37 protein-coding genes are annotated in these 49,371 nt (G+C 69.4%); 23 read left to right on the top strand and 14 right to left on the bottom strand.

Annotated features, from left to right (window positions below; genetic code table 11):
- The 3 genes from G6O54_RS27230 to G6O54_RS27220 form a co-directional block, all read right to left on the bottom strand.
- On the bottom strand, positions 1 to 3,216 hold a 3,216-nt coding region (locus G6O54_RS27230), incomplete at its 3' end, for a helicase HerA-like domain-containing protein (RefSeq protein ID WP_165230473.1).
- A 20-nt stretch (positions 3,217 to 3,236) separates the two neighbouring features.
- Positions 3,237 to 4,331, bottom strand: coding sequence for a hypothetical protein (locus tag G6O54_RS27225; protein ID WP_165230470.1), 1,095 nt, complete (start codon positions 4,329 to 4,331; stop codon positions 3,237 to 3,239).
- Complete coding sequence (locus G6O54_RS27220) at positions 4,328 to 5,593, bottom strand: endonuclease domain-containing protein (RefSeq protein ID WP_165230467.1); 1,266 nt, start codon at positions 5,591 to 5,593, stop codon at positions 4,328 to 4,330. Before G6O54_RS27220 ends, G6O54_RS27225 begins: the two co-directional genes overlap by 4 nt.
- A 352-nt stretch (positions 5,594 to 5,945) precedes the next feature.
- Between G6O54_RS27220 and G6O54_RS27215 the strand changes: the two genes are divergently transcribed.
- Positions 5,946 to 6,518 carry a superoxide dismutase family protein gene (locus G6O54_RS27215; RefSeq protein ID WP_165230464.1) on the top strand — a complete coding sequence of 191 codons (573 nt, stop codon included), beginning with the start codon at positions 5,946 to 5,948 and terminating at the stop codon, positions 6,516 to 6,518.
- A 108-nt stretch (positions 6,519 to 6,626) separates the two neighbouring features.
- Here G6O54_RS27215 and G6O54_RS27210 read toward each other — a convergent pair whose 3' ends face one another.
- Both G6O54_RS27210 and G6O54_RS27205 read right to left on the bottom strand, forming a co-directional pair.
- Positions 6,627 to 6,959, bottom strand: a complete 333-nt coding sequence (locus G6O54_RS27210) for a hypothetical protein (protein ID WP_165230461.1) — start codon at positions 6,957 to 6,959, stop codon at positions 6,627 to 6,629.
- 294 nt (positions 6,960 to 7,253) lie between these two features.
- On the bottom strand, positions 7,254 to 7,757 hold the full coding sequence (locus G6O54_RS27205; protein WP_205679055.1) for a dTDP-4-dehydrorhamnose 3,5-epimerase family protein: 504 nt from the start codon (positions 7,755 to 7,757) through the stop codon (positions 7,254 to 7,256).
- Positions 7,758 to 8,092: 335 nt separating this feature from the next.
- Here G6O54_RS27205 and argH point away from each other — a divergent pair, with 335 nt between their 5' ends.
- The 10 genes from argH to G6O54_RS27155 all read left to right on the top strand — a co-directional run bounded on the left by argH (position 8,093) and on the right by G6O54_RS27155 (position 20,926).
- Entirely contained in the window at positions 8,093 to 9,481 is a 1,389-nt protein-coding gene (argH, locus tag G6O54_RS27200; RefSeq protein WP_165230458.1) for an argininosuccinate lyase, read from the top strand.
- Between the two features lie 19 nt (positions 9,482 to 9,500).
- Positions 9,501 to 10,175, top strand: a complete 675-nt coding sequence (locus G6O54_RS27195; RefSeq protein WP_165230455.1) for a Uma2 family endonuclease — start codon at positions 9,501 to 9,503, stop codon at positions 10,173 to 10,175.
- 68 nt (positions 10,176 to 10,243) lie between these two features.
- Positions 10,244 to 11,527, top strand: coding sequence for a diaminopimelate decarboxylase (lysA, locus tag G6O54_RS27190; protein ID WP_165230452.1), 1,284 nt, complete (start codon positions 10,244 to 10,246; stop codon positions 11,525 to 11,527).
- Between the two features lie 50 nt (positions 11,528 to 11,577).
- The gene (locus G6O54_RS27185) at positions 11,578 to 13,857 is read left to right on the top strand and encodes a HEAT repeat domain-containing protein (RefSeq protein ID WP_165230448.1); all 2,280 of its coding nucleotides are present in this window, start codon (positions 11,578 to 11,580) and stop codon (positions 13,855 to 13,857) included.
- A gap of 145 nt (positions 13,858 to 14,002) precedes the next feature.
- Positions 14,003 to 15,079 (top strand): sigma-54 interaction domain-containing protein, encoded by a 1,077-nt coding sequence (locus G6O54_RS27180; RefSeq protein WP_439650280.1) that lies wholly within the window; start codon positions 14,003 to 14,005, stop codon positions 15,077 to 15,079.
- A gap of 16 nt (positions 15,080 to 15,095) precedes the next feature.
- Positions 15,096 to 16,007, top strand: coding sequence for a DNA-methyltransferase (locus tag G6O54_RS27175; protein WP_165230445.1), 912 nt, complete (start codon positions 15,096 to 15,098; stop codon positions 16,005 to 16,007).
- Between the two features lie 153 nt (positions 16,008 to 16,160).
- Positions 16,161 to 16,598 (top strand): carboxymuconolactone decarboxylase family protein, encoded by a 438-nt coding sequence (locus G6O54_RS27170; protein ID WP_165230442.1) that lies wholly within the window; start codon positions 16,161 to 16,163, stop codon positions 16,596 to 16,598.
- 200 nt (positions 16,599 to 16,798) lie between these two features.
- Positions 16,799 to 18,337, top strand: coding sequence for a S41 family peptidase (locus G6O54_RS27165; RefSeq protein WP_165230439.1), 1,539 nt, complete (start codon positions 16,799 to 16,801; stop codon positions 18,335 to 18,337).
- Positions 18,334 to 20,103, top strand: coding sequence for a cytochrome c peroxidase (locus G6O54_RS27160; RefSeq protein ID WP_165230437.1), 1,770 nt, complete (start codon positions 18,334 to 18,336; stop codon positions 20,101 to 20,103). Before G6O54_RS27165 ends, G6O54_RS27160 begins: the two co-directional genes overlap by 4 nt.
- Before the next feature lie 382 nt (positions 20,104 to 20,485).
- A complete protein-coding gene (locus G6O54_RS27155) occupies positions 20,486 to 20,926 on the top strand; it encodes a DUF4279 domain-containing protein (protein ID WP_165230435.1) in 441 nt (146 codons plus the stop codon).
- Between the two features lie 4 nt (positions 20,927 to 20,930).
- On the opposite strand, the gene G6O54_RS27150 is transcribed toward G6O54_RS27155, so the two are convergent.
- The 5 genes from G6O54_RS27150 to G6O54_RS27130 all read right to left on the bottom strand — a co-directional run bounded on the left by G6O54_RS27150 (position 20,931) and on the right by G6O54_RS27130 (position 28,059).
- Entirely contained in the window at positions 20,931 to 21,896 is a 966-nt protein-coding gene (locus tag G6O54_RS27150; protein ID WP_165230432.1) for an alpha/beta hydrolase, read from the bottom strand.
- The gene (locus G6O54_RS27145; RefSeq protein WP_165230429.1) at positions 21,893 to 22,207 is read right to left on the bottom strand and encodes a phasin family protein; all 315 of its coding nucleotides are present in this window, start codon (positions 22,205 to 22,207) and stop codon (positions 21,893 to 21,895) included. Before G6O54_RS27145 ends, G6O54_RS27150 begins: the two co-directional genes overlap by 4 nt.
- A gap of 68 nt (positions 22,208 to 22,275) precedes the next feature.
- A complete protein-coding gene (locus G6O54_RS27140; protein ID WP_165230426.1) occupies positions 22,276 to 26,559 on the bottom strand; it encodes a serine/threonine-protein kinase in 4,284 nt (1,427 codons plus the stop codon).
- 33 nt (positions 26,560 to 26,592) lie between these two features.
- Positions 26,593 to 27,213, bottom strand: a complete 621-nt coding sequence (locus G6O54_RS27135; protein ID WP_165230423.1) for an RNA polymerase sigma factor — start codon at positions 27,211 to 27,213, stop codon at positions 26,593 to 26,595.
- Between the two features lie 105 nt (positions 27,214 to 27,318).
- A complete protein-coding gene (locus G6O54_RS27130) occupies positions 27,319 to 28,059 on the bottom strand; it encodes a precorrin-2 dehydrogenase/sirohydrochlorin ferrochelatase family protein (RefSeq protein ID WP_165230420.1) in 741 nt (246 codons plus the stop codon).
- Positions 28,060 to 28,187: 128 nt separating this feature from the next.
- On the opposite strand from G6O54_RS27130, the gene G6O54_RS27125 reads away from it, so the two are divergent.
- The 10 genes from G6O54_RS27125 (at position 28,188) to G6O54_RS27080 (ending at position 41,718) form a co-directional block, all read left to right on the top strand.
- Positions 28,188 to 28,850 carry a Uma2 family endonuclease gene (locus G6O54_RS27125; RefSeq protein WP_165230417.1) on the top strand — a complete coding sequence of 221 codons (663 nt, stop codon included), beginning with the start codon at positions 28,188 to 28,190 and terminating at the stop codon, positions 28,848 to 28,850.
- Between the two features lie 110 nt (positions 28,851 to 28,960).
- Entirely contained in the window at positions 28,961 to 29,620 is a 660-nt protein-coding gene (locus G6O54_RS27120) for a Uma2 family endonuclease (protein ID WP_165230414.1), read from the top strand.
- Between the two features lie 138 nt (positions 29,621 to 29,758).
- Entirely contained in the window at positions 29,759 to 31,582 is a 1,824-nt protein-coding gene (locus G6O54_RS27115; protein ID WP_165230411.1) for an aspartate kinase, read from the top strand.
- A 230-nt stretch (positions 31,583 to 31,812) separates the two neighbouring features.
- A complete protein-coding gene (locus G6O54_RS27110) occupies positions 31,813 to 32,229 on the top strand; it encodes a GxxExxY protein (protein WP_165230408.1) in 417 nt (138 codons plus the stop codon).
- 164 nt (positions 32,230 to 32,393) lie between these two features.
- The gene (locus G6O54_RS27105; RefSeq protein WP_165230405.1) at positions 32,394 to 33,656 is read left to right on the top strand and encodes an argininosuccinate synthase; all 1,263 of its coding nucleotides are present in this window, start codon (positions 32,394 to 32,396) and stop codon (positions 33,654 to 33,656) included.
- Positions 33,657 to 33,818: 162 nt separating this feature from the next.
- Positions 33,819 to 35,159 (top strand): DNA-directed RNA polymerase subunit alpha C-terminal domain-containing protein, encoded by a 1,341-nt coding sequence (locus tag G6O54_RS27100; protein ID WP_165230402.1) that lies wholly within the window; start codon positions 33,819 to 33,821, stop codon positions 35,157 to 35,159.
- Positions 35,160 to 35,185: 26 nt separating this feature from the next.
- Positions 35,186 to 36,307, top strand: a complete 1,122-nt coding sequence (gene tgt, locus G6O54_RS27095) for a tRNA guanosine(34) transglycosylase Tgt (protein ID WP_165230399.1) — start codon at positions 35,186 to 35,188, stop codon at positions 36,305 to 36,307.
- A gap of 143 nt (positions 36,308 to 36,450) precedes the next feature.
- Positions 36,451 to 36,795 carry a preprotein translocase subunit YajC gene (gene yajC, locus G6O54_RS27090; RefSeq protein ID WP_165230396.1) on the top strand — a complete coding sequence of 115 codons (345 nt, stop codon included), beginning with the start codon at positions 36,451 to 36,453 and terminating at the stop codon, positions 36,793 to 36,795.
- Positions 36,796 to 36,969: 174 nt separating this feature from the next.
- The gene (gene secD, locus G6O54_RS27085; protein WP_165230393.1) at positions 36,970 to 39,987 is read left to right on the top strand and encodes a protein translocase subunit SecD; all 3,018 of its coding nucleotides are present in this window, start codon (positions 36,970 to 36,972) and stop codon (positions 39,985 to 39,987) included.
- 204 nt (positions 39,988 to 40,191) lie between these two features.
- Positions 40,192 to 41,718, top strand: a complete 1,527-nt coding sequence (locus G6O54_RS27080) for a hypothetical protein (RefSeq protein WP_165230389.1) — start codon at positions 40,192 to 40,194, stop codon at positions 41,716 to 41,718.
- A 6-nt stretch (positions 41,719 to 41,724) separates the two neighbouring features.
- On the opposite strand, the gene G6O54_RS27075 is transcribed toward G6O54_RS27080, so the two are convergent.
- From G6O54_RS27075 to G6O54_RS27065, 3 genes are all read right to left on the bottom strand, one after another.
- Complete coding sequence (locus G6O54_RS27075) at positions 41,725 to 42,150, bottom strand: DUF6036 family nucleotidyltransferase (RefSeq protein ID WP_165230386.1); 426 nt, start codon at positions 42,148 to 42,150, stop codon at positions 41,725 to 41,727.
- A 422-nt stretch (positions 42,151 to 42,572) separates the two neighbouring features.
- The gene (locus tag G6O54_RS27070; RefSeq protein ID WP_165230383.1) at positions 42,573 to 43,340 is read right to left on the bottom strand and encodes a biotin--[acetyl-CoA-carboxylase] ligase; all 768 of its coding nucleotides are present in this window, start codon (positions 43,338 to 43,340) and stop codon (positions 42,573 to 42,575) included.
- 77 nt (positions 43,341 to 43,417) lie between these two features.
- Complete coding sequence (locus G6O54_RS27065) at positions 43,418 to 44,395, bottom strand: hypothetical protein (RefSeq protein ID WP_165230380.1); 978 nt, start codon at positions 44,393 to 44,395, stop codon at positions 43,418 to 43,420.
- A 143-nt stretch (positions 44,396 to 44,538) separates the two neighbouring features.
- On the opposite strand from G6O54_RS27065, the gene G6O54_RS27060 reads away from it, so the two are divergent.
- Positions 44,539 to 46,350 (top strand): tetratricopeptide repeat protein, encoded by a 1,812-nt coding sequence (locus G6O54_RS27060; protein ID WP_165230377.1) that lies wholly within the window; start codon positions 44,539 to 44,541, stop codon positions 46,348 to 46,350.
- Between the two features lie 22 nt (positions 46,351 to 46,372).
- Positions 46,373 to 48,040, top strand: coding sequence for a hypothetical protein (locus G6O54_RS27055; RefSeq protein WP_165230375.1), 1,668 nt, complete (start codon positions 46,373 to 46,375; stop codon positions 48,038 to 48,040).
- Here G6O54_RS27055 and G6O54_RS27050 read toward each other — a convergent pair.
- Positions 48,006 to 49,133, bottom strand: coding sequence for a glycosyltransferase (locus tag G6O54_RS27050; protein WP_165230373.1), 1,128 nt, complete (start codon positions 49,131 to 49,133; stop codon positions 48,006 to 48,008). The genes G6O54_RS27055 and G6O54_RS27050 overlap by 35 nt on opposite strands.
- Positions 49,134 to 49,371 lie beyond the last annotated feature (238 nt).

The raw sequence follows: 49,371 nt of genomic DNA, 5'->3' as shown, positions 1-49,371 counted from the left end.
CGTCCTTCTCCCCGTCTCCAGGGCCAGGGCGGGGATTTCCTCCTCGGGGACCTGGCGGGTGTCGGCGGCGGAGCGGTCGGCGCGGAGGGGGATGGCTTCACCTTCGCGGACGAGGTGGAACTCGCCGGTCTTCTGGCCGGGGAGGGTGTCGGCGATCTCGACGCGGTTGTCGGCGAACATCGGCTTCATCTTGGCCAGGGAGTTGGCCTCGCGGACCTGGCCGACGAGCCAGGTCTGAATGTTCTCGCGGCACTTGTAGTCGAAGTCGCCGGGGTTCTGGGTGGCGAGGAAGAGGCCGAGCCCCGCGGACCGGGCGCGGCGGATCAGGTTCTCCATCGGCTCCTTGCTGGCGGGCTTGCCGACGGCGGGGAGGTACAGGTCGGCCTCGTCGAACATGGCGACGGCCTGGAGCGAGCCGTCGGGGGCCGGGTGCTTGCTCGCCCAGCGGGCGAGCTCCATCAAGAGCTGGGCGACCCAGAACTGGATGTCGTGCGCGGAGCCCAGGAACTTGGTGCTGATGATGCTCAGCCGCGTCTTGCCGGGCGTGGTGTTGCCGTCCGGGCTCCGGCCGAGGAGGGCGTCGATGTCCAGGGGCTCGCCCTGGGCGGCCAGGAGGTCGCTGTAGTTGAGGCGGAGGGTCTCGAGATCCTGGACCAGCTTGTCGAACCCCTTCGGGTCGAGCCGGCCGACGGCGTCGACGAGGGCCTTGTCCTTGTCGGCGATGAGGTCGATCAGGTCGCCGATGGCGACCGGGGCGTCGGGCTCGTCGCGGCTGAGGATGGCGATGGCCTGGCCGAGGATGGCGAGGTTGGCCATGTCCGCCTTGGCGGCCCTGTACTTCATCATGCCGCCAAGGGCGGCGGCGGCGTACTTCGCCCCCTGGATGCGCTCGTCGTCCGGCAGCGAGCCGAGGCCCGACGGGGCCGCGGCGATGGAGAGCGGCCGGCCGGTACTCTTGCGAGGCGTGTAGAGGGCGACCTCGACGCGATCGCGGAGAAGTCTCGCCCGCTCGGCGATCGGCCCATCCAGGTCATCCCGCAGCCCCATGCCGGGCCTCGCATAGGCGCAAAGATCCCCCTTGCGATCGATGAGGATCGCCGGGATGCCGCGGACGAGCAGTTGCTCCACGATCCCCAGCGCGGCCGTCGTCTTGCCGCTCCCCGAGGTGCCCAGGAACGCCGCGTGCCGCGTGAGCAGGTCCGGGTCGAGCGTCACCGGCTCCGGCTTGCGGGCATTCGTCACGCCGAGGGTCAGGGGGGTGCGAGTCCCGGTGATCGTGGCTGTTCCACCCTGCTGGGTGGTGGCCGATGGAGTGGTCGATTTGCGGCCGTCGGTCTCCTTGGTCGGCTTGTCCGCCGCGGGGGGCTCAACCTTCGCGGGCCTGCCGCGTTCCAGCCCGTCGAGATCGAGGATCCGGCGGATCGAGTCGAGGCTGGAGAGGGGCCGGGACCGCTTCCGCCAGGTCGAGAAGGCGGGATCGTCCCTGAACTTCGCGGCGTAATCGGGGTAGGCCATCATGGTCCGCCAGTCGGAGTCCTCGACGACCACGGCGCGGGCGCCCTTGTCGGTGAGCTCGCCGATCCGCTTGGCGATCTGGGTCGTTGGGTTGGAAGGGAACGCGGTCGAGCGCACGAGTGCGAGCGTCTGTCCCTCGCCGAGCCTGGCGACCTCGTCGATCTGGTGCCCGAGCCCGCCCCCCTTGGCGCTCTTGTTGCAGATGCCGATATACAGCTTCTCGGCGGAGTTGTCCGGCGCGTGGATTTCCACCGGGATGAATCGGTCACTCACCTCCACATGGAAGTCATGCCCGGTCGTCAGCTCGTCCGAGCACGCGCGGATGGCGACGCCGAGGATCTCGGCGAGGGTGGCCTCGCGGGCGGGGATCTCGCGGGGGGTTCCTGAGGTCAGCTCGTTCCAGGCTTGCTCGATATGGGTCGTGTCGGGATCTGGAGGCGGCTTCACAGCCTCAACGAAAGGGAGAAGCACACCCTCCGCCATGCATCGCTCTCTGTATCTCTGGCACTTCTCCAGTACGTCCCTCGTGCTCATTCCTGCGAGTCTCGTATCGACATCCGCGGGGAGTGGATAGAACGGCTCGGTCGGGGACCAGGCCATCCCCTCCGCCTCGAAGAGGAAGCGGAGGCGATTGCCGATGAGCCTGGCGATCTCGCTGGCCTCACGAGGTGCCTTGAGATCGACCGGGCCGGAGCTTCCCTGAATCCGAGACTTCGTGGTCTTGGCGAGGCTCTTCTTGAGCTCCTCGTAGTAGTCGCGGAGGCAGGAGATCACGACGAGGCACGAAGGTAGTCGGCTCACGAGGTCGCACAGCGTGGAGAGGGCACGGCGGAATTGGACCTCGGCGTTCTCGAGGTTGTGCATGTCCTCGAGCTGATCGACGCAGAGGATCAGTGGAACTCTTTCGAGTGCCCAGATCATCTCGCCCAGCCGCTGGATCATCCAATGAGGTGCGTCGGAATATGTTCGTGGGGTGATGTCGCCGAGGAGTTTTCTGTCGTAGGGCGTGAGGTCTTCGCAGCGCAGATACTTGAGCACCCGCGCCTTGATCCGGGGATCATCACGCTGGAGATAGAGGATCGCTCGGATGGCGTCGTCGTCGATCTGACTGAACCTCTCCTCGAGGATAATCCGGTCGGTCAGCTCGTGAACGGCCTGGTCGAGCGTTGCCTGATCGAGATCATCGTCTCGGACTTGCTCCAGGATTGCCTTCGACTTCGCGTCGGACGCCACGGCATCCGCCAGTGCAGCCGAGAGGCGGATCAGGCCGGTCGGCGTTCCTGACGCATCGGTATAGGGTTTGTCGAGCGATTGAATGAGATTGTTCAGTACATAACGACCGTACTGTTCGGTATACGCTGTCATCTGCATGTATGCGCAATATCCTCGGTTCGTCGTGTGGACGGAGTTTCGGAATGCACGCATCAGATGCGTCTTGCCGCTGCCGGCATCGCCCAAGAGCAGGAGCATCCGGCCGGTCGGCAATTGACCGGTAGTCGCCGCACGGTCGACCATGCCGTGTAGTGCGGATCGAACTCCGCCATGGATCGACTCCACGTCGAAGGGATCGCTCTTCCAGATGTCGGTGGCCTGGGCAATCGCGTGGAAGAGCCCATGGTGCTTCTCCGAGCAGAACACCTTGACGCGGGGATCTTCGCTCGGAGTCGGCGTGGAGCGGTCGGCGGCGCGGGGGGTGCTCATGTTGGTTCGTCCCATGGTAGTCAGTGCCTCTCCGATGCGATCCAAAGGAAGTGGAAGACCGAACCCAGGTAGTTGACCTCAGAACGGTTGACGTCGTCCTGGTTCATGGCGTAGCTGAGATCGGCTCGCGTAAGGTCGAGGAGTCGCTTGTTGTTGGCTTCCGCGAGGCGCTGCTTGAAGGTGTCCAGGCCCATCGTGCGGATCTCGGGATCTCCTTGAAGGGCGTCCCAGACGCGGGCGATGAAGACGCGATTGTCGCCGATTCGATCGGTCTGGCTGCGGGCCGCGACATCCTTGACCTTGGCGGCGAAGGCGGACAGGTCGCCGGGCGGGTGGATGATCCTCGGCTCGGGCTCGATGGCGATGCCCTCGTGCGAGGGCTCAACGGGGATGCTCGGCTCCTGGCCGCCCCCCGCCCAGCGGCGGAGTACGGCGTCCGCGAGTTCCTTGTCGTCGGCCTTGCGGGCGCCGACCTGGCGCGCGACCAGGAGGTCGAACGCCTTCTTGGGGTCGCTCGGTCGGTGCTCGCCCAGCTCGCGGCAGGCGAGGGCCTGCTGGATCGAGGCGATGCTCAGCGAGTCTTTTGGCCCAAGGCCGAATTGTTTGCGGGTCCAGGCGTCGATGACCTCCTTGGCCGTCGCGCCCTCGGCCGCCGCGACGCCCAGCGCCCTGGCGAGGAGCCTGGCCTTCACCCCGTCCTTGGCGACGGCGGCTTTCCCGGCGAGCCCCAGGGCCTTGGCCGACAGGAGCGTCTTCTTGACCGACGCCCAGTTTGACTTCGGTGGCAACTCGCTTACGCCGAGATACCGCAGCGCCGCCTCGCGGCCGGCGGCCGTGAACTCGACGGGCATGACCTTGGGCTTGGGCGGGGTCTTGGGCTTCCTCTTCGGTGCCGGTGCCGGCGGCGACTCCGGCCGGGACAGGTAGCCGAGCGTGAGCAGCTTCAGCTCCGCCCGCTCGAGCATCGCGGTCAGGGCGGAGCCGGTCCATCGGTCCTCGACGAGGGAACCGACGTCCTTCTTGATGGCGGCCGCGGTCGGCGGCTTGGTCCCCGCGACGAGGTATCGGGTCAGGAGGAGGGCTTCGAGCGGGGAGAGGTCCTGAGTGTCGTTCATGCGTCGTCCTTCCTCTCATTCTCTTCGAGCAATCCGCGGCGGTGTGCGACGGCCTCGCGGATGGCGCCGAGGGTCTCTTCCAGGTGGCTGATCACGTCCTCGGCCAGGACGCGGAGGACCATGTGGCCGTGCGCCTGGAGGAGGGCGTCCTTGCGGCGGTCGCGGCGATAGTGGTCGCGGCTGGTGAAGTGGTAATAGCCGTCGATCTCGACCGCGAGCCTCAGCGAGCGGGCCAGCAGGTCGACCTCGATCGGCCGGGAGGAGTGGAAGCGGATCTCGAGCGTCTCGTTGAGCCGGAAGAGGCCGGCCGTCTCGGGGCGGGCCTCGAGCCGCTCGAAGAGGAATCGCTCCGCCGCGCTCCTCGCCCTGTCTGCCTTCTCCACGTCGCTCGGGTCGGCGAGCGAATCGGCGACGGCCTGGCGGGCGTGCTCCTCGGCGGTGTGCGGGATTCGTCGCGAGGCCTCGGCCGGGATGACCGACTGGCGGAGGATCGCCTTGAAGCGCGATTCCGGCACGCGGTCGAGGTAATCCTGCCACGCCGCCGGGCCCACGACCACGGCCGCCGGCAGCGGCGGGTGCGCGGAGACGAGATTGGCGAGGATCCGGGCGACCGCCTCGAGCCGATCGGGCGCGATCGGAGCAGGGGGGGCGTCGTCGGGACTCGCCTTCGACTCGGCCGCGAACACCAGGAGCGGAAGCCGTTCGACGCCGCAGAGGCGCGCCGTCGCGGCGAGCAGCTCGGCCCAGCGGCCATGGGAGCCGGGCCGCGGCACCATCGGTCCGACCTCGTCCACCAGCTCGTCGGCGGTCCTCGGCACGAATCGGCCGTCGTCGGCGAGGTGGCGGAGGATCCAGCCGCAGATGGCCTCCGCCGGCTCCAGGTCGGCCATCGGCAGCGCGGAGTCGAGGAAGAGCCCGCGTTCGAAACGGGACCTGTCCTTGAGTGACTGCCGCAGCTCGTCGGGATCGCGGCCAAGCCGGCCGGCGAGCCAGTGGGTCGCGGCGTCCTCCAGGTCCACCGCGGCGAGCAGCCGCACGAGCCAGCCGCGGACGATCCCCTCCTCGGTGAAGTCGTCACCGGGCGGGGCCACGAGCGCTCGCCCCTTGCCGGCAGCCCGTCCCCAGGCCAGCAGGCTCAAGAGGGCGTTCTCCCCCTCGAGGACGACGGAGACGGTCGGGATTCCCTCCCTCCGCCGCTCATCGTGGCGGTCGAGCCAGGATCGGAATGGGGCGGGAACCTCGTTGCCGGCCGTCGGCGGCATTGCTCGCCTCCTGCCATGACCTCGCTCGCCGCCCCGCACGAAAGAACTGCGACGTCTCCTTCGGCCGCGACGGAATCGTCGTATTATCAACCATGATTGACCCGATGTCCACGACTCGCCGCGTCCGCTGGACCGCCCGCGGCGCCCTCTCGTCCCCGGATGAAAACTCCCTCAGAAAAGGCCCGGCGGCGGGGTATTTGCCGCCGAAAGTCTCCGAGGGATCGGGAGGCTCTTGAAGGGATCATTCGCCCGCGGCTAACGTTGCTCACGTAGGTGCAGCGCGGGCGTGGGCTGTCCAGCCCGCCGATCTTGCAGGAACCAGGCAGAACGCATCAACCACGGGAGAAGCAACATGACGACGAAGGTGAGCAAGGGTGTGCTGACGCTGGCGGTCGGCTCGATGGTCTGCGTCGGCCTGTCCGGCCTGCGCGGCACGGCGCAGGCGCAGCACGAGAAGATGGCGCCGGCCAAGGCGACGATCACGAAGGCGGTGGCGATCCTGCTGCCCACCAAGGCGAGCAAGGCGGAAGGCCGGGTCACGTTCACCGAGGAAGGGGGCAAGGTCAAGGTCCATGCCGAGATCAGCGGCCTGACCCCCGGCGAGCACGGCTTCCACATCCACGAGTTCGGCGTCTGGTCCGAGGACGGCATGGCCTCCGGCGGCCACTTCAACCCGACCGCGGAGAAGCACGCCGGCACCGACACGGCCAAGCGGCACGTCGGCGACCTCGGCAACATCACCGCCAATGAGAACGGCAAGGCCACCCTGGACCTGGAGGACGCGAGCCTCAAGTTCCACGGCCCGACCTCGATCATCGGCCGCGGCGTGGTCGTCCACGAGAAGGCCGACGACTTCAAGACCCAGCCCACCGGCAACGCGGGCGGCCGCGCGGCCGTCGGCGTCATCGGCGTGGCGAAGCCCTGATAGCAGAGAGGGACTCTCGGCTTCCCTTCGCGGCCTCCCGTCCGCCTTGCGCGGGCGAGGGGCCGCGATCGCTCCGGGCGCGGGCGCCGCGAAGGAAACGGCCGAGCCTCACTCCTCCGGCCAGCGGCTGCTGCGCCGGAGCCAGCCCAGGAGGATGTCCCCGACGGCGAAGAGGCCGGTGCCGAGCATGCCCAGGGCCATGGCGCAGGCCAGGACGCTGAGGGCCAGGGAGAAGGCCATCAGGGCGCCCATGAGGAGCGGGCCGATCGCCGGGTTGAAGAGCAGGCCCATCCAGAGGGTGGCCAGGACGATCAGGAGCGACCACGTCCGGATGTCCGGCCAGGCTCGGGCCACGCGAACGCGCTTGGCCGCCAGCCGAGCGGCGTGGAACTCGGGGTCGTCCCAGGGGGCCGGGCCTTGATGGGGGAATTCGGCGGTCATGGGCGATCGGCCTCGCGTCCGGGGTTGGTGCCGAGGACTCCTGGGACTGGGGTAGAGCGGGGCCGCCTTGACCATCGACCATGCGAGGGGGGCGACTGCCGTACCGTCTCTGTCCCATTCTAGGCGCGGCCGGTCGCGCCCGTCAGCGGTTTTCTCGCGGACCAGCCCCCCGGAAGCCCGACCCGCAGGCGTCGGCGACCGGCGGCGCCGAGCCCGGGAAATGGGGACAGGCACCTCGAAGACTCGGAGCCAGCCCCCAATTCCCTCGGTCCACCGGCCTCATGGGACGGCTACTCAGTCCATCGGGAACATCCGCGGATCGGCCTCCTCGTGCCGGATCTCGTCGACCTTCTCCTTCTTGCCCCACCCCGCGTAGAGGCGATTCGGCGCGTTGAAGACAAGCCCGGGGGTCTCCCCGATATTCCGGTAGGCATGCACGACGCCCGGCGGGATCCAGACGGCGGCGGGTTTGGAGACGCCTAGCGTCACCACCTTCCGGTTCCCCTTCGTCGGGCTCCCCTCGCGCGTATCCCACAGGTAGAGACGGAAGTCCGACGGGCCGATGAACGCGAAGCCGTCCGTCTGATCGACATGCTCGTGGGGCCCGCGGGCCACGCCGGGCAACGTCGAGGAGACATAGGTCATCACGGGCCACCGATCCTCCCCCAACTCGTCATGGCGGAAGATCTCCACGAGCCACCCACGCGAGTCGTGGAACGACTTGAGCGGGCGGATCTCGACGCCCTCGATCTCTCCATCCGTGTACGTCGGGTACGGCGCGGTCAGGGTCTGAGACACCGGTTCCACTCCATTCCTAGATCTTCAAAGAGAGAGATGTCCGATCCGTCATCGCCCGGCTGTCCCCCGGGAATGGGCCGGGACCGGTTCGCTGATGTGCCGCACAGGCGGGGGGCGGCGAGAACCCGCGAACGGGCCGCCGTGTCTCCTGGGCGACGTATCATAACCATCTCGCCGGAAGTGACGAGCCCACCATCCTCCCCGACGATCCGCTCAGCTCTTTTTTTCAGAGCCGTGATTGCCGTCCGCGGTTTGACAGTCGCTTCCTGTGTGCCTAGACTGGGTCATCGATGCCGAAAGCTTGCGCAATCTCTGGAACCCGGAGCGACGGAGTCATGGCAGAGGGATCAAAGGCCTGGGGCGGTCGCTTCGCCTCCGGCACGGACCGCCGGGTCGAGCGGTTCACGGAATCTATCTCCTTTGATCAACGCCTCTTTCGGCAAGACATCAGGGGCTCTGTCGCGCACGCGCAAATGCTCGCCCAGGTGGGCATCCTGACGAACGACGAATGCCGGCAAATTGTGCTGGGCTTGTCGGAAATCCGGGCTCAGATCGAGAGCGGCGAATTTCCATTCCAGTTGGAGCGCGAAGATGTCCACATGAACATCGAAGCCGCTCTGGTTGATAGACTGGGGGATGTGGGAAGGAAGCTGCATACCGCGAGGAGTCGCAACGACCAGGTTGCCACCGACCTCAAGCTCTGGACGAGGGACGCGCTCGATCGGATCGACGAGCGCCTGGCGGATCTGCAGAGGGCCTTCGTCAAGGCCGGTGAGAGGCATCGCGGGGTGATCATCCCGGGGTACACCCATCTCCAGCGGGCCCAGCCGGTCCTGGCCGCGCACGATTTCCTGGCCCACGTGGAGAAGTTGGGCCGCGATCGGAGCCGGCTGGCGGATTGCCGGAAGCGGCTCAACGTGCTCCCGCTGGGGGCGGCGGCCCTGGCCGGGACGAGCCTGCCCATCGACCGCGAGGCGGTGGCGCGGGAGCTCGAGTTCGAGGCGGTGGCGGCCAACAGCCTGGACGTCTCCAGCGACCGCGACTTCGCGCTCGAGTCGGTCTTCGTGCTGGCGATGATCGCGGAGCACCTGGCGGGCTGGGCGGAGCAGTGGATCCTCTGGAGCACGCAGGAGTTCGGGTTCCTGTCGCTGCCCGATGCCATCTGCACCGGCAGCAGCATCATGCCGCAGAAGAAGAACCCGGACGTGCTGGAGCTGATCCGGGGCCGGGTGGCCCGGGTGATCGGGTCGCTGACCACGCTGCTGGTCCTGGTGAAGGGCCTGCCGCTGGCGTACAACCGGGACCTCCAGGAAGACAAGGAGCCGCTCTTCGACGCCTTCGACACGGTCGAGGCCTGCCTCGAGCTGGCGGCCGTGGTGGTGGACGGGGCGAGCCTGCGAGGCGACCGCATCGCCGACCGGCTGGAGGAGGGCTTCCTGGACGCGACCACGCTGATGGAGCACCTGATCGAGCGAGGGGTCCCCCAGAGGACGGCCCACGCCGTCATCGGCCGGCTGGTCGGCCTGTGCGACCGCAAGGGGATCTCGCGGCTGGCCGACCTGACCGACGCCGAGTTTGCCGAGGCCGACCCGGCGCTGGGGCCGGGGACCCGCGAGCGGCTGGGCGTCGCCAACGCGGTCAAGGCGTTCCGCTCGTATGGCTCGACCGCGCCGGCGGAAGTCGACCGGCAGCTCGATCGGTGGAAGGAATCGTTGGGGTTGTAAGCCCAGGCTGGAGGCACCCATGGCGACGGTCACGACACCGACGATCCCGACTCCGATCAAGCCCTCCGCGGTCCCCGATGCCCTCCCGGTCGCGCCGGATCCCCTGTCGATCCTGATGGCTTCGCGGCATCGGATCACGCTCGAGGAGTATCGTCGGATGGCCGAGGCCGGAGTCCTCGGCCTCGAGCCGAAGGTGGAGCTGATCGAGGGGATGCTCGTTGAAAAGATGACAAAGAACCCTCCCCACAACCTTGCCTGCGACCTGATCCAGGAGGTCCTTTCGGCCTTCATGCCGGCGGGGTACTTCGTGTCGATGGCGACGTCCATGACGATCGACGATCGCCAGGGAGAGCCGGAGCCCGACGCCTGGGTCCTCAGGGGCACTCGCCGCGACTACGCGGGTCGGGCCCGGACACCCGCCGACTCGGCACTCGTCGTCGAGGTGGCTGAGTCCAGCTATGGGCTCGATCGCGGAGTGAAGGCCGCCGTATACGCATCCTGCGCCATCCCGATCTACTGGATCGTGGACCTGAACCGACGTCGGCTCGAAGTCCTGACGAAACCGGCCCCGATCCGTGAGGGGGCGCCGGCGGCTTATGAGGACGTTCGCGTCTTCGAGGCCGACGACGAGGTCCCGCTCGTCCTGGATGGCCGCGAGGTCGGCCGGCTCGTGGTCCGAGAAATCCTGCCCTGACGACCGGAAAGTCGTTGCAGGTCGAAGAATGTTCGTGTGAGTCTCTGCTTCTCCAACCTCGAGAACCCATGGAACCGTTCCACTACCGCGATCGCCAGCTCTATTGCGAGGATGTCCCCGTGGCCGACCTGGCCGCGCGGTTCGGGACGCCGCTGTACGTCTACAGCGAGGCGTCGATCCTCGGCACGCTCAAGTCGCTGCAAACGGCGTTCGCGGAGCTCGATCCGCTGATCTGCTACTCGGTGAAGGCGAACTCGAACCTGGGCATCCTGAAGGTGATGGCCGGGCACGGCAGCGGGTTCGACGTGGTCTCCCAGGGAGAGCTCTACCGCGTCGGACTTGCCGGGGGCGCGGGGTCGAAGACGGTCTTCGCGGGGGTCGGCAAGACGGATGAGGAGATCGCGGCCGGGCTGGATGCCGGCGTCCTGATGTTCAACGTGGAGAGCGAGGCCGAGATGGAGGCCATCGCCCGCGTGGCGGCGTCGAGGGGCCAGGTCGCGCCAATCGCCCTGCGGGTCAATCCGGATGTGGACCCGAAGACGCACCGGTACATCTCGACGGGCAAGAAGCAGTCCAAGTTCGGGATGGACATCGAGCGGGCGCTGCGGGCGGGGCGTGCGGCGGTCGGGAATCCCGGCCTGAAGATGATCGGCATCCACATGCACATCGGCTCCCAGATCACCACGGTGGAGCCCTACGCCGGCGCCGTGGCCAAGGGGGTGGAGGTGATCCGCCAGTTGCGCGAGATGGGGCATCCGATCGGGTGGTACAACATGGGCGGAGGATACGGGATCGCCTACAAGGGCAAGGAGGCGCGGCCGATCCCGGAGTTCGCCTCGGTGATCGTGCCGAGCGTGAAGGCGGCGGGATGCCGGCTGGCGATCGAGCCGGGGCGGGTGATCGCCGGGAACGCGGGCATCCTGGTCAGTCGTGTGGTATATACCAAGCAGTCCGGGGACAAGCGGTTCCTGATCCAGGACGCCGCCATGAATGATCTGATCCGGCCCGCGCTCTACGAGTCGTTCCACCGGATCTGGCCGGTGGAGGTGCCCGCGGGGCTCCCCGCGCCGCCGGAGGACTACGAGTCCGAGATCGCCGGGACGGAGGCGTGGGACGTCGTGGGGCCGATCTGCGAGAGCGGCGACTTCCTGGCCAAGGACCGCTCGCTCCCCTCGCTCGGCGCCGGGGACCTGATCGCCGTCTTCTCCGCGGGGGCCTACGGGATGGTCATGGCCTCGAACTACAACACTCGCCCTCGCGCCGCGGAGATCCTCGTCGCGGGCGAGACGGCTCGGCTGGTCCGCCGCCGAGAGACCTACGAGGACCTGGTCCGACAGGAAGTCGGCATCTGAACCCGAACCCACCCGGGGACCCGAGACCTTCACGAGATCGGACCTGTTCCATGCGTGGTAACCTCCAGAACTCCCCGGGTCGACCGGGCCGAGGGCTCCCCGAAGGACGCCACTCGGCGCCAGGGCGACGCCGCCCGCGATCGGCCGCGCCGCTCCTCTTGCTCGCGATCCTGGCCCCGGCCGCGGCGGTCCTGTCCGTCGCGCCGGCGGCCCCGGCCCAGCCGCCGGGGCCGGAGCTCTTCGCCATGGATCCGAGGAATCCCCGGGAGCTCTGGGCGGCGGTCGACTACCTGGTCGAGACCGGCCAGGCGGCCAAGGCCGTCCCCTACCTGGAGCGATTCAGCAAGGCCGAGGTCAGCGACGAAGTCCTGGCGGAGATTCGCGAGAAGTACGGGATCCGGTCCATCCTCCGCCTGGCCGACGATCGGTCGACGGCGAGATTCGCCGAGCCGCTGGTGAATCGCTTCTCCGAGGCGTCCTACCGGCACGCCTTGCAGCCGGACCGGGTCGCCGCGCTGGCGGCGGAGCTGACCGGGACGCCCCTGGAGCAGAACTACGCCGTCGCCGGGCTCCGCGAGGCGGGCCCGTACGCGGTGCCGGCGATCCTGGAGGCCATGACGAAGCCCGGCGTCTCGCCGGAGGCCCACGCCCTCTACCTCAAGAACCTCAGCCGGCTCGACCGATCGACCGTCCCCGCGCTCCTGGCCGCGGTCGATGCGGCGGAGCCGTCGGTGGCCGCGGATGCCGCCGAGGCCATCGGCAAGCTCGGCGAGCCCACGGCGGTCCCGTTCCTGACCTATGCCGCGGCCGCGGCGGACACCCCGCCGCCCGTCAAGGAAGCCGCCCGGGCCGCCATCGCCCGCCTGACCGGGAAGCCGTTCGAGGCTCAGCCCGTCGCCCCGACCCGGGTCCTGACCGAGGCCGCCTGGCGATACCACCGCCACCAGGTGGAATTCCCCGGCGATCCGGTGATGGTCTGGGGGTGGGACGGGGGCCGCAAGGTCCCGGCACCGCGGGCGATGAAGGCGACCGACGCCGAGCGTACCTTCGGCCTCAAGCTCGCGGGCCAGGCGGCGCGACTGGATCCCAATGACCTGGACGCGAAGGTCGTGAACCAGAGCCTCACGCTCGAGGCCGCCGTCGCGCGGGCCGGGTTCAACGACTTCCCGGGCAAGGAGCAGCCGGTCTTCGACGCCGCCGTGAAGCAAGGCCCGGCCGTCCTGGAGGAGGTCCTCCGGAAGGCGACGGCCGATCGCAAGGACGACCTCGCCGGGGCCGCGGCGATGGCGCTGGCCCGGAACGTCCAGCCCGGCGACCTTGCCCGGAACGGCCGGCCGCATCCGCTCGTCGATGCCCTGGTGGCACCCGGTCGCCGGACCCAGCTCGCGGCCGCCCGGGCGATCGTGGGCATGGAACCGCGTGGGCCGTTCCCCGGCTCCAGCCGACTGGTCCCGGTCCTCACGCGGTTCATCTCCGCCGAGCCCCCGCCCCGGGCCGTCGTGATCGACACCAACCCGAACCGCGGCAGCCAGGTCGCCGGCGCGCTCCGCGGCCTCGGCTATGAGGTCTCCCTCGGCCTCGATGGGAGCGAGGGCTTCCTGGCCGCCGTCGAGGCGGCCGACACGGAGCTGGTCTTCGTCGCCCATGCCCTGGAGGGCAACCACACCTGGACGCTGACGGACGTGCTCACCAACCTGAAGCGCGACGCCCGCACTGCCAACCTGCCCGTTTACATCTACGGGCCGCTCCACCTGGACGTCGAGCGTCCCTCGCTGCCGCAGAACTTCCCGGGCGTGAAGTTCATCGTCCAGCCCGTGAGCTCGGCCATCTTGGAGCAGCTCCTGAAAGGTCGGCCCTCTCGACTGACGCCCGAGGATCGCTCCCGCTACACGGTCGAGGCCGCGGCGCTGCTGGCGAAGCTGGCGGGCCGGCCGGACGGCCCCTTCGCCGCCGACCTGGCGACCGCCGGGCCCCCGTTGATCTTCGCCCTGGGCGTGCCGGCCACGAGCGAGTCCGCCGCCGCGGCCCTGGCGGATGTCCCCACCACGGCCGCCCAGCGGAGCCTCGCCGATGCCGCCATCGACGTGGCCCGGCCCCCGGCGCTTCGCTCGAAGGCCGCGGGCTCGCTGGCCCACAGCATCGCCCGCTTCGGCCCGCTCGTCTCCGGCGACCAGGAGATCCAGCTCGCCGCCGACGCGACCGCCGAGCCGGACGCCGCGACCCGCGAGGCGATCGCCTCCGCCGTATCGGCCCTCCGCGCCCGGGCCGCGGGCAACACCAGGACGAAGGCCAAAGCCCCCGCGCCGGATCCCCGGCTCCCCGCACGCTGAACTGAACCAGACCATGCCCATCGACAGCCGAACCAGCTACGGTGCCTCGACGCTCGGCGCCCTGTCCGCCGCGGGCGCCTCGGCCGCCGCGCCGCACCAGCATCCCTCCATGGGGCTGCCCGGGGTGCTCGGCGAGAGCCCCGCCATGCGCGACGTCTTCCGCACCACGCGCCAGGTCGCGCCGTCGCGGGCCTGCGTCCTGATCGTCGGCGAGACGGGCACCGGCAAGGAGCTGATCGCCAGGGCGATCCACGACCTCAGCCCCAGGTCCACCGGCCCCTACATCCGCGTCAACTGCGGCGCGCTCACGGAGAGCCTGCTGGAGAGCGAGCTCTTCGGCCACGTGAAGGGATCCTTCACGGGGGCCGTGGACAACCGCACGGGCCGGTTCGAGGCCGCGCACACCGGCTCCATCTTCCTCGACGAGGTCAATTCGACCTCCCCCAAGCTCCAGGTGAAGCTGCTCCGCGTCCTCCAGGAAGGTGAGTTCGAGCGCGTCGGCGACAACAACACCAAGAAGGTGGACACCCGGATTGTCGCCGCCACCAATCGCGACCTGCTGGACGAGATCGACTCCGGACGGTTCCGCGAGGACCTCTATTACCGGCTCAACGTCGTGCCGATCTATCTCCCGCCGCTCCGCGAGCGGCGGGACGACATCGAGCCGCTGGTCCTCTTCTTCCTCAAGCGGTACGGCGAGCAGAACCGCCGCGAGATGCGGAAGGTCCACCCCGAGGCCATGCGCCGGCTCCGGGAGCACGACTGGCCCGGGAACGTCCGCGAGCTCCAGAACTACGTCGAGCGGTCCGTGATCCTGGGGAACGGCCCGGAGCTCCTCGTCGAGTTCCTGCCGCCCCAGCTCCGCGGCGAGGCCCCGCCGCGGCCGATCCGCCATCGCGGCGGGGGGGCGGATTTCGGCTCGCTGTCGGTCGAGCTCGTCCGCCAGGGCATCCGCGCCGCCGGCCCGAACGCCAACGACCTGCACGACCGGATCGTCGGCCAGGTCGAGCGCGAGCTGATCCAGCAGGTCCTCCAGACCTGCGACCGGGTCCAGATCAAGGCGGCCGCGCGGCTCGGGATCAACCGGAATACCCTCCACAAGAAGCTCTCCGAGTACCGGATCGACGAGAACGCCCCCGGGGGTTCCGCCCGCAATGGCGACGGACCCGGCGAGCCCGGCGACGGCTCGCGTGCCGACGACCCCCTCCCCGACGACGAGTGAGCGAGCCCCACACGCCATGAAAGCCGTCCTCAAGACCTCCGCCGCCCCGGCCGCGGTCCCGCCCGGGATCGAGGTCGACCGCCTCCATCAGGGCGATTGCCTGAAGCTCCTCCCCGCGGTGGCGACGGGCTCGATCGACCTGGTCTTCGCCGACCCGCCCTTCAACATCGGCTACGAGTACGACGTCTACGACGACCGCCGCGGCGACGAGGCGTACCTCGACTGGACGAAGGAATGGGGCAGGGAAGTCGTCCGCGTCCTCAAGCCCGACGGCACCTTCTGGCTGGCGATCGGCGACGAGTACGCGGCCGAGATGAAGGTCATGTTCCACCGCGAGCTCGGCCTGTCGGTCCGGAGCTGGGTCATCTGGTACTACACCTTCGGCGTCCACTGCACGCGGAAGTTCGCGCGCAGTCATGCTCATTTGTTTCACTTCGTCAAGAACCCGGATCGGTTCACGTTCAACGACACCGAGATCCGCGTCCCCTCGGCGCGGCAGCTCGTCTACCTGGACAGCCGGGCCAATCCCGCCGGCCGGCTGCCGGACGACACGTGGATCCTCCGCCCGCAGGACGTCCCCGACGGCTTCTCGCCCGAGGGAGATACCTGGTACGTCCCCCGCGTCTGCGGCACCTTCAAGGAGCGCGCCGGCTGGCACGGTTGCCAGATGCCGGAGCAGCTCCTGGGGCGGATCCTCCGCTCCTGCTCCAACCCCGGCGAGGTCGTCCTCGATCCCTTCGGCGGCAGCGGCACCACGCTGACCGTCGCCAAGAAGCTCGACCGCCGCTTCCTCGGCTTCGAGCTCTCCGAGGACTACGCCGCCGCCATCAACGCCCGGCTCGACGCCACGCGGATCGGCCAGCCCCTCGAAGGCGGAGCCGACCCGATGGTCGGCGGCAAGGGGCGGGGGAGCAAGGCGAGGGGGTAGCACTTGGCCTAGAAACCAACCGGGCGACGCAGGACCGCCTGGTCCAAGGGCGAGGAGATCATCGAGGGACTTCGCGGTCTCTCCGAGGTGTTTCGGAGCAGTGAGCCGCTCGAGGCCCATTTCCGCTACACTGGTCGGCAAAGGAGGCCACCCATGCCCGAATCCCAGCCGCCCGTCGCCACGGTCCGGCCCGTCGATCCGAGCGAGGCGACGGGGAAGGTCGCGGAGATCTTTGAGGACATCAAGCGGACCAAGAACATCGACTTCGTCCCGCGGTTCTGGCAGGTCATCGCCTCCAACCCGACGCAGCTCGAGGTGGTTTGGACCAGCCTCAAGACGATCATGCATCCCGAGGCCGTCGGCCGGACGCCCCGGCTGGACGCCGTCACGCGCGAGATCATCGCCGTGGCCGTCTCCGCCACCAACGGCTGCAACTACTGCGTGAACTCGCACACCACGGCCCTCAAGAAGCTGGGCCTCGACGCCGAGGCCATCGGCGAGATGATGGCGGTCGTCGGCCTGTTCAACATGACCAATGCCATGGCCAATGGATATCAGATCGAGCCGGATGTGCGGCCGAAATGGGATTGATCTGCCGAATCGATCAGCCGTGTCGCCGCGGTCATCGCGTGGCCCGACCGCGCCTCCTCCGCGGGGATGCACCGTTCGCGCCGCCCCGCGAGGCGAAGCCTCAGGTGACTTGTCACCGACGCGCCGGATAGACTGCTGGTGGGCGCGGGCGATCGGCGCCGCGACGGTCTTCGCCTGATAGTCATGAGGAGATGGGTGACGTGCGACGCGCGATCCTGGCATTCCTGTCCCTCGCGGCGACGCACTGGCCAGGGACCCTGGCCGGTGCGGCCGACGAGTCCCTGGCGGACCGCTTCCGCGCGATCTGCGACGCGGTGCAGGCCCATCACGTCGAGGCGCCGACGCGGCAACAGATGCTCCATGCCGGGATCGTCGCCATGTACCGCGCGGTCAGGGTGCCGACGCCGAACGGGCTCGGCCGGGAGATTTCCGAGCGCACCACGTACGATCAGTTCTCCGGGCTGCTGGAGATGGTCCGGCCGAAGCCGGGCGGGAGGGCCACGACCGAGGCGGCCCTGGACCGGGCGTTCCTGGAGGGCGTCTCCGCGAGCGTGCCCGGCGGGCTCACGATCATGGAGGCGAAGGAGAGCAAGGTCGCCGCGCAGCTCGCCGGCAATCGCTACGTCGGCATTCAGATCGCGGTGACCATGGACGAGGCGTCCAAGCGGCCCAGGGTGACGGGCCTCCTCGAGGGGGGCCCGGCCCAGCGCGCGGGGATGAAGGAAGGGGACGTGATCGAAGCCGTCGATGGCGACGCCCTCGACGGGCTGACGCTCGGCGAGTACATCGACAAGCTCCGCGGTGACGAAGGGACGCCCGTGACCGTCGCCGTCCGCCGGACGGGCGAGAAGGAGCCCCGGACCTTCCGGATGAACCGCGAGGCGATGCGCCACGCCACGATTTCCGGCCCCGCGGGTCCGAAGGGCTTCCGATCGGAGGCGGCGGAAGCCGCCCCCGGCGCCGCCCGTCCGGGCAGCTTCCGGATCGCAGGTGCGGGGCCCATCGGTTATCTCAAGATCGAGGCGATCCTCGCGAGCACCGCGCGCGAGGTGCGAGAGGCCGCCGCGAAGATGGAGGCCGAAGGGCTCCGGGCCGTGGTGATCGACCTCCGCCAGATGCCTCGGGGCCGGGGCTCGTCCGAGACCCATCCGGCCGTGCTCCTGGCCGACGAGCTCCTGGACGGCGGGACGATCGGCCGGCTCCGGCTCGCCAATCGCGAGGTGACCTATCGGGCCGAGCCGGGTTCGTTGTTCCCGGGCTGGCCCATGGCCCTCCTCGTCGATCGGGCGACCTCGGAACACGCCGAGTGGATCGCCGCCGCACTGAAGGCGAACAGGCGGGCCACGATCGTCGGCACCGTCACCGCCGGCCTGGGCGCCTCGCGATCGACCGTCCCCATCGGCCAGGGGGGCCGCACGGCGAGCCTCGTGACCGGCCTGCTGGAATCGCCGGACGGCCTCCCCATCGGCGACATCGCCCCCGCCGTCACGGCCTCCATGGCGTCCGCCGACGAGCCGCTCGATTCGCCGACTCAGGACGCTCGACCCGGCGTGACCCCCGATGTCGCCATCGCCCCGGCGCAGCACTCCGTCGCCGGATCCGGGCCCGGTGCTCGGGCCGAGGATTCGTCCCTGAAGGCGGCTCTCGAGGTGCTTGGCAGGGCGCTCCAGCGGCCCGATACCGCGGTGCGAGACGGGAAGGCGAAGGTCCCCGCGGCCGGCGGGAGGGATTCCGGATGACCATCCCCGGCCGGAGGCTCCCGTTGGCCCTGGGGCTCGTCCTGGCGGGAATCGCGGTCGCGCCGGTCGGGGCGGCCGCGGAGCCGCCCGCCACCGGCGGTAACGAGCTGGCGAGTCGGATCCGCCGGCCGATCGCCCTCGCGCTCTCGGGCGGCGGGACGACGCTCCTGGTCGCGAACGAGAGGTCGGGCACGATCAGCGTGATCGATGTCCCGGCCGGGAAGCGAATCGTGGAGCACCAGGTCGCCCGGGCCCTGAGCGACCTGATTCCGCTCCCGGACGGCGTTCATTACGCCGCGATCGACCCGGAGGCCGGCGAGATCCTGCTCCTCGAGCATCGGCCCGGGGGGCTCGACGTGAAGGCGCGACTGGGCCTCGGCCCGGATCCGGTCCGGATCGCGATCCTGCCCGGCGGGAGGGCCTGTGCGGTCGCTTCTCGCTGGGGCCGGCGGCTCATGATCGTGGACATCGAGCCGGCCGCGGGCGCACGGGCCCTGCGCCTCCGCCGCTCGATCGACATCCCCTTCTCGCCCCGCGAGGTCCTCCCGCTGCGCGAGGGGAATGCGGTCCTCGTGGCCGATGCGTTCGGTGGCAAGCTCGCGATCATCGACCCGCTCGAGGGCGCGATCACATCCGTCCGGCAGATCCCCGGCCACAACCTCCGGGGGCTGACGGTCGCGGACGGCGGGGCGACGGTGATCCTGGCCCGCCAGGTGTCCAGCCGGCTCGCGACCTCGAGCTTCGACGATGTCCACTGGGGAGACCTGATGAAGAACCAGGTCCTCTCCCTCCGGTCGGACGCGATCCTCGACTCCGCGGCGGATCCTCTGCGGGGGTCGTCGTGGAGGGACCTCGACGAGGTGGGCCATGCCGCGGCAGATCCCGAGGACCTCGCCGTCGACTCGAAGGGGCGGATCGTCGTCGCGCTCGCCGGGGTTGGGGAGGTCGCCATCCTCGGCGATCGTCCCGCGCCGGTGGTCCGCATCCCGGCCGGGACCCGCCCGTCCACGGTCGCCCTCGGCCCGAAGGGTGATCTCGCCTTCGTCGCCGACGTCGAGGAGGACGCCGTGATGGTCGTGCCCCCGGGTGGCGGCGAGGTACGCGTCATCTCCCTCGGCCCTCGCCCGGAGCCGACGGCCGTCGAACGCGGGGAGCGTTTCTTCACCTCGGCCGGGCTGTCGCACCACGGCTGGATGAGCTGCCGGAGCTGCCACGCGGATGGGCACACCGGCGGCTTCTCGGTCGATACCTTCGGCGACGGTTCCTACGGAGCCCCGAAGCTCGTCCCGTCCCTGCTCGGGGCCGGATCGACCGGACCCTGGGGCTGGCTCGGCAACTTCAGGACGCTCGAGGACCAGATCCGCGCCTCGGTCGAGACGACGATGCGCGGCAAGCCCCCGGATGCTCGGGAGGTTGCCGACCTGGCCGCCTACGTGCGGTCGCTCCGCCCTCCGCCCCCCCTGGCCGTCGCGAGCGAGGCCTCGGGCCGTGGCACCCTCGTCTTCCGCTCGAAGAAATGCGCGACCTGCCACGCCGGGCTGGCCCTGACGACAGACGGCGTGAAGGACGTCGGATTCCTCGACGATGCCGGCAACCGCGAGTTCAATCCGCCCTCACTCCGAGGCATAGGCCAGCGGACGCGGTTCCTCCACGATGGCCGCGCCAGCTCCCTCGAGGCCGTCTTCTCCGAGCACAAGCACCCGCCCGGCGTGGGCCTCACGGACCTCGAACTGTGTGACCTCCTCGCCTACCTGCGAACTCTCTGATAGGGAGACTCGCGAGGCATAAGCCGCGACGGAGATATTCTCAGGTTTCTGGCACTTCGTCGTGATCTCGTAAGAGACGTCTCTGTCCATTCTTCGTGGATAACACCGCACCAGACTTCCGGGAAGCCCTTGAAATCTGGATTGCCCCGTTCAGCCTCCAGCTCTGGGGCATGGCGGCGCCGTGGGACAGAAGGGAGCGTCTCGGAGCGGGCCGCCGGTCGAGGGTGGAGGCAAGCCGGGAGAACCACTGGCAGGGGGGGAGAGTCAGTGGAGAGGATGTCACGAGGGACGGCTTCGCTCGGAGTGTCGGGCAGGCTGGTAACCGCCATCGTCCCGGTCGGGCCGGACCACATCCACGCCCTACATGCGAGCCGAGGCTTTTATGTCCGATGACGAGTACCCGACATGCGCCCGGACCTACGCGACGCTCCGAATCTATCCGGGGGAGATCGACCCGGCCGCGATCACCGATCGCCTCGAGATCGAGCCGTCGAGCTGGCAACGCCGTGGTGAGCTCGCTCAGCGGGCCGGTCGGCCGCCGAATGTCGCGACCATCAACGGCTGGTTTCTGGAGTCGCAGGGTCAGGTCGAATCGCGAGATTCTCGTCGCCACATCGATTGGCTCCTCGACCGCTTGGTGCCCAGAGCCGAGGCGATCCGATCTCTGCAGGAGAAGGGCTGCCGGATGGATATCTCCTGCTACTGGTGTTCCCGGAGTGGGCACGGGGGGCCGACCATCCCGCCGTCCCAGATGAGGAGGCTGGCCGAACTCAACATCGAACTATGGTTCGACTTTTACGGCCCGTACGAAGAGGAGTCGTAGCGAATCAGGGTAAGGAGTCGTTCCTCGAGGTGATGCCCGCTGATAGCTTCCGACAGAAGCCAAGGACGGCTCGCTCGTAGGTGGCCGAGGCGGAGTCATAGAGGTTGTTGTGGTGGGCGTCGGGGAAGACGATCAGCTCGCCATGGCCGTCGACGGCGCGCAGGAACGCGCGGGCCTCGGCGGGGGTCGCCAGGGTGTCGAGCGCGCCCGCGAGGAGCAGGACGGGGATGCTGGCGGGGACGCCGCGGACGGCGGACAGCGGGGAGATGCGATCGAGCTCGGGGACGAAGAGAGGGCCGACCGCGCGCATCCCGGCATAGGCGAGCGGGGCGAGTATCGACGGTAGGTAGGTGTGCGTCCGATTCCAGACGGCGGTCTTCAGGTCGGAGAAGGGGCTCTCGAGGATGTAGCCGGAGACACGCCGGTCCAGCTCACCGGAGGCGAATGCCGCGGCGGCCGAGCCGAGGGAGGTGCCCAGGATGACGATCGGCCGGCCGGGGCGACGTCGTTCGAGGTACTCGACGGCGGCGATCACGTCGCGGCGGGCGCTCAGGCCGAAGTCGTTGATCTCCCCGGAGGAATCGCCGTGGGCGCGGAGCGTGATCATCAGCACGGCGAGCCCGTCGGCCGCGAGGAACGCCGCGCGCTTCAGGCTCTTGCCGCGGTTCCCCTTGTTCCCGTGGATCACGACCACCGAGGCCGAGGCCGGCTCGCGGCCGTCCACGAACCAGGCGCCGATGTCCTGGCCGTCGCTCGTCCCGAGGCGAAGGCCCTCGATCGTCCCCCAGGGCGCGGAGGGGGCCGGCTCGTCGAGGCGAGCGTGCCAGCGCCGCGTCAGGCGATAGGCCACCAGGCATGAGACGGCCATCCACAATGCCAGGACGATCAGCGCGGCGGCGGCCCCGCGAGCGAGCCGCCGCCGATGCCGCCGGCGCGGCTCGCTCGCCGGGGCCGAGACGGCGACCGTCACTGCGCGTGGCTCGCGTGGGCCTCGAGCTTGGCGGTCAGCTCCTCGACCTTGGCGGAGAGCTTCGTGAGCTCGTCCTTGCTCGCCAGCGGCATGGCGCCGACGACCTTCTGGACGGCCACGTTGATCCGGGATTCGAGGTCCTGGCGGGCGGTCTCGGACTGCTTCATCAGGTGGTCGACGAACTCGCGGCCCTCGCCCTCGGAGAGCTTCGCCTGCGAGGCGAGCTCCTCGCCGAGCTCCTGGACCTTGTCCTTGGTCATGAGGGCGAGGCCGACTCCCGTGTACAGCGTCTTCTTGATGAGATCGATCATCGTCGGTTGCTCCTTCCGAGGGAGAGGGTTGTCACCATCCGTCATTATACGCGGGCCGGGCGGGGACCTCACGGGGGAGTGCCGGCGAGACTCGCGAGGATCATCGACGACATCCGCGACGGGTCGCGGACCTGTTCGCCAGCCATCCATTCGTCCGCCCGGCGGACTTCCTCGGCGCCGGCCTCGCCGCCGAGCAGCTCGCCCAGGCGGCGGCGGGCGACGGCGGCGCAGAGCCGCATGTCCACGGCCTCGAAGGCGGGGACGGCCCGCCGCAACGACGCGATCGCCGCGTCCCGGTCGTCCCGGAGCGCGGCGACGCCCCCCGTGATCATCAGGGCGAAGGCGGTGGGGCAGGGCATCCGCTCGCGGGAGAGGCGGCGGGCGTCGCGGTGGGCCACGGCCAGGAGCTCGCGGGCCCGCGACGGGGCGGGTTGCAGGAGCCCGGCGGCGGCGGCGATCGCGGCACGGCCGCGGAGGAACCGCATCGAGGTCCGGATGAACTGCACGCGGAGCAGCATCGAGCCCTCGAGCGCCGGCCACGACGCCCGCAGCCGCTCCCACGCGGCCATGCCGTCGCCGCGGTAGAGGTCGATCTGGGCCGCCGCCCAGAGGGCATCGTTGTGCTGGACGTGGTAGCCGCGACGGGACCACCGGGCCGAGGTCTCCTCGAGTCCGGCCTGCGCGGCGGCCGGCTCGTCGTCGGTGAGCTTCACGATCGACATCAGGTACGACGACAGGTTCATCGCGGCGTACAGGTCGCCGCGGTCGCGGGCACGCTCCAGCAGGATCGGCCAGCGCCGGGACAGCTCGCCGAGGGCCCCCTGGTGGCTGAGCCCCCAGAGGGAGAATGCGTTGGCCGTGTTGATCTCCCAGGCCACGCCCGTGCAGCGGTCGCGGAGGATCGCCTCGGCCTCATCGCACCGGCGTTGGGCCTCGGTCCAGCGGCCCTCGAGATAGGCGGCCACGCCACGCGCCATGGTCGCCATGCCCAGGGCGTGGGGCGAATCGACGCGGCGGCTGAGGGCCTCGGCGGTGGCCAGGAGCCGCTCCGTCGCACGGCGATGCGAGCCACCCATCGACGCCGAGTGGGCGGCCTCCATGGAGAGCGCCCGGGCGATCCGCGAGGGCTCCCCCGAGTCGAGCGCCAGGAGCAGCCCGCGTGCCTGGAAGTCCGCCCCGCGGATCGTGTCGACGACGCTGAGGCCCACGCCGGCCGACCAGAAGACGTCGATCCGGGCGAGCTCAGCCGGGGGCACCCTGTCCGCGGGGCGTTCGTCGAAGCTCAGGCCGCGCAGCCAGAGGCGGAAGCGGCTCCGGAGGAGCGAGAGGAGCGCCCGCCGGGGGCTGTCCGGCAGCGACACGCCGATGGCGGCGAGGACCGCCCGGAGGGCCTCCGTCCCCTCGTCGATGTGCCCGCTGACGAGGAGCTGCATCGCCGCCCGGCGCTGGAGGTCCAGCGCCTCCGAGGGCATGGCGCCCGGCACGGCCTCGAGGTAGGCGCGGGCCGCCTCCTCGCCGCGGCCCGCGTTGGCCAGGGCGTCGCCCAGCGCGGCCCGCAGCCGCCAGCCGCTCGTGGACGCGTCCGGGGTCAGGTTCAGCGCCCGCCGGTAGAGGGCCGAGGCCCGCTCGAAGGCGAGGGCCGCCGCGGCCTGGTCGGCGGCCCGGGCGAAGTGACCGAGGGCCCGCTCCGGCAGCCCGGCGCCGAGGAAATGTTCGCCCAGCACCTCCGGATCGGTCCGCCCGGACGCCTCGAGGACGAACGCAAGGCTGCGGTGGAGTTCCCTCGTGGCGTCCGCGCCGATCCGGGCGACGACCGTCTCCCGGATTCGGTCGTGGTAGGTCTCCACCTCGTCCGTCTCCGCGCGGCCCGTGCTGCGGATGAATCGCCCGGCGCGAAGCAGGGCCAGCGAGACGCGCTCATCTTCCGCCTGGTCGACGCAGCGGCCGAGCTCCGCGACCCGGAGCGGCCGACCGGCCAGGGCGACCAGCTCGAGGATCCGCCGGGCCTCCGCCGGCAGCCGCCTGATCCGCGTCCAGAGGACATTGTCGAGGGCCAGGCCGCTCGAGGTCGTCGGGCTCGGGGGCAGGGAGGCCTCGGCCCGGGGCCGGCTCTCGGCCCCGGCGGGGCCCTCCGGTGCGGCGGCCTCGTCGGTTACCGCGTGTCGCGCCAGCTCCGCCACGAAGAACGGATTGCCCCGGGATTCCTCGGCGATCGCCTCGACCACGCGGTCTCGCACCTCCGCGTCCGCCGGGGCCGATTCGCCCAGGAGCGCACGCGCCAGCGAGCGGGCCTCGTCCGGCCCCAGCGGATCCACGGCCAGCTCGCGACCGTCGAGCCGGGAGGACGCATCCGGCCCCGCCGCGCCAAAGATCCCGCCGAGCAGGCCCGCCTGGGCGAGGGCCCGGAGGAGCGGGCTCCGCTCGCGATCCTCGCGCCGGTAGGTCGCCAGCAAGAGCAGCCGCGGGGCGTCGGGGGGGCGGAGGAGCTCGGCCAGCAGCGCGGCGCTGTCCGCGTCGCCCCATTGAAGGTCGTCGATCGCGAGGATGAGGGGGTGTCGGTCGCCGATCCGGGCCAGCAGCTCGCGGAGCGCCCGGAAGGCACGCCGCCGCAGCTCCTGCGGATCGGGCGTCTCGAAGCCGGCACGGGGCGCCTCCTCCACGGCCGGCACCCTCCGCAGGCCGGGGAAGACCCGGGCGAGCGAGCCGATGTCGCGCGGCAGCAGGGCCGCCACCTCCGCCGGGCCGAGGCGGCCGAGATACCGACCGAGCGCGTCGATGGCGCTGTCGAACGCCTTGTAGGGGACCGACTCCCGCTCGTAGCAACGCCCGGAGAGGACCACGGCCTCGCCGCGATCGGTCACGCCGTCGAGGAAGCTCTGGAGCAGCGCCGACTTCCCCGATCCCGATGAACCGTGCAGGAACACGGCGACCGGCAGGCCGCGGGAGCGATCCTCGAACGCCGAGGCGAGCGCGCGGAGGTGCCTCTCTCGGCCCACGAGGGAGACCGCCGACGCGCTCGGCGGGTTCGCGGAGGGATCTGCGACGTCGCGCCCCGCCTGGCTCGACGCGTCGGCCGGGTCCGGCCCTCGGAGCCGGCGGAGGATCTCCGAGACGGTCGGCCGCTCCTCCGGATTCCGCCGCAGGAGGGACGTGCAGAGTGTGTCGAGGTCGGAGGGGACGCCCGGCGCGACGGTCCCGGGGGGCTTCGGCTCGAGGCGCTGCTTGTCCATGAGGACCTGGAGCATGCTCCCCCGGAACGGGAGTTGGCCGGTCAGGGCCTCGTAGAGCATCACGCCCACGCTGTACCAGTCGCTCGCCGCCGAGACCGCCCCGCCGGCGGCCTGCTCCGGGGCCATGTACGCGGCCGTGCCGACCAGGTGCTCCTCCGTGCTCCGGTGCCGGCCGTCTTCTTCCTGCTCGGCGGCCAGGCCGAAGTCCAGGAGGACCACCCGGCCTCGCTCCGTCACCATCACGTTCGACGGCTTGATGTCCCGGTGCAGCTTGCCCGCGGCATGGAGGGCGGCGACCCCCGCGGCGAGCTGCCGCAGCGCCTCGCGGAGTCGACGCTCCCGCGCGGCCAGATCGGGCTCGGCCCGGACGTGGCGGAGGAAATCCGACCCGTCCAGGAGCTCCATCGTCAGCACCCAGCTCCGGCCGTCGCAGATCAGCTCGTACAGGTTGACGAGGTTGGGATGGACGACGTCGAGCAGGGTGCGGAACTCGCGCTTGAAGCGGAGCAGGGCGACGGCCCCCGCGCGATTCATGGTCTTGAGCGCGACAAGCCGGCGGGCCCTGCGATCGTAGGCGCGGAAGACGGTCCCCATGCCTCCGCTGCCGAGGACGCCGTGGATGTCGAAACCCTCGACCCGCGGCCAGCCCGGCTCCGGGGCCGGTTCCGTGGGCGCGGGCTTCGGCGGCGGGGCCGGCGACGGGACTTCGGCCGTCGCCAACAACGGCGATGCGGCGTCCCGTGCCCCGTCGATCGTGCTGATCGGATCGACCCCGGCCGCATCGTTGGGGGCGATCGACGGGGAAGTCAGATCGATCGCGAAGGAACCGCCGTCGCGGAGGGCCTCGTGGATCTCGAACTGGGCGCGGAGGGACTCGGCGTGGTCGGGGAAGCGCCTCAGGTATTCATCGAGCTGGGGAGACTCGCCGTCCTCCTCGCGGAGGACGACCTCGCCGTAGACCAGGTCGAGCAGCTCCGTGCTGCCGATGCGATCGATCCCGACGCACTCCAGGAATGCCTCCACGGGCACCCGATCCCCGTGCCGCCAGCGGTCGCGGTGCACGTCGCCGGCCGCCCGGACGAGTGCCGCCGGCACCAATCGGGTGTCGTCGGGAAGGCTCATGCTCTCAGTTTGCGGTGAAAGGGCCGCGGGATGCTAGTCGAGTCCCAGCTCCTCGGCCACGCGATCGACGGCGCGGGCGAGGCGCTTGCGGATCGCCTCCGGGCTGGCGCCGCGCTCGGCCGCGATCTCGGCCCACTCGCGGCCCTCCTGCCGCTGCTCGAAGAGGTCGAGCTCGTCGGGGAGGAGTCGCCGCCGGGCCGCGTCGAGCAGGTCGCGCGCGGCGACCTCGCGGCTGGGCGAGGGAACCCGGCCCGGGATCGCGTCGATGCCCGGTCCGGCGGACGAGTCGCCCGGATCGTCCCCCCCGACGGCCTCGATCCGGCGGAAGTCGCGGCGCTGGGCGCGCTGGCCCTTGACCGCGCCGGCCAGCTTGTTCCGGGTCATCGTCGCCAGCAGCTTGAGCAATTGCTCGGGCGATTCGAGGTGATACTGCCCCATCGCCGCACGGACGAAGAAGCTGGCGAGCACCGACTGGCAGATGTCCATCGAGTCGAGCAGCCGATTCAGCCGCGTGTCCACCAGCCGCACCCGGGCGGCGCGGCGGATGGCCGGCTCATAGCGGCGGACCAGCTCCGCCGCCGCGACCTGGTCGCCCTCGCGGACCCGGCGGATCAGGGACTCGAAACTCTCGGTCGGCGCTTCGGTTCCAGTCATGGCAGGTGCACCTCTGGTCGAGCCTCCGGGCAGCCGTGAGAGAGGCCGCCATCGCGGCCATGGCTCCGAATCTGCCCTAGCATACGTCCGGTCCATCCCGTCGTGTCACGTTTCCCAGGTGGATCGCATTCGAGCGGGCTCAGCCTCCACGCGGTGCTCGGCCGCGTCGTGGATTCTCGCGTGATGGATGGGTGTTGGGTCTTGGATGCACGCTGTCGGTCGGGATGCCTCGGCGAGCTCCCGGAGCAGGGCGAGCCGAACCGCCTCGGGACCCTGCTCCCGACAAAGTTCCAGCCACCTGGGTTCGGCCCACTCGCGGAGGATCCGGCGCCGGGCGTCCGGGTCCGAGATCCGGGCGAGGGCCAGCGGACGGAGGTCGGCAAGGACGGCGGCCAGGCCGGCCGCGGCGGGGCCGAGGGCCTGGACCGCCCGGTCGCGGAGCGCGGCGGCCAGGGCGGGGCTGGCCCCCGAGGTCGACACGGTCAGCGCGAGCGGGCCGCCGATCCACGAGGCAGGCACGACGAAATCCCCCGCGTCGGGATCGCTCGCCGAGCAGACCAGGATCCCCCGGGCCTTCGCGTCGGCCGCGACCAGGCGATTCACCTCCGGTGAGGCGGCGGCGATCGCCAGGAAGGCATCGCGCAGATGCTCGTCTCGGTAGGGCTCCGCGACCACCTCGACCCCGGCCAGTTCTTCGGCAATCGTCCGCGATGCGACCGGGTCCACCCCAACGACCCGGGCCCCCGCGGCCCGCAGGCCCGCCGCCTTGCGCCGGCCGACCGCGCCCAGGCCCACGACGACGGCGGTCCGGCCCTCCAGCTTCAGCTCGATCGTGTAGCCGGGCATGAGGGGCGTCTCCTGGCCGAGCCCGGTCGCCTCGGCCTCGCCTCGCGCGGGCCGGGTCGCGTCCGGTGTCCATACAGGCTATGATATCCGGATGATTTCGCGGAGACGAACCGCCCGGGAGTCGTGCCATGAGCGTGGCCAGCCAGACCAGGCCGCAGACGAAGATGTACACCCCCGAAGACCTGCTCGACCACCCTGATGGAGACCATTACGAGTTGGTGGACGGTCAGTTCGTGGAGAAAACCATGTCGATGCTCACAGGGGGCATTGAATCCCTCTTGATCTTCCTTCTGGTCCATTTTTGCAGAGAGCACGACCTGGGTTCAGTTCTCACCGCGAGTTGCGGATTTCAGTGCTTTCCGCGGGATCCGAATCGGGTACGTCGGCCCGACGTCTCCTTCATCCGCAAGGCCCGGATCACCGCCGACGTCTCACCGGATGGTTTCGCGAAGATCCCGCCGGACCTGGCCGTCGAGGTGGTCTCGCCGCGGGATCTCGCCTCGGATCTCGACGAGAAGCTGGACGACTACCGCAGCGCGAGCATTCCTCTGATCTGGGTCATCTATCCGGTGACGCGAAAGGGCTGGATCTACCGGGCCGATGGCTCGGTGAGCCTGATACGGGAGGATGGGGAACTCTCTGGCGAGGATGTGCTCCCCGGCTTCCGATGTCCGCTCCGCTCCATCTTGCCTGCCGTCTCGGAGAGGAAGCTGCCTGTCGAGCCTGAGTCCGACAACGGCGCGGGGAAGCCCGGCGGGTCCAGGAGTCGAAGCAAGCGCCGGAAGCCCTGAGCCCGCGAGACCGGGAATGTCCCCGTCACTCGCCGACTCGTCCCGGGCCTCGTTTCCGGCTAAAATGGCGGGATAACTTCGCGAAGAGGAAACCGGGCCGGGAGCCGTCCATGAGCGTGGCCAGCCAGACCAGGACCAAGCGATACACCCCCGAGGATCTCCTGCGCCTGCCGGACGGGAAGCGGTATGAACTCGTCGATGGAAAGCTGGTGAAGCGGGCCATGGGGTCGGAATCAAGCCTGATCGAGGGCACCTTGTACTTCCTGCTCCGCGCGTATTGCCAGGCCGGGGGGCTGGGTTTGGTCTGGCCTGGAACGAATGGCTTCCAGTGCTTCCCCCACGTCCCTGGACGCGTTCGCGTTCCCGACGTCTCTTTTGTCCGCAAGGGGCGGCTACCGGGCGATCTGGCTCCCAGTGGTTTCGTGCGAATTCCCCCGGACCTGGCCGTCGAGGTCGTCTCGCCGCGAGACCGGGCTTCGGAACTCGAGGATAAGCTCGTAGACTACCGGAAGGTGGCCATCCCGTTGATCTGGGTCATCTACCCGAATTCGCGTACGGCGATCGTCTACCGCATCGATGGGACGGCGACCTTCCTGGGCGAGGACGACGAGCTCTCCGGCGAGGACGTGATCCCGGGTTTCCGGTGCAAGCTCCGCGAGATCCTCCAGGCCCCCGCGGAGGTCGAATCGCCCGCGACCGCCGAGGCCGGCAACGGCAAGCGGAAGCCCGGCGAGGTGAAGGCGAAAACCAGCCGGCGAAAGTCGTCGTAGAGCGAGGCGTACGAAACCGGGAGAGGGATCGCATCCGGCGGCGAATGACGCCTCGCCGGCGATCCCTCCAGAGGCGCGACGGCGGCGCCGCAGGCAGAACACCGAACGATGGATTGATGGACCAGGGAGTCGACCACGTTGTCCTTACTCGTGCAGAAATTCGGCGGGACCAGCGTCGCGGATTCGAACAAGATCCTGGCGGCGGCGCGGCGGGCCATCCAGGCGCACCAGCGCGGCAATCAGGTGCTGGTCGTCGTCTCCGCCCGCGGCCACACGACCGATGAGCTGATCGCGCTGGCCAAGGAGATCACCGACAAACCACCCGCCCGTGAGATGGACATGCTCCTCTCCACCGGCGAGCAGGTCAGCGTCGCCCTGATGGCCATGGCCATCGAGAGCCTCGGGGTGCCGGCGATCAGCTTCACCGGGGCGCAGATCGGCCTGGTGACGGACAGCTACTACACCAAGGCCCGGATCAAGAACATCTCGAGCGACCGCATGGCCCAGGCGCTCGCCGACGGCAAGATCGTCATCGTCGCCGGGTTCCAGGGCGTGGACGAGAACTACAACATCACCACGCTCGGCCGCGGCGGATCCGACACCACGGCCGTGGCGCTCGCCGCCGTGCTCGGCGCCGGGGCCTGCGAGATCTACACCGACGTGGACGGCGTGTACACCACGGACCCGCGGATCGTCCCGGAGGCCGGCAAGATCGCCCGGATCAGCTACGACGAGATGCTCGAGCTCGCCAGCCTGGGCGCCGGGGTCATGCACTCGCGGTCGATCGAGTTCGCCAAGAAGTACGGCGTGCCGATCCACGTCCGCAGCAGCTTCTCGGACGCGCCCGGGACCTGGATCGTGGGCGAGGACGACGCCCGCCGGCTGGGCGTGGCCGTGACCGGCGCGGCGCTCGCCAAGGACGAGGCGCGGATCACGATCCTGGGCGTCCCCGATCGCCCCGGCGTGGTGCACTCGATCTTCCACAAGATCGCGAAGGCCAACCTGGTCGTCGACATGATCGTCCAGAACGTGGCCACCGCGGGCGAGGCCGAGGTGAGCTTCACCGTCGCCAAGGGGGACCTCGCGGAGACGCTGGTCGCCGCCGAGGCCGCCGCGAAGTCCGTCGGCGCGAGGGGCGTGACGCACGACGCGGGCGTCTCCAAGGTCTCGGTGATCGGGCTCGGGATGCGGACCCACACGGGCGTCGCCACGGCCATGTTCCGGGCGATCGCCGACGCGGGCATCAACATCCAGATGATCACCACCAGCGAGATCAAGATCAGCGTCCTGGTGGAACGGGGCGCGGCCGTCGCCGCCCTCCGCGCCGTGCACAAGGAGTTCCGCCTCGAGGAGGTCCACGCCTTCCCCCAGGCCGAGTTCAAACCCGAGACGTCCACCACCCGCGCCATGACCCTCGTCCCGCTCGTCGAGGTCGACACCAACGGGAATGGGAATGGTAACGGCAACGGAGGCAACCACGGCCCCCGCGAGCAGGGGATGGAAGACCTGGTCGTCGCGGGCGTCGAGCTCGACGAGACTCAGGGGCGGATCACCCTCTTCGACGTCCCCGACCGGCCGGGATATTCCGCCCGGATCTTCGCCGCGATCGCCGAGGCCGGCGTGTTCGTCGACATGATCGTCCAGAACGTCAGCGAGGACGGAAAGACCAACCTGTCCTTCACCGTCCCTCGCGAGGCCGTCGCCCGGGCGGAGGCCGCCGTCCGACCCATCGCCGGAGGCCAGGTCGCCATCGAGCCGTCCCTGGCCAAGCTCTCCGTGGTCGGCGTCGGCATGCGGACCCACACGGGCGTCGCCACCCGCATGTTCGGCGCCCTGGCGGAGCGGACCATCAACATCAACCTGATCAACACCAGCGAGATCCGCGTCAACGTCGGCACCGGCATCGACACGGGGCAGGCCGCCCTCGACTGCCTCCGACAGGCGTTCGACCTGAAGGGGTGAGCCACAGATGAAGATGGGGAAGGCGAATTGAGCCACAGATAAAGAGGGGAAATACGAATTTAGCCACAGATGAACACGGATGAACACGGATAAGATGTGAAGGGAAGGGAAGGGAAGGGAAGGGAAGGGAGAGGGAGAGGGAGAGGGAGGGGGAGGGGGCAAGAGGCAGGGTGCGAGTTTGGGGATGGGGAGATTCGGAGAGGAAAGGGGGTAAGGGTGTGTCTGAGAGCATGGATCGGATTCAGCTTGCGGATGAGTCGGACTGGAACAGGTTGACGGAGGCGGTGATCGGGGCGGCGTTTCGGGTCCTGAATGGGATGGGGACGGGCTTCCTGGAGAAGATCTACGAGAATGCGCTGGCGATCGAGCTGAGGGATCGGGGTGTTCCCTTCGAGCAGCAGAAGCCGATCCCCGTTCTCTACAAGGGCATCGTTGTGGGTGATTTCGTCGCCGACCTGGTCATCGCCGGCACCGTGATCGTCGAGCTGAAGTGCACCAAGGAGCATCACGAGGTCTTCGAGGCCCAGTGCCTGAACTACCTGAAAGCCACCGGCCTCCCCCTCTGCCTCCTCCTGAACTTCGGCAAACCCCAACTCACCATCCACCGCCTCCGAAGCCCCTACTTCAAGGATCAAACCACCATATAACTAATATCTCTCTCTTATCAGTGTTTATCGGTGTTTATCTGTGGCTAAATTCGTATTTCCCCTCTTTATCTGTGGCTAAATTCGCCCTTCGTCTTCCATCCGTGGCTGAATTCGCCCTTCGTCTTCCGTCTTCATCCGTGGCTATTTCCTAGAAAGAGTGATCCGTGGCAAGAGACAAGATCGTCCTGGCATACAGCGGCGGCCTCGACACGTCGGTGGCCGTCAAGTGGATCGATGAGACTTACAACATGGACGTGATCGCCTACACCTGCGATCTCGGCCAGGGGCAGGACATCCAGGCGATCCGCGACAAGGCGTTGCGCACCGGCGCGATCGACGCCGTGGCCGAGGATGCGCGGAACCTGTTCATCGACTACTTCTGCTGGCCTTCGCTGATGGCCGGCGCCCTGTACGAGGGGAAGTACCCGCTGGCGACGGCCCTGGGCCGCCCCTTGATCGCGCAGCTCATGGTGCGGGTCGCCCGCGAGCACGGGGCGGTCGCGGTGGCCCACGGCTGCACCGGCAAGGGGAACGACCAGGTCCGCTTCGACGTGACCTTCCAGACCCTCGCGCCCGACCTGAAGATCGTGGCCCCGGTGCGGGAGTGGAAGTGGACGCGGACGCAGGAGCTCGAGTTCGCCGCCAAGCACGGCATCGAGGTCGAGGCGACGAAGAAATCGATCTACAGCACCGATCAGAACCTCTGGGGTCGGTCGATCGAGGCCGGGATCCTCGAGGACCCCTGGGTCGAGCCGCCGTCGGACGCCTTCCAGTGGACCACGGACCCGAGGCTCGCCCCCGACGAGCCGGAGGAGGTGGAGATCACCTTCGACCGCGGCCGGCCGTGCGCGATCGACGGCAAGGAGATGGACGGCATCGAGCTGATCGACGCGGCCAACAAGCTCGCCGGCAGGCACGGCGTGGGCCGGATCGACCACATCGAGAACCGCCTGGTCGGGATCAAGTCGCGGGAGATCTACGAGGCCCCCGCCGCCGTCCTGCTCCACGACGCCCACCGCGAGCTCGAGTTCCTGACCCTGTCCAAGGAGTCGCTCCGGTTCAAGGCGAGCGTCAGCCAGGCGTATGCCGACCTGATCTACAACGGCCTCTGGTTCAGCCAGCTCCACCAGGACCTGATGGCGTTCACCGTCTCCAACCAGCAGTATGTCTCGGGTACGGTGCGGATGAAGCTCTACAAGGGCTCGGCGATGGTCGTCGGCCGCAAGAGCGAGAACAGCCTGTACCGGCATGAGCTGGCGACGTACGAGGAAGGCGACCAGTACGACAGCACCGCGGCGATGGGCTTCATCAAGATCCACGGCCTCGGCCAGACCACCCAGGCCAAGCACCAGCTCCTGAAGGGGGGCTCGGGCCCCCGCCTGGAGCTCCCCAGCATCATCCCGCCGGACAGCCCGAAGGGTTCCTGACGTCACGACGCAAGTCCGGACGCCGTCGCCCATCATCCATGACGGCGTCCGGCCGTTTGACGGGCCGGGAAGATTCTGATAAATTGGCCATTTCGCCCTTGCGAAGGCGTGCCGTTTCGATCCGCGCGAGGCGGTGGGGAAGGGTAGAGGAGCAACGACCGTATGACCGAGATGATGACCACCGACGTCCGCGCGATCATGGATCGGACGCCGTTCGACGTATCCGCCGTCGCGGACCTGCGCGAGCTCTTGAACCGCGATCCCTCCCGCTATCGGACCCTCCGCGAGGCCGTGGCCAACATCCGCGAGCGGGACAAGAAGGACGCGAAGCCGGAGACGCACCTGCGGATCGGCGTGGGCGAGGTCCTGCTGGGCCGCTACGCCGCCGGCTATGAGCAGTTGAAGAAGGCGGGCGACATCGGCATGGCCTACTTCTTCCAGGGGCTCGCCCTGGAGAACCTCCAGCGCCCCGAGGATGCCGCGACGGCGTTCGCGAAGGCCGCCAAGCACGGCTACGACGCCAAGGCCGCGGAGCTGCACCGCGCCGGGGCGCTCCGGCTCACCGGCCACCTGGACGAGGCCCGGAAGATCCTCCAGGGCCTCCAGAAGCAGGGGGCCAGCTCGGCCGAGTTCCACTTCCAGAACGGCGCCATCCTCGCCGCCGAGGGGGAGCTCGCCCTGGCGGCCGGCGAGTTCGAGAAGGCGCTGGCGGGGGACCGCGACCACAACGGGGCGCTCTTCCAGCTCGCCTTCATCAACGACCTCTTCGGCAACGACGACGCGGCCGTCGATCTCTACAAGCGCTGCACGGAGCGGCCGCCCGTCCCGCTGGCCGCCTGGGTCAACCTGGGCGTCCTCTACGAGGACGAGATGCGGTTCCGCGAGGCCGAGCAGTGCTATCGCCAGGTCCTCGCCCACGACCCCAACCATCCGCGGGCCCGGCTCTTCGTCAAGGACTGCCAGGCCAGCAAGGGGATGTATTACGACGAGGAGGCGGAGAAGGGCTACGTCGTCCTCAAGCAGCTCCTGGAGATCCCCGTCACCGATTTCGAGCTCTCGGTGCGGAGCCGGAACTGCCTGCGGAAGATGAACATCCGGACGCTCGGCGACCTCACGCGGACCACCGAGGCCGCGCTCCTGGCCTCCAAGAACTTCGGCGAGACCTCGCTCGCCGAGATCAAGGAGATGATGACCTCCAAGGGGGTCCGGCTGGGCATGGCCCTCGACGGCGGCGAACGCGGGGCGACCACCCACGACCACCGCGCGGAGCCCCCCCAGGAGGTCGCGCCGGAGGTCCAGGCCCTGCTGAACAAGCCGATCAGCGAGCTGAGCCTCTCGGTCCGCGCCCGCAAGTGCATGAGCAAGCTCAACCTCCAGTCGGTGGGCGACCTCGTCAAGCGGTCCGGCGACGACCTGCTGGAATGCAAGAACTTCGGCGTCACGTCGCTCAACGAGATCCGCGACAAGCTCGGTGCGCTCAACCTGAAGCTGAAGAACGACTGATCGACCGATTCGATTGAGGCAGCCCGTTGGTCTCGACGCGCCCCGTCCGCTTCACGACCCTGGCCCGGGATCCGGCCACGGCGGCCCGGCTGGGGCGGCTGGAGACGCCCCACGGCGCGCTCGAGACCCCGGCGTTCATGCCCGTGGGGACCCAGGCGACGGTCAAGGGGCTGACCCCGGACCTCGTCCGCGAGGCCGGCACGCGGATGCTCCTGGCCAACACCTATCACCTCGCCTTGCGGCCGGGCGAGGAGACGGTGCGGGCCCTCGGCGGCCTGCACGCGTTCATGGGCTGGGACGGGCCGATCCTCACGGATTCCGGCGGCTTCCAGGTCTTCAGCATGGCCGACCGGAGCAAGATCACGGACCGGGGGGTGACCTTCCGGTCGCACCTCGACGGCCGGCTCCTGGAGCTGACGCCCGAGCGCGCGGTGGCCATCCAGGAGGCCCTCGGCCCGGACGTGGCGATGTGCCTGGACCACTGCCCGGCCCTGCCGGCCTCGCGCGACGAGATCGCGGCGGCCGTCGACCGGACGATCGCCTGGGCCGCCCGGTGCAGGCAGGCGCATTCGAGGCCCGACCAGTCCCTCTTCGGCATCGTCCAGGGGGGCTCGGACGAGGAGCTCCGCGGCCGCTGCGCCGAGGCCCTGGTGGCGATGGACTTCGACGGCTACGCGGTGGGCGGGGTGAGCGTCGGGGAGAGCCGCGAGGAGGTTCGCAAGGCGCTCGAGGTGACGACCCATCGCCTGCCGGAGGACCGCCCGCGCTACCTGATGGGGGTGGGCCGCCCCCAGGACATGCTGGCGGCGGTGGCGACCGGGATCGACCTCTTCGACTGCGTCCTGCCCACGCGAAATGGCCGGAACGCGACGTGCTTCACGGCGCGGGGGCCGGTCAAGCTCCGCAACGCCGCCCACGTCCGCGACCCGGGCCCCATCGAGGAAGGCTGCCCGTGCCTGGCCTGCCGCCGGTTCAGCCGGGCCTATCTCCGCCACCTGTTCAACGCCCGGGAGATGCTGGGGCCGATCCTGGCGACGATCCACAACCTGGCGTATCTCCACCGCCTGACGGCCTCGATCCGGGAAGCGATCGCGGCCGGCCGGCTTGTCCAGTTGCATCGAGAGGTCCTTGAAGCGCTCGGCCCCTAGGCGTTACAGTGGCCGTTTCGGGCCCGCGACGAGGGGGCGAGCGAGGGTACACGACGGAGATCCGGGGCGGGAGGCGTCCCCATCATCTCCATCTCGCCCGGTCTCGCCCCGGCCGACCACACGAAGAGCCCCGGATCGCCAACATGCCAGGTTCGCTCGCCGAGATCGGAGTGCTGTTCGCCCAGGACGCGGGGAACGGCTCGGGTTTGCTCTGGTTGCTCCCGGTCCCCTTCCTCTTTTTCTACTTGGTCGTCTGGGTGCCCCAGCAACAGGAGAAGAAGCGCAAGGGCTTGCTGGACGCGATCAAGAAGAACGACAAGGTCGTGACCATCGGGGGCATGTACGGCACGGTGGTGTCGGTCGACCCCGCGGCCGATCGGCTGGTGCTCCGGATCGACGACGACAAGGGGGTCAAGGTGACGATGTCCCGCTCGAGCATCTCGCGAGTGGTCGACGCGACGACGCCGAAGGGGACCGACGCCGCCTGACCGACCGGGCCGCCGTCGCCGCTCGGGGGCGGGACGGGGTCGGGGAGGGAAGGGACGACAGACGATCGCGGTGACGATTCGCCGCGAATTCGACCATACACGCACGGGAAACTACATGTCCGGGCTGGCTCACGGGATGAGGCCGGCCGCATCATGCCGGGCTGAGGAACGACGATGAAGCAAGAACCCTGGAAATATGCGGTGATCATCGGGGCGGTGGCCCTCGGCTTCCTCTTCATGATGCCGCCGGACAAGAAGCTCAAGCTCGGCATCGACCTGTCGGGCGGCACGATCCTCGTCTACGAGGTGGCCCAGGAGAACCTCGGGCCCAACTTCAAGATGGACGAGCTGATCTCGGCGCTCAAGCAGCGGATCGACCCGCAGGGCGTGATGGAGACGCCGATCCGCAACGTCGGCGGCACGCGGGTCGAGATCATCCTCCCGCAGGCCAGCGACGAGTACGTGGAAGAAGTCAAGAAGATGCTCACGGACGTGGGCTCGCTCGAGTTCCGGATCCTGGCCAACCGCAAGCACGACGTCGCCGCGATCGACCGGGCGCTCGGGCCGCAGGGCCTGTCCAAGCCGCCGACGCGGTATCAGTGGGCCCGGCTCGGAGAGATCTCCACGGGGACCAACCCCAAGTTCACGGACGACACGATCACCGACCCATCCCAGAAGTGGAAGCGGGACATCTACGCCGACGCCGAGGTCGTGCTGACGGGCAAGACCCCGGCCGAGACCGTCTCGGTCCCGGTCAAGGTGAACACGTCGAACACGCTGACCCTGAAGAAGCCCCACGGCCTGTCGACCATCACCGCCTACCGGGTCGAGTACAACCCCAGCGGGATCCGCGCCCCCGACCCGAGCACCCCGCGGCCCACCGATCACATCGTCCGCGAGGAGAAGGTCTCTCCGGGCCACACCGTCCTCTGGATCCTCTACGCGCTGGATCGGCAGAACGTCACCGGCAGCTTCCTGTCGCGGACCTATGCCACGTCCGACGAGCGGCTCCAGCCGGCGGTCGGCTTCCAGTTCAACCGCCTGGGGGCCCGGCGGTTCGGCGAGCTCACCCGGTCTCACCTCCCGGAGGAGGGGGACGCGTTCAAGTACCAGCTCGCGATCCTGCTGGATCACCTCGTGATGTCGGCCCCGTCCATCAACTCCGAGATCCGCGACCAGGGGATCATCGAGGGGGGCGGCCAGGGGTTCAAGGCCAAGGAGGTCGAGCACATCATCAAGATCCTCCAGGCCGGCAGCCTGCCGGCGAGCCTGAATCCGACCCCGGCCCAGGAGGAGAAGGTCGGGCCGACGCTCGGCGAGGACTCGATCGCCAAGGGCTGGCGGGCGATCTGGGTCTCCATGCTGGTCGTCCCCATCTTCATGGTCATCTACTACCGGTTCGCCGGCATCGTGGCGGTCATCGCCCTGGTGGCGAACATGATCCTGCTGATCGGCACGATGGCCTTCCTCCAGGCCACCTTCTCGCTCCCCGGCCTCGCCGGGCTGGCGCTGACGATCGGCATGGCCGTGGATGCCAACGTGCTGGTGTTCGAACGCATGCGGGAGGAGAAGGAGCGGGGCGCCAGCCTCTCCCAGGAGATCCGCAACGGCTTCAGCCGGGCGTGGGTCACCATCTTCGACTCGCACGTCACCAACCTGCTGGCCGCGATCGTCCTCTATGCCGTCGGCACGGAGGAGGTCAAGGGCTTCGCCCTGACCATGATCATCGGCATGCTCTGGAACCTGTTCACCGCCGTCTTCATGTCCCGGGTCATCTTCGAGCTCGCCTACACCAGGGGGTGGATCAAGGAGCTCAAGATGCTCAAGCTCTGGGACAAGACCAATATCGACTTCATCGGCCCGCGGTACATCTGCATGGGCGTGTCGCTGGTCCTCATCCTGCTGGGCCTGGTGGCCTTCTTCGCCCGCGGCCGGACGATGTACAACATCGACTTCACCGGCGGCACGCTGGTGACGATCCGGCTCAATGAGTCGGACCCGATGGTGCAGTCCCTCTCCGAGTCGCGGCGAGCCGAGTTCGTCCGCGAGAAGGCCAGCACGCTGCCGGACGTGACCGTGGAGAGCCTCCGCGTCACCAAGGACGCCAGCCTGACCCGGTTCAACATCCGGACGACCGAGCAGGACACCAAGAGCGTCAAGGACAAGATCCTCGAGGCCTTCGGCCCCAGCCTGGCGAAGGTGGAGATGACCGTGGGCGAGCCGAAGCCCATCGCTCCCGCGGCCCCCGCGGCCCCCAAGGAGGGCACGCCCGCGGTGGTCGGCCGCTTCGCTGGCGGCCGTGAGTACCCGCTCAGCTTCAACACGGCCGCCTTCAACAGCACGCAATCGCCGGAGAAGGTCGTCAGCGCCGAGTTCGAGAGGATCCTCCAGGCGGCGGGGATTGCCACGCCGAGCACCCGCTTTCAGGTCGATTCCGCCGCCCAGGAAGGCCCCGCCCAGGCCGCCACGAGGCTCGTCCTGAAGACGGACCTGGAGCCGGACGTCGCCCAGGCCCAGCTCGCCAAGCTCAAGGATTCGCTGGCGAGCAACCGCGACCTCCTCTTCGAGCGCGTCGCCAACTTCGGCGGGACCGTGGCCAGCGAGACGAGGACCCTCGCCGTCATCGCGACCGTCGCGAGCTGGGTGATCATCATCGTCTACCTCTGGTGGCGGTTCCACTCGTTCACGTATGGCCTGGCCGCCGTCCTCGCCGTCGTCCACGACGTGCTCATCACCCTGGGGGCCATCGCCGTCAGCTACTGGCTGGCGCGAATCCCGGTCGTGAGCAGCCTCCTGATGATCGATCAGTTCAAGATCGACCTGCCCATCGTCGCCGCGTTCCTCACCCTGATCGGCTTCTCGGTCAACGACACGATCGTCATCTTCGACCGGATCCGCGAGATCAAGGGGAAGACCCCGCACCTCACGGACAAGATCGTCAACGACGCCATCAACCAGACCCTCAGCCGGACGATCCTGACGTCGCTGACGGCCTGGCTCGTGGTCGTCATCCTCTACATCCTGGGCGGCGAGGGCCTCCACGGCTTCGCCTTCGCCCTGGTCGTCGGCTTCCTCAGCGGCACCTACAGCACCGTCTACATCGCCACCCCGATCCTCATCGACTGGGTCGGCACCAAGGACGAGGTCCCCGCCCCCAAGCCCGGGGCGAAGAAGCTGGCCACCTCCAAGTGACGTGGATGAGCCCGGCCCTCTCGGCCGGCGCGGACGACACGCCCAACCGGGGGCGAGGCGAGATTGGCCCATCCGGGGTCATGCTCGCCTCGCCCCCGGTCCCTTGCGCGCTCGAACGTCTCGGTGGTCGTCGCGATTCTTGCGAATCGCCTGCGGCTGGCGTAACCTGCGCGGCGACATCCTCCTCCTTCGAGGTCTCCGTTCATGCCACGTCCCGACGGCGAGCTCTCGCGACGATCCCTCCTTCTGAGACTCCCGGCCGCGGCGCTGACGACCGCGGCCATGACGTCGGCCTCGGCCCAGCCGCCCGCCTCCTCCCTCTCCGGATCGAGCCGAGCAGGCGTGCCTCGGCTCCCGGGGGCCGTCACGAAGCCCCCCGACTGGCTCGGCGCCGGGGCCCCGTTCGACGTGGCCGCCTACTTCAAGGCCCCGCCCGACGATCAGAACGCCGCGCCGCTCTACCTCGACGCCCTCTTCGAGTTCGGGTCCAACGTGGCGGTCTGCTTCCCGGAGGGGCCGCCACGGGCTCGCCGCGAGCAATCCGTGAAGGAGCGTACGAAGCGATATGCCCAGATCTACGAAATGTATGAGCGCGATCCGAACGCGATCTCTGCCCGCGAGATGAATGCGTTCCTGGCCACTTACGACGAGGGGCTGGCGAAGCTCGAGAGGGCGCAGCAGCGGCCCCGGTGCGTCTTTCAGACCGGGATCGGCGTGAATTCGTTGCTGCCACACGTCCAGGATGCTCGCCCCGCGGGACGGGTGCTTCTCTGGAAGGCGCGACGCCTGATGGAGCAGGGGAACCTGGCGGGTGCCTTGCAGCAGACCTCCCGACTGCTCCGGCTCACCCGGGATCTTCGGCCGCGGGCGGTGATGATCACTGCCCTGATCGCCTTGGCCCTGGAGCGGATGGCGATCAAGGAAGCGTTCCTGCCGCTACTCGCGACTCGCGGGCTGAAGGTCGAGCACTGCGATGCCCTCCTGGCCATGCTCCGCGAGCACGACGCGAAGTCGATCGACGTCGACTCCGAGGTCCTCCGGGGCGAGTACCTGGTCCACCGATCGACGCTCCGCGACCTGGTACTCCACCAGGACCAGCTCCGCCGCGATCTGATCGCCATGGGCATCCAGCCCGGCCCATCGCTGGTCGTCTCGCTCCTCACGGGGCAGGGGCAAGGGAAATCGATCGCAGGCGACCGGGGGCCGGAGAAGGTGCCGGATATCGACGCGAGGATGGCGAAGCTAACTCCGGCGGAACTCGGCCGTCAGGAAGCGATGCTGGCCGACTACTATCGGAGGCTCCTCGGCCTCGCGGGCACTCCCTACGCCGATCGCCTCCGACGGGTCATGGAGCCGCCGCCGGAGAGCCGCTCCGCGGACCTCATCACCCGGGTCACCATGAGCCTCGTGCCCGCCATGGATGGCATCGCCTGGTCCGCGTTCGTCCAGGCCGGGCTCCGGAATGTGCAGGGACTGGCCGCGGTCCGCCGCTCGCAGATCCGCAACGGCGGCAAGATGCCGGCGTCGCTCGAGGCGGCCACCAGGGAGGCCGGTTTCCCCAAGCCCCCCGTCGATCCTTACACCGGCGGCCCGATCCGGTGGAATGTCATCGAGGGCAGGCCCGTCGTCTACTGCGTCGGAGCGGACGGCAAGGATGACCAGGGCCGGACCGAGGCGGAACGTCCGGGAAAGGGCGGCGACGTCCTCCTCCGCCTGCCCGAGCCGAAATGACGCCGTTCAGCCGTCCGCCAGGGCCTCGCCATAGGCGATGTACCAGTTCTGGATGGCCCGGGCTCGCGCCTCCGGATCGCTCCAACGCGACGGCAGCCCGCGGATGACTCGGTCCCGAAGCACGCCGCGATCGAGGCCCTCGCAGAGCATCCGGAAATCGTCCAGGTCCTTCGCCCGCGGGGAATAGACCTTGCCCGCGATGATGTCCGCGGGATCAACCAGACGGAGCCGGATCTTGCCGAAAGTGCCCGCGTCGGTCGTTCGAGCCGCCCAGCCTTCCGGCGGGTAGTGCCCCTGGAAATGCGTCACGCGGAGTCCATGACGCGTCGCCAGCTCTTGCAGGAGCGTGTGCTCGGAGCGGATCGCCACGGGGACCTCGTCGACGAGGTCGACGTCCTCCGTCGCACGTTGGAGGAGACCTCTCAGCACCAACGAGGCCGCGCCTCCCATGGAGACATCCGCGGGGGCTCCAATTCGCGAGCCAAGTTCTCGAAGGAACTGGCGCAGAATCGTCGGGTTCAGGGGAGGCACGAGCCGCTCCTTCAACGATGGAAATCTCACCTCGTCGTGTCCGTCCCTACCGGTGAGGAGACGAATTCTCGCAGTGATCTTGAAGCCGGGTTGCCCCAGCGCCTCCCAACCTTCCTTGATGAGCTGAATCGTTCGCCAGTCGAGTTTACCGCGTTGATCCAGGGCCCTTTCGATGGCCGTCGCAAGGGCGCCCGGGTCGATGGTCGGCGTCGCGAGCAGTGACCAAAGCGCATCGACCGGGTCATCTCGATCCGGAGGTCTGAAATCGGCCCTGGCCGGTAAGCTCGCCACGAACTCGACTCCTCCGATCGTCGGCTATTGTATCAAGACCTCAGCACCCGTCCGCCGAACAGGCGATGGACCTCGGAGCCGTCGTCCACGCAGAGGGCGCCCAGGGGGTCGATCGACGTGACGCGGCCGGTCAGGGTCCGCGGGCCGAGGTCGATCCGGACGGCCTGGTCGCGGAGGAGGTTGCGGTCGTCCCATTCGCGGGCCTGGTCCGGCGCGTCGTCCTTGAGGCGGCCGAGCTCGCGCCCGAGGTGCGTGAGGATGGCGGCGAGGAGCCCGGGCATGGACGAACCGTCGAGCGGCCCGGCGCCGAGCGTGGCGAGGGAGGCGGCCATCCGCCCCACGTCCATGGGGGCCCGATCCAGGCGGGTGAAGACATTCAGGCCGATGCCGACGAGGAGGCGATGGGACGGGGATCCTCCGGGCACTTCGATCCGCTCCGGGAGGATCCCTCCGAGCTTGCCGCCGGACGCCTCCACATCGTTCGGCCAGCGGATGCCAAGGCCCGGGATCGCCCAGCCCCGGTCCTCGATGGCATGGATCACGGCGAGCGCCGCCACCATGGAGAGCCTCGGCTCCTGGTCCACCCGAAGGCCGTGCGCGGCCGGGTCGATCGCGACGGTGAACGTCAGGGAGCCGTCGTCGGAATACCACGACCGATCGCGCTGGCCCCGGCCCAGCGTCTGCCGGTCCGCCCAGACGAGCAGCGGGAGCTCATCCACACCCTGGAGGATCAGGCTCCGAGCCAGGCCGCTGGTCGAGTCCACCTCGGGCCGATGCAGCACCGTCCGCGCGAACGGCATGCGTTCGCGTCCGGCGACGCCCGGGGGAGACCCATGCGCCGGTCGCGACGTCACGGATGGGCTGGCACCCTCTTCGGTCATGGCTTCCTGCGGCCGGCTCGCGGCTTCCTGAGGCGGGCCTGGAAAGCGTCGAGATCCTTGCACTTGACCGCGAAGATCAGGAGTTCCTTGAGCCTGGCTTCCCGGTCGATCGCCTCCAGCTCGGGCCCGAGTTCGGCGGCCCCCGCGCCGAGTCGTGCTTCCAGGACGTCCACGATATTGCGGCGAACCGCCGCGCGAGCGGCCCTCTCCGCGGCCGCATGAGCGGCCTTCTCCGCGGCCGCGCGAGCGGCCTTCTCCGCGGCCGCTCGTTCGGCCCGATCCTTCTCCAGGGCTTCGCGAACCCACTCGGCCTTGAATTCTTCAAGGAATGGCAACTCGAGCATGGCCTTTCGCCCTCCGAGAAGCTGGAAGAGAGTTTCTTCATGATACCGCAACCGGGCGAGGACTTGCGAGATCGCCATGAGACTCTCCCGCTCATCGGTCGGGGCCTCGCGGATGATCCGTTCGCGGCAGCGGCTGAAGATCGGACCGGGCGGGCCTTCGATCTTCGAGAGGGAGACCCACGGCAAGACCCCCACGTCCCCCGTGGCGAGGAGGTCCTCCGCGGGGATCTCCCAGAGCTCGACGATGTGCCACTTGACCTGGATGGTCGTCCGGCCGCTCTCGGACTGAATCTGAACCATCCTGGGCGCCGGGACTCGGCCACGCTGCCGGAGCACGACGACGATCACCCCCGGCACGATCCCCCGTTCCAGGTAGACGAGCGCCGCGTCGCGCGCGGCCTGCTCGGCGATCCGGGGCTCCGGATAGGTCGCCATCTCGACGACGAAGTAGCTGGACCCGACCTGCGCCGCCCGCCTCGCCCGGAGGAAGCCGTCCGGCAGGCCGCGGGGCTGCACGACCTCGGCCTGGAGGGGCTCCCACTCGACGATGTCGGTGACGCCGGCCAGGCGAAGGATCGAATCGCCGTAGTGCTGGATCAGCCACTTACTGCTCCTGTCATAGTCGTGCATCGGTGCGCATCCGCCCCACGCCGTCGGTCGGCTCTCGCAGCCTCGATCATCCTCGATGCGGGCCCCGTCGCCCTCTCCCGGCCGATTCTCACGCGCGTCATCTCGGTTTTCCAGGCGGGCGACGTTTCCCGTACAATGGGGCCATGAACGAGCCGACCACCCCTCCCGCGAACCGCCCGCTCGACGTCCGCTCGATGATCCGGCTGCTCGTGCCGGCGGTCGCCGTCGTGCTCGCTTACGTCGCCTGGCAGCTCGCGCCCTCGTGGATCTCGGTGGCCTGGTCGTCGATCCCGCGGGAGACGCGCCAGGCCGCGAGCGTCGGGTTCCTCCACGAGCTGCTCGGGGCGTACGTGGCGCTGCTTGTCGCGGTGCTGCTGACGCTCCCGGTGCTGGGCCTCTTCCTCGCCAGGCCGCGGCCCGGAGCGCGGCGGACGAAGGGGACGCGGGGCTGGCTCCCCCGGCTGCTCCTGCTGGATTTCTCCCTGCTCCTCAGCATCCTCGCGGTCGAGGCCGTGTCCGCGGCCTGGTTGCGATGGCTCCATCGCGCCCCCGCTTCGCCGGCCGCCGCCGCGATCCGCCGGGAAGAGGACGCACTCAACCCGCGGATCCGCGCGGACCTCGCGAATGCGGCTCCGGACGGGTCGTCGGGGGCGGACAAGGGCCCCTTGAAGATCCTCGTGATCGGCGAGTCGAGCGGGCGTGGCGAGCCCTATCATCCCTGGCTGTCGGCCGGGCAGATCGCCGGCTGGAAGCTCGAGGAAGTCCTCCATCGACGCGTCGAGCTGGACATCTGGGCCACCGGCGGCGCCATCCTCGAAGGGATGCACCAGCAGCTCTCGGAGCTGACCTATCGGCCCGACGCCCTCATCGTCTTCTCGGGCCATAACGAGTTCCAGGGCCGGTGGGCCTGGGATCGCAACTCCGCCGGCGACGCCCCCGAGGGACGCGCCGAGGCTCCGGAACGGCCGGCCTGGCAGGTCATCCTGGGCGCCTCGCCTGCGTGCCGGCTGATCATCGAGGCGATCGAGCATCAGCGGATCGACGTGATGCCGCCGAAGGTCATCACCCGCCAGCTCATCGACCGTCCCCTCTGCACGCCCGCGGAGCGGGCCCGGATCCTCGCCGATTTCGGCCGCAGGGCCGACGCGATCGCGACGATCGCCGAGCAGATCCACTCCCTGCCGATCTTCTTCATCCCCGCCTCCAATGACGGCGGCTACGAGCCCAGCCGATCGATCCTGCCGGCCACGACGCCGGAACCCGTCCGCGTGGCGTTCGACGGCGACGTCCGCCGGGCCAGGGAGCTCGAGAAGACGGACCAGGCCGGGGCCATCTCCGCCTATCGCCGCCTGATCGCCGCCCAGCCCGGCTTCGCCGAGACCCACTTCCGGCTCGCCCGATTGCTCGAGTCGGCCGGATCCTGGGACGAGGCGCGGAGGGAATATGTCCTGGCCAGGGAGTCCGACGCCTTGCCCCTGCGCTGCCCCGAGGATTTCCGCGACGCCTACCGGAAGCTGGCGAGTCGACATCCGTCGCTCATCCTGGTCGATTGCGACAAGGTCCTCACGGCCATCAGCCCGCACGGGATCCTCGACGACCACCTCTATCACGACGCGCAGCATCCCACCCTGCGGGGCTACATCGCCCTGGCCCAGGACCTGCTGAAGCAGCTCCACGATCGGCATGCTCTCGGCTGGCCCGAGGGGACGCCGATGCCGGTCGTCGATCCCGAGGCCTGCGCCCGTCACTTCGGGCTCGACCCGGAGCGTTGGGCCTCCGTCTGCGGCCGTTCGGCGTGGTTCTACGGCGTCACCGCGTTCACCCGCTACGATCCCGCGGAGCGGCAGGCGAAGGAGGCCGCCTACAGGAAGGCCGCGGAGAAGATCCTGGCGGGGGCCCGCCCCGAGGACGCGGGCATCACCGGCCTGGGCATCCGGCCGGCGGGCATACCTTGACGGAGCGAGGACCGAACGGACCATGTGGCGTACCAGGCTCCTCGAAACCGCGGTCGCGGCCTATCCCGCGGCCGTCCTCATCCTCGTGACGATGACGGCCCTGGCGGCCGGCGGCCTGCTCGCCGGCCGCCGGCTGTCGTCGCGGTGGCGACGCGTGCTCGCCCGTGTGGCCCTCGCGGGCACCACGGTGCTTTTGGGCCTGGGGCTGGCGGAGGCGGGCGCGGCGGCGTACCTCGCGTGGCAGCATCGGGCCCCACGCCTGGCGATGGCCGCGACGAGGCCCGCCGGCGTCAAAAGGCCGGACGCCGATGCGACGATCCTCGTCGTCGGCGAGTCGAGCGCCGAGGGGGTGCCGTATCGCGACTGGCTGTCGGTGGGCAAGGTCGTGACCTGGCAGCTCCGCCGCCTCTTCCCCGCGCGGATGTTCCACCTGGAAGTCCAGGCGCGTGCGGGTTGGACGCTCGAGTCGATGCACCAGAAGCTCGCCGAATCCTCGCGGCGGCCGGACCTCGTGGTCCTCTACGCCGGCCACAACGAGTTCGCCTCCCGATACGGCTGGTCGGCCGACGTCCCGTATTACGACGACGATCCGGGCCGCGGCGTCGTCGCCGGGCTGATCAACGGGCTCGCCGGCCGCTCTCCCCTCTGCCGGCTCCTGGACGAGGCCCGCGGCCGGGCCCTCGTCGGGTCGCTCCCGGCGGTCCGCCCCGCCGCCGTCGTCACCGTCCCCTCCCACACGGCCGCCCAGTACCGCGAGCGGCTGGAGGACTTCCGCCGCCGGACCGAGATCATCCTCTCGGACCTGGAGCGGGCCGGCGTCCCCACGGTCGTCATCGTGCCGCCGGGCAATGATGCGGGGTTCGAGCCCAGCCGATCCGTCCTCCCGCCCGGGATGCCCCGGGCCGATCGCGACTCGTTCGCCGCCGAGGTGATCGCCGCTCGCGAGCTCGAGCGAGCCGACGAGGCCCGCGCCCTGACCGTTTACCGCTCCCTGATCGACCGTCAGCCGGGCTTCGCCGAGACGCACTTCCGACTCGCCCGCCTGCTGGAAAGGGCCGGCCACCGCGACGAGGCGTATCGGGAATACGTCCGCGCCCGCGACCTGGACGCCCACCCGATGCGCTGCCCGTCGGCCTTCCAGGACGTCTACCGGGAGCTCGCGCCGCGACATGGCGCGATCCTCGTCGACGGCCAGGCCGTGTTGCGGGCCCGCGCCCAGGCTCTCGGATCGGGCCAGCTCGACGACGTCCTGTTCAACGACGGCATGCACCCGTCGTTCGACGGCCACGTTTCGCTCGCGGAGTCGGTCCTCGGCGCGCTCCGCGACCGCGGCACGTTCGGCTGGCCGAGTTCCCTGGCGGCTCCTGCAATCTCGCGAGCGGAGTGCGCCGACCACTTCGACGTGACCGCGGCGACCTGGAAGGAGGTCTGCCGGTTCGCCGCGGGCTTCTACCGGACGACCCTCCGGATTCGCTTCGATCCCGAGGAGCGATCCTTCCGGGCCGTGGCCTACGAGAGCGGCCTCAGGCGCCTGGAGGCGGGCGAGTCCGCCAAGGAGCTCTCGCTCCCAGGCGTGGGGATTCGTGCCGTCTCCACCTGGAGTCTCATCCCCCCGAGCTCCAACGAAGGCTTCGGGGGAGTCGAGCCCTCGACGCTCAATATCCGGGCGCCATCGGGGCCTGCTCCCTGATCGTTGCTCCCCTCGATCCGTGGCCGGCCCGGAGACTCCCCTGCGCCTCGACGTCCCCCGGACACTCATCGAGCACGGCCCGCCAGAGCGCCGCGGCCTCGGCGTGGTCCCCGCGTTCCTCGGCGAGCCGCGCGAGATTGCGCCTCGTGAGATGGCCGTAGATCCCCTGGTCGACGCTCGCGAACTCCTCCGGACGCCGCAGCCCCAGGATCCTTCGCCACGACGCCTCGGCCGCCGCCGAATCTCCGACGCCACGATGGGCCACGGCCTTGCGGAAGAGCAGCTCGGCGTCCTCGGGGAAGAAGGACAGGCCCTCGTCGCAGGCCGCGATCGCCCGCGGCAGGTTGCCGAGCATCTGCTGGCATCGCGCGATCAGGGCGAACAGCTTCCGGGTGATCGAATCCGTCGGCGCCGAGCCCGCCAGGCTCCGCTGCAAGGACTCGAGCGCCCGCGGCCAGTCCTCCCGCTCCACCGCGATCGAGCCCAGGTTGAAGAGCACGAACGGGTCACCCGGCCGCGATTCCAGCTCCTGCTCCAGGATCCGCGCGTCGCGCTCCAGCTTGCGGCCCCGCAACGCCGGGTCGGCGTAGCCCGTATGCCGCACGGTGACGTCGCTCCATCGCACCGGCACCCCGGCCCGCCGCAGCGACGGCAGGATCTGCTCGTGGACGGCATACGTCCAGCGGACGCCCTCGCGAACCGGGAACAGTCTTATATGATCCACGACCGTATTCCCGCCCCGCCCGTCCGGCTCCGGGTCGCACGCACACCGCACCACGTAAGCGGCCTGCTCCGACGCCTCCGCCGGCAACCCCGCCAGCAACGCCTGGAGCTTCACCCGTTCCCCATCTTCAACCACGTCATCCGCGTCCAGCCAGAACGCATAATCCCCTCGCGTCCGCCCCAGCGCCGCATTCCTCGCCGCCGCGAAGTCATCCACCCAGACAAAGTCAAACACTCTCGCCCCGAACTCTCGCGCCACCTCGACCGTCCGGTCCCTCGATCCGGTATCCACCACCACGATCTCGTCGAACAGCCCCGCCACCGATCCCAAACACCTCGGCAGGTTCTCCTCCTCATCCCGCACGATCATCGTCAGGCTGACGCTCGCCCGTTTGACGCCACGGGTGGAATCCAGAGAATTTGAGCCACAGATGGGGACGGGGGGAGGAATTGAGCCACAGAGGGACACCGATGAACACAGATTCGATTCAGATTCAGAATTCAGGTTTGGCGATCCCGACTCCCCGCCGGCCCGCTCCAACTCCGCCGCCAGCCCCTGCATTTCCCCAGTCCCAACCCGTACTTCCCTCCTATCCCTGTCCCTATCT

Source organism: Aquisphaera insulae (assembly GCF_011064615.1).
GTDB classification, from domain to species: Bacteria; Planctomycetota; Planctomycetia; order Isosphaerales; family Isosphaeraceae; genus Aquisphaera; species Aquisphaera insulae.
The sequence above is the reverse complement of the archived record's forward strand: the minus strand, read 5'-3'. Positions and strand labels throughout refer to the sequence as shown.

Coding starts and splice junctions, on each gene's coding strand:
- G6O54_RS27060 (WP_165230377.1), top strand. CDS start 44,539: ATGAACGAGCCGACCACCCCTCCCGCGAACCGCCCGCTCGACGTCCGC.
- G6O54_RS27220 (WP_165230467.1), bottom strand. CDS start 5,593: ATGCCGCCGACGGCCGGCAACGAGGTTCCCGCCCCATTCCGATCCTGG.
- G6O54_RS27065 (WP_165230380.1), bottom strand. CDS start 44,395: ATGCACGACTATGACAGGAGCAGTAAGTGGCTGATCCAGCACTACGGC.
- G6O54_RS27225 (WP_165230470.1), bottom strand. CDS start 4,331: ATGAACGACACTCAGGACCTCTCCCCGCTCGAAGCCCTCCTCCTGACC.
- G6O54_RS27215 (WP_165230464.1), top strand. CDS start 5,946: ATGACGACGAAGGTGAGCAAGGGTGTGCTGACGCTGGCGGTCGGCTCG.
- G6O54_RS27070 (WP_165230383.1), bottom strand. CDS start 43,340: ATGCCGTTCGCGCGGACGGTGCTGCATCGGCCCGAGGTGGACTCGACC.
- G6O54_RS27125 (WP_165230417.1), top strand. CDS start 28,188: ATGAGCGTGGCCAGCCAGACCAGGCCGCAGACGAAGATGTACACCCCC.
- G6O54_RS27080 (WP_165230389.1), top strand. CDS start 40,192: ATGCCACGTCCCGACGGCGAGCTCTCGCGACGATCCCTCCTTCTGAGA.
- G6O54_RS27120 (WP_165230414.1), top strand. CDS start 28,961: ATGAGCGTGGCCAGCCAGACCAGGACCAAGCGATACACCCCCGAGGAT.
- G6O54_RS27135 (WP_165230423.1), bottom strand. CDS start 27,213: ATGACTGGAACCGAAGCGCCGACCGAGAGTTTCGAGTCCCTGATCCGC.
- G6O54_RS27110 (WP_165230408.1), top strand. CDS start 31,813: ATGGATCGGATTCAGCTTGCGGATGAGTCGGACTGGAACAGGTTGACG.
- yajC (WP_165230396.1), top strand. CDS start 36,451: ATGCCAGGTTCGCTCGCCGAGATCGGAGTGCTGTTCGCCCAGGACGCG.
- G6O54_RS27050 (WP_165230373.1), bottom strand. CDS start 49,133: ATGATCGTGCGGGATGAGGAGGAGAACCTGCCGAGGTGTTTGGGATCG.
- G6O54_RS27175 (WP_165230445.1), top strand. CDS start 15,096: ATGAAAGCCGTCCTCAAGACCTCCGCCGCCCCGGCCGCGGTCCCGCCC.
- G6O54_RS27155 (WP_165230435.1), top strand. CDS start 20,486: ATGTCCGATGACGAGTACCCGACATGCGCCCGGACCTACGCGACGCTC.
- secD (WP_165230393.1), top strand. CDS start 36,970: ATGAAGCAAGAACCCTGGAAATATGCGGTGATCATCGGGGCGGTGGCC.
- G6O54_RS27100 (WP_165230402.1), top strand. CDS start 33,819: ATGACCGAGATGATGACCACCGACGTCCGCGCGATCATGGATCGGACG.
- G6O54_RS27145 (WP_165230429.1), bottom strand. CDS start 22,207: ATGATCGATCTCATCAAGAAGACGCTGTACACGGGAGTCGGCCTCGCC.
- argH (WP_165230458.1), top strand. CDS start 8,093: ATGGCAGAGGGATCAAAGGCCTGGGGCGGTCGCTTCGCCTCCGGCACG.
- G6O54_RS27180 (WP_439650280.1), top strand. CDS start 14,003: ATGCGCGACGTCTTCCGCACCACGCGCCAGGTCGCGCCGTCGCGGGCC.
- G6O54_RS27160 (WP_165230437.1), top strand. CDS start 18,334: ATGACCATCCCCGGCCGGAGGCTCCCGTTGGCCCTGGGGCTCGTCCTG.
- G6O54_RS27140 (WP_165230426.1), bottom strand. CDS start 26,559: ATGAGCCTTCCCGACGACACCCGATTGGTGCCGGCGGCACTCGTCCGG.
- lysA (WP_165230452.1), top strand. CDS start 10,244: ATGGAACCGTTCCACTACCGCGATCGCCAGCTCTATTGCGAGGATGTC.
- G6O54_RS27185 (WP_165230448.1), top strand. CDS start 11,578: ATGCGTGGTAACCTCCAGAACTCCCCGGGTCGACCGGGCCGAGGGCTC.
- G6O54_RS27210 (WP_165230461.1), bottom strand. CDS start 6,959: ATGACCGCCGAATTCCCCCATCAAGGCCCGGCCCCCTGGGACGACCCC.
- G6O54_RS27195 (WP_165230455.1), top strand. CDS start 9,501: ATGGCGACGGTCACGACACCGACGATCCCGACTCCGATCAAGCCCTCC.
- G6O54_RS27055 (WP_165230375.1), top strand. CDS start 46,373: ATGTGGCGTACCAGGCTCCTCGAAACCGCGGTCGCGGCCTATCCCGCG.
- G6O54_RS27130 (WP_165230420.1), bottom strand. CDS start 28,059: ATGCCCGGCTACACGATCGAGCTGAAGCTGGAGGGCCGGACCGCCGTC.
- G6O54_RS27170 (WP_165230442.1), top strand. CDS start 16,161: ATGCCCGAATCCCAGCCGCCCGTCGCCACGGTCCGGCCCGTCGATCCG.